The sequence below is a fragment of the Alistipes sp. An116 genome (genome assembly GCF_002161005.1).
GTDB lineage: Bacteria > Bacteroidota > Bacteroidia > Bacteroidales > Rikenellaceae > Alistipes > Alistipes megaguti.
In genome coordinates this window covers 115,344-173,014 of sequence record NZ_NFLR01000004.1, presented here as the reverse complement: position 1 = coordinate 173,014, position 57,671 = coordinate 115,344, and the positions used below count along the sequence as shown (strand labels likewise).

Sequence of the window (57,671 nt, the reverse complement as noted above, 5' to 3'; positions counted from 1 at the left end):
TTCGCCCGAGTTCTCGAACGCCGCCCGGATGCGCTGTTCGCTCTCCTTGACGGCGTTGTCCGGAAGCCCCACCAGATACAGACCCAGCCCGCCGCCCGTGATGTTGACCTCGACGGTCACCTTCACGGCGTCGATTCCCAACAGGGCTCCGGCGTATGTACGGACAAACATGATGGACGCGTTTTTTTCGGATCAGAACGGCGCCTCGTCGTTCAGATTGGCCGAACGGTTGACGTCGAACTCGCCCCCCATGGCACCGCTCAGGGCGCCGCCTGCCGGAGCCGCCCCCGTGGGGAAGTTGTTCGAACCGCTCGCATAATCGTCGTAGGCCTGCTGGCTCTCGGTCGCATCGGCCGGCGGCAGCATCGAATCGTCCAGGTCGGCAAAGCGCGCCTGCTCCTTGAGGAAGCGCAGCGGCACGTCGCACACCGCACCGTTACGGTGCTTCGCAAGGATAATCTCGGCCATACCCGCCGTGGGCATGCCGTTCTCATCCTGCGTGATGCCGTAATACTCCGGACGGTGGATGAAGGCCACGATGTCGGCATCCTGCTCGATGGCACCCGACTCGCGGAGGTCCGACAGCTGCGGGCGTTTCGAACCGCCGCGCATCTCCGTCGCACGGCTCAGCTGCGAAAGGGCGATCACCGGCACGTTCAGCTCCTTGGCGATCGCCTTGAGCGTACGCGAGATGAAGGCCACCTCCTGTTCGCGGTTGCCCTTCGTATCCTGGTTGCCGGTCATCAGCTGCAGGTAGTCGATGATGATGATCTTGATGTCGTGGTGGATCTTCAGACGCCGCGCCTTCGAGCGGAACTCGAAGACCGACAGGGCCGGCGTATCGTCGATATAGAGCGGAGCGGCACCCAGCGGCTTGGTCGCCGACTCGAGGTGGCGCCACTGCTCGGGGGTCAGACGGCCCGACTTGACGTCGTTGCCCGAGAGGCCCGTCTCGGCGATGATCAGACGCATCATCAGCTGCACGGCCGACATCTCCAGCGAGAAGAAGGCCACGCCCTGTTCGTGGTCGACGGCCATGTTGCGCGCCATCGACAGCACGAAGGCCGTCTTACCCATCGAAGGACGCGCCGCCACGATGATCAGGTCCGACAGCTGCCAGCCCAGCGTCACGCGGTCCAGCGCCGCGAAGCCCGACGGCACGCCGCTGTACGAACTGGTATTCTTCGAGGCCTCCTCGATCTGCTCGAGCGCCCGGGCCAGGATCTCCTTCGACGACTGCACGGAGCGCTTGACGTGGCCCTCGGCCACCTTGAAGATCTCGCCCTCGGCAAAACCGATCAGCTCCGTGACGTCGGTCGACTCGTCGTACGACCGCTTCTGGATCTCCGTGGCCGAGCGGATCAACTCGCGCTGGACATACTTCTGGGCAATGATCTTGGCATGGAACTCCACGTTGGCCGCCGAGTCCACCTTCTGGGTCAGCTGAGCCAGATAGGCGGCGCCGCCCACCTTCTTCAGCTCCTTCTTGGCCTTCAGCCGCTCGGTCACCGTGTAGAGGTCGATGGGCTTGAGTTCCATCGAGAGCTCCTCGATGGCCTTGTAGATCAACCGGTGCTCCTCGGTGTAGAAGGCCTCCGGGGTGATGAACTCCTGCACGGCAATGATGCTGTCCTTCTCGAGCATCAGCGCGCCGAGCACCGCCTCCTCCAGCTCGACAGCCTGGGGCGGCACGTTGCCCGCACCCTCCGTCAGGGCCTCGTAGGCCTCGCGGTTGCGCGAATAGGCGCTGCCGCGCTGGGTTGTATTGTTGTAGTCTCTTGCCATGAATTTTCCGCTCTGTTCGGACCTCAAAAATACGGATTCGGCCCGACATATCAAAACCTCCCGGGCATACTTTTTTCAGATTCGCCCCGCCGCGGCCACCGCAGCAGCGAGAGGCGCGGCCGGATCACTCCCCGACACCCAGTTCGCGCTGCGAAACGGCCAGCGCCGCCAGGCTGATCCGGCAGTCGGGAACCGCCCGCAGGATCTCCGCGGCACACGACAACAGGGTCGAGCCCGTCGTCATCACGTCGTCGACCAGCAGCACGTGGCGACCGGACAATCGCTCCGCATGCCGCACGGCAAAGGCCCCCTCGACATTCCCGGCCCGTTCGCGGCGCGACTTGCGAGCCTGGCTCTGCGTGTTGCGCCGCCGGTAGACGCTCCGCCGCTCGACCCCGACGCCCAGCTGGCGGGCAATTCCCTCGGCAATGTATTCCGACTGGTTGTAGCCCCGCCGGCACCGCTTGAAAGGGTGCAGCGGCAGCGGAACGACACAATCCACATCGCCGTAGAGCCCGCTCTCGCGCAGGTAGCGCCCGTACCACTCGCCCATCTCGCGCGCCGTACGCCACGCCCCGCGGTACTTGAACGAGTGGATCAGTTGCCGCCAGCCGCTCCGGTGGACGAAATAGAGGAATCCCGAAGCCTGCACGACGGGCACCTGACCCCAGCATCGGCGCACGACGGGGTTGTCCGCCTCGCGCCAGAAGCCCGTCAGCGGGGCCGTGGCGCGGCAGAGCGTGCAGACCGTCCGCTCGCCCCGCGCGAGTGGTTCGCCGCAGACGGCACACCGCGCCGGGAAGAACAACGACGCCACATCGTGCAGCAACTCACTGAGGATCGACATCCACCACGACGGTTATGGCCCTGCAGGCCGGATTTTCAGAGAAAGATTTCAGCTCGGCGCCCAGCAGTTCGCGGGCCCGGGCCGACGAGGCCCCGCTCTCGATCTTGAGCAACAGCCCCACGAGGTATTCGCCCCGGATGCGGTCGACCGGCGGGGCCATCGGTCCCAGCACGCGCCGCCCGAAGCGCGCGCGCAGCCGTTGCGCCAGCTCCATGACGCCGCTGCGCAGCGTCTCGGGATCGCGGTGGCGCAGCGTAAGCGACGTCAGCCGCGCGTAGGGCGGGTAGAAGAACTGCTGCCGCTCGGCCAGTTGCGTGCGCACCATCGCCTCGTAGTCGCCCGTGGCCACCTGGCGGATCACCGGATTGGTCGGGTCACCCGTCTGGATCACCACCTCACCCCCGTCACCGCGCCGCCCGGCCCGGCCCGAAACCTGCATCATCAGCTGGAAGGCCCGCTCCGCGGCCCGGAAATCGGGGTTGTTCAGCAGGTTGTCCGCATTGAGGATTCCGACAAGCGAGACCCCCGCAAAGTCAAACCCCTTGGTGATCATCTGCGTACCGACCAGAATGTCGGTGCGCCGCGCCGCGAAGTCGTCGATAATGGCGTTGAAGGCGCGCTCCGAGGTGACGCTGTCGCGGTCCAGTCGCGCCACACGCGCCTCGGGGAAGATCCGCGCGATCTCCTCCTCGATCTTTTCGGTTCCGAAGCCCACCGGGACCACATCCGTCACACGGCACGAGGGGCACTTCGCCGGCACCTCCTCCGTATGGCCGCAGTAGTGGCAGACCAGCTTCCGGCCGCTCTTGTGGTAGGTCAGCGTCACGTTGCAGTTCGGGCAGCGCGCCGTCCACCCGCACTCCGTACACTCGACATAGGGCGAGAACCCCCGCCGGTTCTGGAACAGCATCACCTGTTCGCCGCGCTGGAGCGTCTCCCCGATCTTGTCCAGCAGCAGCTTGTTGAAGTGGGCGTGGCGCTCGCCCCGGCGGGCCGCACGCAGCGTGTCCGAGATGTAGACCACCGGCAGCCGCGCCTCGCCGTAGCGTTCGTTCAGCACCGCCTTTCCGTATTTGCCCGAAGCGGCATTCGACCACGACTCCAACGACGGCGTGGCGCTGCCGAGCAGCGTGCGGCCCCCGGTCAGCCGCGCCATCACCACGGCGCAGTCCCGGGCGTTGTAGCGCGGCGCCGGATCCGCCTGCTTGTAGCTGGCGTCGTGCTCCTCGTCGACGACGATCAGTTGCAGGTGTTTCAGCGGCAGGAAGATCGACGACCGTACCCCGACGACAAACTCGCCCCCCTGCGACCGGCTCAGCCGCAGGTAGGTCTCCGTACGGCGGCGGTTCGTGAGTTTCGAGTGGTAGGCCGTCACGCGGCTGCCGAAGATCCGCTCCATGCGTTCGATCAGCTGGGCCGTCAGCGCAATCTCCGGCACGAGCAGCAGCACGTCGCCCCCCCGCGCCAACACTTCGGCGATCAGGTGGATATAGATTTCGGTCTTGCCCGAGCCCGTGATTCCCTGCAGCAGCGCCGTGCTCCGCCCGGCGGCAAACTGGGCGCGCAGCGTATCGAGCGCCTGCTGCTGGTGGGGACTCAGCTGCGGCAGGCGGAAGGTCGAGCCGCCCCGTTCGACGGTACGTTCGTGCTCCGTGCGCCGGATCAGCCCCTTGCGTTCGAGCGTATGCAGCACCGTCGAATCGGCCTGCAGCAGTCGCCGCGCCACCTCGCCCGTCGAGATGCGCGTCTCGTCGCCCGCCGAGGCGATCTCCAGCAGCGCCTCGTACTGGCGCGGAGCCCGCCGTTCGAGGCGTTCGCACACCTCGTGGAAGGCCTCCTCGTTGCCAAGTTCCGGCGCCAGCGAGACATAACTCTCCATCCGGGGGCGGAACTCCTCCTCCGAAAACTCCTCCTCGGTATCGCCCGAGGGCTTCATCAGCGACGGCAGCGCACAGCGCATCACCTCGCCCACCGAGCACATGTAATACGAGGCGATCCACTCCCACAGCCGCCGTTGCGGGGCCGAAAGAAGCGGCTCGTCGTAGAGAATACGTTGTACGGATTTGATACGCGGGAAATCGGGACGTCGCTCATGCAGCCGCCAGACGATCCCCGTACAGAACTTGTTGCGCGGGCCGAACCGAACCGCTACGGCCTGCCCTTCGCGGAGCGTCAGCCCCTCGGGCACAGCAAACGTATAGGCCGGTTGCGCCAGCGGCAGGACGATATCGGCATATTGCGGCATTCGATCGCGTCAGACCTTGTTGATGGCCTGGAAACCCTTGCCATAGACCCCCATCACCGAACCTACGGTGAGGAAGGCGTCCGGATCGATCGTCTTGACGAACTTCAGGATCATCGCCGTCTCACTCTTGCGGCAGACCACCATCACGATTTTCGACTTCTCCTTCGAGTACCACCCCTGCGAATCGATCAGCGTCACGCCGCGGTGGATGTTCTGCGCGATGGCGTCGGCCATCTTCTCGTAGTCGTGCGTGACGATCAGCACCTGGCTCGACTGCCGGTTGCCGGCCATGATCATGTCGACCGTATAGCCCACCACGGCCGTCATCACGTAGCCGTAGATCACGGCGCTGATGCCCTTGCCGACGAGCAGCGACGAGGCGATGATGACGAAATCCGAATAGATGAGGATCTTGCCGTAGCTGATCGTACGGTACTTGTTGATGATCATCGCCACGATGTCCGTACCGCCCGTCGAGCCCCCCTGCGAGAAGCAGAGCGCAATACCCGCACCGGCCAGAATACCGCCCATGACGATGGCCAGCAGGTTGTCGATGCCCAGGAAATTGCCCTCGGGAAGCACATCCTGCCAGAAGTTCATCCCCACGGAGATGACCAGCACGCAGAAGATCGTCTTGATGCCGAAATTCCACCCCACGATGAACCCGGCAACGATCAGCAGCACGGCGTTGATCAGGAAGACCATCGTACCGATCTGGATGTGGAAGCCGATGTTCTCGAGCGCCGTGCACAGCACCAGCGAAAGTCCCGCGGCACCACCGCCGACACCGTTGGCCGGAAGGATGCAGCCGATCCAGCCGAACGAATACAACATCATGCCGAAAAACATCAGGAAATACTCCTTGACGCTCCTCAGCACCAGTTCCAGTGTAATTTTAGGTTTCATGGGCGATTGATTATTCGGCAACAGGCCCCGTACGGTCGATCCCGGGGATCCGGATTCCGCCGCTTCGGACGCTCCTATTGGGGATTGTTTTCTTTATCCTCCACAAAGGTAGTAAAAATTTCGCCTTGCCAAACATCCCGTTCCTCCAATCTTCGCTCCAACATCGAGAGAAGTTGTTCGTTGCGCACCAGGCCCCAGTTGCGGCCGTAGTGGTAGCGCGGCGGGGCCTCCGAAGCGAAGCGTTCGACAACCAGATCGGGGCGCAGGCGGCGGAGGATCTCCACGAAGAGATCGAGGTACTCGTCGAGCGTCCAGAAGCGGAAGCGTTCGGGGTGGGTGTCGTACTCGGCGGCCATGGCCGTGCCGCGGAAAACCTGCAGCTGGTGAAACTTCACGGTCGTGAGCGGCAGGGCGTTGATCCGTGCCGTCTGTTCGAGAAGCATCGCGTCGGTCTCGCCCGGGAGCCCCAGAATGAAGTGCCCTCCGACGCTGAGGCCCCGCTCGGCGGTCATCCGCACGGCCCGCCGGGCGGCGGCAAAGTCGTGGCCGCGGTTCACGGCCCGCAGCGTCGTATCGAAGGTCGACTCGATGCCGTACTCGACGACCACGTAGCGGTCGCGGGCCACGCGGGCCAGATAGTCGAGCGTCCGCTCGTCGATGCAGTCCGGACGCGTGCCGATCACCAGCCCCGCCACATCCGGATGGCGCAGCGCCTCGCCGTAAAGCTCCTGCAGGCGCTCCAACGGCGCGTAGGTGTTCGAGTAGGACTGGAAATAGACCAGGTAGCGCTGTGCCGTACGGTAGCGGTTGCGGTGAAACTCGATTCCCTCGTCGATCTGCTGCGTGATGCTCTTCGACGGCGAGCAGTACGACGGCGTGAAGGCGCCGTTGATGCAGAACGTACACCCGCCGCGGCCCAGCGTTCCGTCGCGGTTCGGACAGGTGAAGCCCGCATCGACCGAGAGCTTCTGCACCCGGCCGCCGAACCGCCGGCGGAAGTACCCCGCATAGGAGTTGAACCGCCGGCTGTCACCCCACGGATAGATCATCGCCTGCTGCGCCCCGCGCGGTTAAAGCCCCCAGTCCGAAGGGTTGTAGGTGTCCTTCGGGGCGTTCGGGACATTGGCGAAGAAGGTGAAGCCCGTCAACCGCTCGATCTCCGCAACACTCCTCATATCCTCTTTCCGCGGAGTGTGGCCCTTCTCGATGTTGTGACGCAGCACGAATGCCGCACACTTCAGATCGCTGGCCGGAAGATCATATACCGACTTCTCGGTTTTACCGTTCTTGCTCCGCAGGATCAGGTAGTAGAACATCGAGGGACGCGTCACGTCGTTGCGGCCGCCATACGAAATCGTCGCCGGCGAGCAGCTCTTGCCATAGGCATCGGTAAAGGTCTCGAAATAGGTGCCGATCACCACGTAGGTCGTATCGGCGCAGACCTGTCCGTCGGCAAAGGCCTCCAGTTTGTTCCAGGCTCCGCCTCCGTTATTGAAGTTGCTGGAGTACTGCGGGGCAATGTTCGTATAGTAGAAGACCTGGCGGTTGACGGCCCTCGTCACCAACCGCTCGGCCGAACCGAGCATGTGCCCCTTGTTGCAGCCGCCACCCGTTGCATCGCTGTTGTACTGAATATCGGAGCGAATATCGGGATCCTTGCCGTAGGCATCCGTCCGATTCGTACCTTTTACCTCATAGCAGGCGTGCCGCGGCGCGGCCACCCACACCGGGCAGTGGTGCTCGGCGCTGTAGCAGACCGTATAGTTGCGGGCCAGGTGGCCGCCGACCCGGAAGTCGGGGCAGATATGGTGGGCGTAATAGAGATTGGGGTCGCCCTTTTCGATCGGGAGTTCCGCCCAGCCCGAATAGGCGGTCAGGCCGCCCTCGGATGACGACGTCGTGAAGCGGCCCATATCGCTCACGTAGCGCTCGCCCTGCCACTCGGCGCAGAGGCGGAATTCATACGCGGTCGAAGCCGCCAGTCCGCTCAGCGTCACGCTCTTGACGCCCGTACCCGCCGTCACGCTCTTCTGTGTATAACTGCCGCCCGAAACCGGACGATACTCGAAATACAGCGTATAGTCTGCCGTCGGCTGCTCAAAGGTGAAACCGCAGCTGAGCGTCGCACCCGAAGCCGTAACGTTCGTGGCCTCGGGCGTGCCGAAGGCCGGGCTGTCGGGATCCGGGTCCGGAAGATCGGTGACGGTTCCCGTCGTAAAGGTCGTGCCGGTGCTCTGCATGCGGGCCCCGCCGAAATCGGCATAGGCATAGACCACATAGAGCGTCTCGGGCTGCAGGTTGCTCAGCGTGGCGGCGATCGTGCTGCCCGAAGCGGTGACCGTAGCCGTCGACTCGAAGGAGCCGACGCCGGCCGATGTCACCGCGGCATAGGTGAAGCCCGAATTCGCTCCGGTCAGCACGCCGGCGCCGAATTTCGTCTCGCAACGTACCTCAACGGTCGTGCCGTTCACCGTACTCTCGGGGGTCAGGAACCATTCGCTGCCCGTCACACCACTCTCCTTGTCGGAGTCACAGGCGGTCGAAAAGAGCACCAGACCGCCCATCAAAAGGGTAAAAATGCGTTTCATAAACTTAACGGATCATTCTTGCCGGGGCATCTTGCAACATCCCCGATCCACATGAGTTATTTTTCTGTCGTTAAATGGTTTGTCATCGAAAACTCCACGCCGAGGCATCGAACGTCTCCTTCGGGGCATTGGGGACGTTTACGAAAAAGCGCATGCCGGTCAGCCGCTCGATCTCGGCCACCGACACCATGTTGGCCGAAGGCTTGCCGCTCGGATAGGCCCTGTTCTCGAACCAGAAACCCACACACTGGAGCTCTTCGGCCGACATCTCCTGCACCTTCCGCCCCGTATCGCCATCCTTCGAACGCAGCAGCACCCGGAAGAAGTGGCTCGGAACCCGACACGGATTTCCGGCCTTGTCGGTAACCGTCGCCGTCTCGTGCACGCCCCACACGCCCGAGACGACGTAGAGCGTATCGGCGCAGATGTTGTTCCAGCAATCGCCCTCGAGCGACGACCATACGCCGCTGTTGAAACTGTTCTGCCACTGTGGCGCCACGTTCGTCACATAAAAGGTCTGCACGTTGGCCGCATAGCTCACCGTGCGGTCCTCCGAAGCCAGCAGATGCCCCCTCGAGTAGCCGGGCTGCGGCTGGTAGGAGCCGCTGGTCAGCGACGGCTGGATCAACCGCGGCACCTCGGGATCATAGGCCCACTTGTCGGTCCGCGTCTGATTGCCCTGGTAGCATTTGTGCAGCGGGAAGGCCGACCATACTCCGATCCGCCCCTCCACGTCGCAGCAGACCGTGTAGTTGCGGCCGCCGGGAAGCCCCTCGCAGTAGTGGGCCGCATAGAAGAGCTCCTCCGAGGCGGGATCCATCGCCGGGAGTTCGGCCCATCCCGTCCGGGTCGTAAGATCCTGGCTCTCGGGCGCGGGAACGGTTCCCGTGCGGAACGTCGCCGCGGGGCTCTCGATCCGTACGGAGCCCAGCGTCGCAAAGGCCCGGACCGTATAGCGGGTATCGGGCTGCAGATCCTGCAACCGTCCCGTCAGCGTCGTGCCCGTCACGGTGATGTCCCGCTCGGTCTGCGAGCTCCCGGACTCCGCCGTACAGACGAATCCCGCATTCTCCGCCGTCACAATCCCCACACCGAGGGTCGTGGTGCAGCTCACCCGCGCCATCATCCCCTCAACCTCGACCGTCGGCGTATCGAACCACTCGCCGGATGATTCCGGCTTGTCATCGCCGCATGCGAAGAATACGGTCCCGAAGGCCCAGGCTGCACTCAGCAGCAGCATCGTCTTCTTCATAAGGAAAGGTTCAGGCGTGTTATTCTTTGTTTTTGGAGTCGATCCAGATGGTTACCGGACCGTCATTGAGCAGTTCAACCTGCATGTCGGCACCGAACTGTCCCGTGGCAACGGGCCGTCCCAGCAGTTCGCCAACCCGCACGGCGAAGCGTTCGTAAAGCGGCCGCGAAACGGCTTCGGGTGCCGCCTTGATGTAGCTCGGGCGGTTGCCCTTGCGCGTCGAGGCCATCAGCGTGAACTGGCTCACCACCAGCACCTCGCCGGAGGTCTGCACCACGTCGCGGTTCATGACGCCCGCCTCGTCGTCGAAGATCCGAAGCCGTATGAGCTTGCCGGCCAGGTATTCGAGATCCTCCTCCCCATCGTCGTTCCCCACGCCGACGAGCACCAGCAAACCCGCTCCGATGCGGGAGTAGAGCCGGCCGCCGATCGTCACGGAGGCCCATTTCACACGTTGTATCAATAGTCGCATATCGTTCGGGATTTCGTTCCTGCGCAGCAGAGGCGTCGTGCGGCCTCCGCTACAGATTCTCGAAAGCGGCCCAGAGGTTGTCCCCCGCCGGAACGGGCGCCACAACCGAAATCAGTTCGTGACGCACCGGGTGTTCGAACTCCACCCGCCGCGAGTGGAGCGAGATCCCCCCGCCGGGCAGCGAACGCCGCGCCCCGTACTTCAGGTCACCGCGGATCGGGCAGCCGATCTTCGAGAGCTGGGCCCGGATCTGGTGGTGACGTCCCGTCAGGAGCTCCACCTCGACAAGCGTGTAGTTGCGGCCGCGACCCCGCGTCTCGTAGCGCAGCCGCGCCTCCTTGGCATCCCCTTTCGGGGCGTCCAGAGCCCGCGAACGGTTCGTACGGCCGTCGCGCAGGATGTAGTGGTGCAGTTCACCCTGCTCGGGGACGGGCGTCGCCTCGGTCAGCGCCCAGTAGATCTTGTGGATCCGCCCCTGACGCAGCATTTCGTTCAGCCGCGTCAGCGCCTTGGAGGTCTTGGCGAAGAGCACCGCACCGCTCACCGGGCGGTCGATGCGATGGACCACCCCCAGAAAGACGGCGCCCGGTTTGGCGTCGCGCTCCTTGAGGAAGGCCTTGATCTGATCCTCCAGGGCACTCTCGCCCGAGGGGTCCGGCTGCACAAGGTCGCCGGCGTGTTTGTTCACCACCAGCAGGTGGTTGTCTTCATAGAGTATGTCGTTCGGGTGGAACATCCGCAGCTTACAGGATAAAGGTGAAGGGAAGCAGCCGGGCGGCCTCGTCGACCACCGATGCCGAGCCGCCGCCGCTCATGATGACACGGATCGGGCTGCCCTGGCGCCGCTCGACGTCGACCAGCACCTGGCGGCACTGTCCGCAGGGGTAGCACTCGCGCTCCGAGGGATCCGAAGCGATGGCCAGCGCCTCGATCGGATCGTCGGCATGGTTGGCCTCGGCATAGAAGAGCAGCGTCCGCTCGGCGCAGAGTCCGGCAGGGAAGACCTCGCTCTCGGAGTTGCTGCCGTGCAGGATCCGCCCGCTGCGCAGCCGCGCAGCCGCCCCGACGCGGAAGTTCGAATAGGGAGCATAGGATCGCTTCGTGGCCTCTTCGGCCTCGGCAACCAACAGGCGGTCCGCTTCGGGAAGTTCCGACAGCGCCGCATAATGTTCATAATCGAAACGGAACTGCTTTTCCATAAACGCCTCCTTTTTTGCAGGGGTGAATCACAAAGGTAGAAAATATTTCCGAATCCCGCAACAGCTTCGCCCCGACGGCCGTCCGGCTGTCGGGCGGAACGCACCCCGAAGACAAAAAAACGGACGGAAGAGGTTGATTTGGAAGACCTCTTCCGTCCGGAATCTGCAGCCACAGGCGTCAGCAGCCGAACAACGCCGCACGCCCGCCGGGCATCACCCGCCCGCCGGGCGCCGACACAGCGCCGCTACTCGAGCACGAACTTCGCCTGCACGCCGTACTCCAGCCGCAGGGTCTTGAACTCGAGCGGGGCCTCCTCCTCGAACTGCATCTCGCCCGTCGCCACATCCTTGGCGCTGCGCATCAGCACCCTGTTGTCATACACGGCCGGCACGACGTTGCTGTTCGAATCGTAGATATAGAAGCACCGTCCGACCTGCTGCCCGATCGCCTCGGCCAGCGTGGCGGCATTCTTCCGCGCATTGCGGATCGCCTCGACGCGAACCTCCTCCTTCAGCTGGTCGATCTTCGAGTGCGAAACCTTCAGGATCGAGACGTTCGAGATGCCCAGATCGTCCAGCGCCTGCCAGACGCGGGCCACCTCGGCCGACGAACCCAGCTGCAGCTGGTATTTGGCCGTGGCCACCGAGCTCTTCTTCTTGAAGAACTCACTCGAGAGGTTGGCCACCTTGAGCTGCTTGTCGATATCGACGTTCAGCCGCTTCAGCGCCGCAATCATGTCGCGCTGCTGGCTCTCGACCGAGATCTTGCCCTTCGAATCGCGTTCGTTGATAATGATCTGCAGGTAGAATTCGTCGGGAGTGATCTCCTTTTCGGCCCGTCCGTAGACCTGGACGTAACTCGGGAATGCCTCTTGAGTCTGGGCAGCGGCCGGAAGCGCCACGAGCGCCGCAACGGCCCACAAAATCAATCGTTTCATCATCTTCGGATTTTAAATGTACAACAGGGCCTCCGCCTCCGCTTCCGGGGCGTCCGATTCCGGGGCCGGGAGTCGCTGCGGAGAGCCTTTCTGACAGAAAAACGGGAAACATGCGAAAATACTGCATCGCACGGAGCGGAATCTGCCATGCGGTGCGGCTACCGGTGCAAGGCGCGCCAGCGTTTCAGCTCGCGTTTCGACAGCTCGCGCAGGAGCAGGTCGTCGTTCATCACCCCCTGGCAGACCCTCTTCTCGCCGATAAAGAGATCGCCTTCGGCCGTTGCAAAGCGCCCCTTTACGTAGCGGGTCCGCGGCTGCGCCTGCAGGGGATCGTCGCCGGGATCGAAAGCCCGCCGCGTAAGCATGAAAGCCGTAAAATGGTGCTCGCCGTCGTAGCTCCCGGCCAAACCGAGCGGCGTGCCGGGCAGCACTTCGTCGCCCACCCCGACCAGCAGGTGCTCCGCTTCGAGGCAGGTATAACAGCCCCGGCTTCCGTCCGCATGCTCGACATAAAGCCGCACCGTCCCCGCCGTGGTCTTCACGTCCGGACGCTTGACCGGAGAGTCGGCGGGCGAGAGGATCCACAGAACGGTCCCGCGGCGTGCGGCATAGACCGTATCGCCCTCCTCCAGACCGACCGAATACCCGATGATCCGGCGTTCCGACTCCGGACGATCCATGTCCCGGTCGTCGCGCACGGGCGTGATCTGCAGCGGACGCTGCGTCGTGGCCGGAATCCGGTAGACGAACATCGTGTCCACGGGCGAATCCACCCGCCCGGAGAAGGTCCGGTAGGCAGAGTTATACCCCACGTCCCGCGTCTTGTCCTCGGGGCGGAGCGTCAGGAACGAATCCCCGTCCTGCGCAATCTCATATCGGTAGACACCCGGCGACTGGTTGCAGTTGCTCACCTCGCGCAGGTCGAAATAGAGGGTCAGCACGCCCGGCGAGCTCTTCCCCTCGAGATAAAAGGTCAGGACTTTCGTCGCGGGATCCCTCTTCACCCGGACCTGCGGCCTGGCCACCGCCTCGACCGCGAGCAGCAGCGACAATACAAACAAAAGGCGATTCATCATGGTTTGAAGTTTTAAGGTTGTTCAATCGGTTGCCGGGCCCCGGAAAAAGCGGGGCGCGGGCGGACAGCACGGCGCGGAACGTACTGTACAGTGCCGGGCGGGCAGGCGATGCGGGACATACCGTGCGACGCGAGGCTGCAGGGCAGGGCGGGCAGCGACGGGCGGGCAGGCGACGCGGGACATACAGCGCCGCGCGGCAGGGCCAATAGTCCACCAGGATCAGCGGCGCACCAGCTTTACGACATTCTCCACATGATGCGTGTGGGGGAACATGTCGACGGGCTGCACCGCCTCAACGCGGTAGGCTTCGTTCATCAACGCCAGATCGCGCGCCTGCGTGGCCGGGTTGCAGCTCACGTAGACAATCCGCTCGGGAGCCGCCCGCAGGATCACCTCAATCACCGGCTCGTCCACTCCAGCGCGCGGCGGATCGAGGATGATGACATCCGGATGGCCGTTCGCCGCAACGAACGCATCGTCGAGCACCGCCTTCATGTCGCCGGCATAGAAGCGCGTGTTGCGGATGCCGTTCAGTTCGGAGTTGACCTTCGCGTCAGCGATCGCTTCGGGGACGTACTCGATGCCCACGACCCGCGCACAGCGTGCGGCGCAGAAGTTGGCGATCGTCCCCGTTCCGGTATAGAGATCATAGAGCGTGTCCCCGGGGTGCAGATCGGCAAACGTGCGCGCCACCTTGTAGAGTTCGTAGGCCTGCTTCGAGTTGGTCTGGTAGAAGGACTTCGGACCCACCTTGAAACGCAGCCCCTCCATCTCCTCGATGATGTGGTCCTTGCCGCGGTAGCAGACCGGCTCCAGATCACCCACCGAGTCGTTCAGCTTCGTGTTGACGATGTAGAAGAGCGAGGTGATCTGCGGGAAGCGCTCCGACAAGTGGTCGAGCAGCGCCTCGCGGCGTGCGCGGTCCTCCTCGCCGAAGACCACAATCACCATCACCTCGCCCGTCGAGGCCGTGCGGATGATCATGTTGCGCATGAACCCCGTATGTTCGCGGGCGTTATGGAACGTATAGCCGTGTTCAAGGCAGAAGCGTTTGGTCTCGAGGCGGATCCCGTTCGAGGGGTCGGGCTGCAGCCAGCACCGGCGGATGTCGAGCACCTTGTCGAACATCCCCGGGATGTGGAACCCCACGGCCGGCGATGCTTCGAGTTCCTCGCCCGAGGCGATCTGCTCGCGCGTGAGCCAGCCGCGGTCGGCAAAGGTGAATTCGAGCTTGTTGCGGTAGAAGCGCGTCTCGGCCGAACCCAGGCAGGGGGCGATCTCCGGCAGCGTGAGTTTGCCGATGCGCGTCAGCTGGTCGCGCACCTGCGCCGTCTTGAAGCGCAGCTGCTCCTCGTAGGGAAGGTTCTGCCACTTGCAGCCGCCGCAGACGCCGAAGTGTTCGCAGAAGGGCTCCTCGCGCAGCGGCGAGCGTTTCACGTAGTTTACCACGTAGCCCTCCATGAAGCGGCGCCGCTTGAGGCGGATCTGCACGTCCACCACGTCGCCCGGCACGGTCATCGGCACGAAGACCACTACATCGTTCCAGCGGCCCATGGCCTTGCCCTCGGCCGCCAGGGTCGTAATCTCAAGCCCCTCGATCAGGGGATAGTTCGCTTTCTTTCTTGCCATCGTTTCGGATTCGGAATTCAGAGTGCAAAGGTAACAAAATTTTCGCCCCGGCAGCCGCTACCGCCCCATCCGGCTCACACCCCCGCTCACGGCCGCCCCTCCCGGAAGCGCTTTTGAGGAATAAAGATAGGCAAAATCCCGCAAAAAACGCTATCTTTGCCCGAACAGTGACCCCGAAAAAGTCAATTACATCTATGAAAATCGCCTGCCTGACCTTCAATCCAATACAGGAGAACACCTACCTCCTCTGGGACGACACCTCGGAATGCGTTGTCATCGACGCCGGGAACTCCTCGCCGCGCGAGGATGCCGCCCTGGACGACTTCATCGCCCGCCACGGCCTGAAACCCGTCCTGGCCGCCAATACCCACGGACACTTCGACCATACGCTCGGCGTCGAACACCTCAAACAGCGCTACGGAATCCCCTTCGCCCTCTCGTCGAAGGACCGCTTTCTGGTCGACAACGCCGCCACGAGCGGCTCGGTCTTCGGCGTCAGGATCGGCGCAATGCCCTCGACCGACATCGACCTCGAACAACAGCAGGAGATCCGCTTCGGCCAAACCCGCCTGCAGATTCTCCGCACCCCGGGCCATACGCCCGGCCACGTGGCCTTCTACGAACCCGAATCGAAGTCGCTCTTCACGGGCGACACGCTCTTCCGCGAGTCGATCGGGCGCACGGACCTTCCGGGCGGCGACTACTCGTGGATCATGCGCTCGATCCTCGACGTGATCGTCCCGCTGGGCGAGGAGGTGCGCGTCTACCCGGGCCACGGCCCCGAGACGACGATCGGCCACGAACTGCTCTACAACCCCTTCATCGTCGAGGTCCTCAACGAGGAGGTCAACTACCGCAACCAATGAAGGCTCCGATTCACCGTCTGCTCTACCACACCCTCCCGCTCGAGGGATACCTCCGTGTCGTAAGCCGGATGTTCTTCCTCTGGCAGCGCCTCGGCATCGGCCGCTACGCCCCCGCCACGGAGTATGTCTATCACCTGCCGCAGCTGGTCCACGAGGGCGACACCTGCATCGACATCGGCGCCAACCTCGGCTACTACGCCCGCACGATCTCCCGCCTGGCCGGCCCCTCGGGCCGGGTGCTGGCCGTGGAGCCCGTCGCGCCGATCCGCAAGGTCCTGAGCCGCAACCTGCGCCGCTGCTCCAACGTCGAGATCCTCCCCTACGCCCTCGGCGCCGAAAACCGCGACGTGGCCATGGGAAACGACTCGGCCCGCAAAAACGGATACCTCGGTACCGGGCAGAACTTCGTCAACGACTCCGGCGAGCGGGCAGACGTGGAGTTCACGGCCCGCATGCGCCGCGGCAGCGAGCTCTTCGCCCGGCTCGAGAGGCTGGACTTCATCAAGTGCGACATCGAGGGCTACGAACTGACGGTCATGCGCGAGATGCGGCCCCTGCTGGAGCGCTTCCACCCCACGGTGCTCATCGAGACCGGCGGCGGGAACCGTCCCGAGATCATCCGCCTCTTCACCGCATTGGGATACCGGGGCTTCACCCTCGACCACGGAGGCGAAATTCCGCTTACCCCCGAATCGACCAAAGACATCATCTTCCGCCATGCGCATTGACATCATATCCTCGGTACCCGATCTGATGACCTCGCCCCTGAACGAGTCGATCCTGCGGCGCGCGCAGGAGAAGGGGCTCGTGGAGATCGTCGTACACAACCTCCACGACTACGCACACGACCGCCGCAAAACCACCGACGACTACCCCTTCGGCGGCGAGGCCGGCATGGTCATGAAGTGCGAACCGGTCTTCGAACTGGTCGAAAAGCTCCAGAGCGAGCGCACCTACGACGAGATCATCTACACCTCGCCCGACGGCGTGCGCTACGACCAGCACGAGGCCAACCGCCTCTCGATGCTCGAGAACATCATCATCCTCTGCGGCCACTACAAGGGGATCGACCACCGCATCCGCGAACACCTCGTCACGCGCGAGATCTCGATCGGCGACTACGTCCTGACGGGGGGCGAACTGGCCGCCTGCATCATCGCCGACTCGGTGGTGCGGCTCATCCCGGGGGCGATCGGCGACGAGGCCTCGGCCCTGACCGATTCGTTCCAGGACAACCTGCTGGCACCGCCCATCTACACCCGTCCGGCGGAGTTCCGCGGCTGGCGGGTTCCGGACGTGTTGCTGTCGGGCAACTTCGCCGAGATCGAAAAGTGGCAGGACGAGCAGGCCTACGAACGCACCCGGCGGCTGCGCCCCGACCTGCTGGAGAAATAACACCCCGACACCCGGGTGACGGCCGGCCATCCCCGCCGCAAGGCACGGATCCGCCGAACCCGTCCCCCGCATCGGACCGCAAACAAGCGACTTGCACATGAAATACTACCTCATCGCCGGCGAGCCTTCGGGCGACCTGCACGGCGCCAACCTGATCCGCGGCCTGCGAAAAGCCGACCCCGAGGCCGAGTTCCGCTTCTGGGGCGGCGACCTCATGGCCGAGGCCGGCGGCCGCGAAAACCTCCAGATGAACTACCGCGAAACGTCGTTCTTCGGGGTGGTCCAGGTACTGAAGAACCTCGGCACGATCCGCCGCCAGATGCGCCAGTGCCGGGAGCAGATCGCCGCATTCGCCCCCGACGTGGTGATCCTGATCGACTACCCGGGCTTCAACCTGAAGATCGCCCGCTGGGCCCGGCAGCAGGGGCTCCGTACGTTCTATTACATCGCCCCGAAGGTCTGGGCCTCGCGCGAGGGACGCATCCGCGCCATCCAACGCGATGTCGACCGACTGTTCATCATCTTCCCCTTCGAGTGCGACTACTTTCCGCGTCACGGCATCCGCCCCATTTTCGAGGGCAATCCGCTCGTCGACGCACTCGCGGAGCGCCTGCCCCAACTGCCCCCGGCCGATGAGTTCCGTCGTCGCAACGGCCTCGACGCACGACCGATCATCGCCCTGCTGGCCGGCAGCCGCCGCTCGGAGATCCGCAAGAACCTCCCGCTGATGGTCGCCCTCGCACGGCGTTTCCCCGACCGGCAGTTTGTCGTGGCCGGCGTATCGTGGCTCGAACCCTCGCTCTACGAGGAGTATCTGGCCGGCACCCCGCTGCGCCGGGTCTGCGACCAGACCTACGAAACCCTCCGGGCCGCGGAGGCCGCCGTCGTCGCATCGGGTACCGCCACGCTCGAAACCGCCCTGCTGGGTGTCCCCGAGGTGGTGGTCTACCGCCTCTCGTGGATCGAATACCACGGCATGCCGCTCTTCCTGCACTGTCCGTGGGTCTCGCTGGTCAACCTCAACCTCGGGCGCGAAGCGGTCGCCGAGGTGCTCCAGTCGAACCTCGACATCTCGCGCGCCGAACGCGAGTTGCGAGCCATCCTCCCGGGCGGTGAGCGCCGCGAAAGGATGCTGGCCGACTTCGACCGGCTGCGCACCATCATCGGCGGCCCCGGCGCCAGCGACCGCTTCGCGCGCCGCATGGTCGAACTGCTCAAAAACCCAAAACCATGAAGATCATCTGCATCGGACGCAACTACCGGGCCCACGCCGAAGAGCTGCACCACACGACCGGTCTGGCCGAAAGCGGCGCCGAGCCCCTCTGGTTCATGAAACCCGACACGGCGCTGCTGCGCAACAACGACCCCTTCTACATTCCGCACTTCTCGCAGGAGGTGTACTACGAATGCGAGCTGGTCGTGCGCATCAACCGCGTCGGACGGGCCATCTCCGAGCGATTCGCCCACCGCTACTACGACGAGGTGGGGCTCGGCATCGACTTCACGGCCCGCGACCTGCAGCGTGAAGCTATCGCCCGGGGGCTTCCCTGGGAGCGCTGCAAGGCCTTCGACCACTCGGCGGCCCTCTCGCCGCAGTTCCTGCCGCTCGCCGACCTGGGCGGCAACGTGCAGCAGCTGCACTTCACGCTCGACATCGATGGAGAGCGCCGCCAGACGGGCTCGACCGCCGAGATGATCTTCACGGTCGACCGGCTGATCGCCGCCGTCTCGCAGTATGTCACGCTGCGCATGGGCGATCTGCTCTTCACCGGAACGCCGGCCGGGGTCGGTCCCGTCTGCCCCGGCAACAACCTTCGGGCCTCGCTCGAGGGGCACGAACTGCTCAACTTCGACATCCGGTAGCAAGGGGCCGACGAGAAACCGCAGAGGGATCGGCGAAGGGCAGGCGAGGGGCCGGATGACAGGACCGGATGACAGGACCCGCCGCCCGAGCTCCCGAATTCCCAAGCCCCCGGACAACCGGCAAACCGGCCGGCGCTCCGAACAGCCGAGCGGCCCGACCCCTGCGCCCGCCGCCCGCCGAAACAGACAAAAAAACAAAAAACGACCTGCACGAAAACATGCTTTTACACGAACAACTCCACTCCCGACGGCTGCTGCTGGCTTCGCAGTCGCCCCGCCGCCGGGAACTCCTCACGGCCTGCGGGCTCCCCTACGAACTGGCCCCGAAATACGACTGCGAAGAGCGCTACCCGGCCGATCTTGCAGCCGAAGAGGTCCCGCTCTACCTCTCACAGCTCAAGAGCCGCGCCTACCCCGCACCGCTCGCCGAAGGCGACATCCTGCTGACGGCCGACACCGTGGTGGTGCTCGACGGACGGGTGCTGGGCAAACCCCACGGTCGCGAAGAGGCCGTCGCCATGCTCCGCAGCCTCTCGGGACGCCGCCACACGGTAGTCTCCGGCGTGACCCTCCGTACGACGGAGCGCATCCACTCGTTCGAGGCGCGGACCGACGTCTGGTTCCGGCCCCTCACGGATGAGGAGATCGACTACTACGTCGACACCTTCCGCCCCTTCGACAAGGCCGGCTCGTACGGCATTCAGGAGTGGATCGGCTATGCCGCCATCGAACGCATCGAAGGATCGTTCTACAACGTCATGGGACTCCCCGTCCAGAAAGTATACACCGAACTGAATAAATTCCTCAACGCATGAAACGCACCCTGTTCTCGCTTCTGGCCCTCTTCAGCCTGCTGACCGCCGCAGCCGACGAGGGCATGTGGCTCCCGAGCCTCATCGCCTCGCGCATCGACGACATGCGCGCCAAGGGATTCCGCCTCACGGCCGAAGACATCTACTCGATCAACCGCGCCTCGATGAAGGATGCCGTGGTGCTCTTCGACGGCGGATGCACCGGCGAACTGGTCTCCCCGGAGGGGCTGCTGCTGACCAACCACCACTGCGGTTACGATGCCATCCAGCGCCATTCGACCGTCGAACACGACTACCTGACCCACGGTTTCTGGGCCCGTTCACGCCAGGAGGAGCTTCCGAACAAGGGGCTCAACGTCCGTTTTCTGGTGCGCATGGAGGAGGTGACCGACCGCATCGCCGCCGGTGAGACCCCCGAGGAGATCATCCGCCGCGCCGAGGCCGAAGGGGAGGGCTACAAGGCCTCCGTCGAACAGATGTACTACGGCGACCAGCAGTTCCTCTTCCTCTACGAGCAGTTCGACGACGTACGTCTGGTGGCCGCCCCGCCCTCGTCGATCGGCAAGTTCGGCGGCGACACCGACAACTGGATCTGGCCCCGCCACACGGGTGACTTCTCCGTCTTCCGCATCTACGCCTCAAAGGAGAACAAACCCGCCGCCTACTCGCCCGACAACGTCCCCTACCGGCCGAAAAAGTACTTCACGATCTCGACCAAAGGGTTCCGCGAGGGGGACTTCACGATGATCTACGGTTTCCCGGGCAACACCCAGGAGTATATCCTCTCGGATGCCGCGGAGTACATCGCCACGCAGTCCGACCCGGCCAAGATCGCCATCCGCGACGGCCGCCTCGAGATCATCGCCCGCGCCCAGGAGAGCGATCCGGCGCTGCGCATCCACTACGCCGCCCAGCGCGCCACGATCGCCAATGCCTGGAAGAAGTGGCAAGGCGAGGTGCTGGGCCTCACGCGCCGGAAAACCGTCGAGACCAAACGTCAGCGCGAAGAGGCCTTTGCCCGCGAAAATTCCCGCGGCGCGGAGCTGCTGCGCGAAATGAAGGCCGAATACCAACGCATCATGACCCCCTATTTCGCCCGTGAAATCACGGTGGAGACCCTCCGGGCCCTGCCGGCGAAATATACCGACGAGGAGCGTGCCGAGGCGGTCTTCCCGGCCCGTCGTGAGACCGAGCGCGAACTGTTCCGCTGGCTCTTCGGCGAATACGCCCGCCGCTGTCCGGCCCAATACCAGGTGCCGGTCTTCCTCGACGGCGTAGCCCGAAGCGGTTCACCCGAAACCTTCGCCGAAGAGGTCTTCGAGGAGGTGTGGGCCGGCGCAGAGACGCCGCTGAGCGACTCGCTGCGCAACGGTTCGAAGCGCATGCTCGACCACATCACCTGGCTGCTGGGTACCGACCGCCTGCGCAACCTCACGAGCCGGCGTCTGAACGATCTCTACCGCGGCTATGTCCACGAACTGCGCACCACGTGGCCCGACCACCCCTACTACCCCGACGCCAACCTGACGCTGCGCGTGGCCTACGGCGCCATTGCCGGCTACGAGTATGCCGATGGCGAGTACCACACGCCGCTGACGACCCTCGACGGGATCATCGCCAAGGACAACCCCGAGATCTACGACTACGACATTCCGCAGGCGCTGCGCGACCTCTACGCCTCGAAGGATTACGGGCGCTGGGGCGTGGAGATCGACGGACGGCGGACGGTTCCGGTCTGCTTCCTGGCCTCGAACCACACCACGGGCGGCAACTCCGGATCGCCGGTGCTGAACGCCCGGGGCGAACTGATCGGCATCAACTTCGACCGTACGTGGCGTTCGACGATGAGCGACATCGCGTTCGACCCCACGATCTGCCGCAACATCGCCGTCGATATCCGCTACGTGCTCTTCGTCATGGACCGCATCGGCGGTGCCGGTTATCTGCTCCGGGAGATGAAGATCAAATAGGACACAGGCCCAACCTCCGCAGCGGCCGGGCCGGGATACGGTCCGGCCGTAGCCGGAGCCTTCTTCGGCTGCGGGGCCGCCCCCGGAAGAAGATTTTCGAGTTTTTTCTCCGAAAATTTTGCAAATAGCAAAATAGTGCCTATATTTGCAGGCCCGAAAGATAATTCGGGAGGTCGCGCACAAGGTCGTACAAAAGGCCGTACAGATGCGTGCAATGCCCAGGTGGTGAAATTGGTAGACACGCTACTTTGAGGGGGTAGTGAACAATTGCGTTCGTGCAAGTTCGAGTCTTGTCCTGGGCACCATGAGCCGCGTCAAACTTTCGTTTAACGCGGTTTTTCTTTTTGCGTGTCCGCACCGTGTCCGCATTTCTCTCTTGATGCTAAAAATCTATCAATAATTTCCACCAGGATCCAGGATGTCATCACAAAGCTTCCCATAACCTAAGCAAAATCATTCAATATCGGCTCCGGGTACTATTGAAAAATCCCAAATGATTGTTTATAAATCATTTGGGATTTTTGTTTTACTCGTTATGCCCGCAATTTGTCCGCATTTTTCTTGTGGTTGAAAATGAACCTCCAATTCGTGTGTAAAATCTGAAGACAGATCTTAGCTAATCTACTTTGATAAGCCGTGAATTTTCATCGGACAGAGATTTGTTTTTTTGTATGGGGTTAGGAGTCTGACTTCGGTTGTAAAGAGAGAACTCTAACTTCTAAATTCTCTGTAGATTTCTTCCAGATGTCATATTGTTTTCCGAAATTTGTAATGATATGATGCATTCTCAACCATTGTGTGCACATCATTATGAAGATTTTTTGTCGAAAAACAACACTTCGGTTCTGTCTTTTTTGGGGGATGCTGTCGGTCGGTGTCGTGACTGCCCAAGAGAATCGGAATATCGTCGGACGGTTGGTCGATGCGGCCAACGACAAGGCGCTGGCCTATGCCACCGTGGTCGCCTTGAATGGCGAGGGGCAGCAGGCCGCTACGGCAATAACCTATCCCGACGGCCGTTTTTCAATCAGTCTGCCTCGCAAGGGCGATTATCAGTTGTGGTTCACCTTCGTCGGCTATCAAAGTCTCTCGAAAAGAATAACCTTCGATAATAGCGGGCAGAATCTCGGAAAGATTGCCCTGAAAGCCGGTGTGGAGGTACAAAGTGTCGAAATCAAGGCTCGGCAACTCGTGCGGCGCGAAACGGACCGGCTCATCTATGACGTGGCCGCGGACCCCGATGCCAAACGTATGCGGATGATGGAGATCATGAGCAAAGTCCCCGAACTGGAGATGAATCCCGCCAGCGGAAAACTGCAGTACGAGAATACGCCTGTCACCAGAATCTACGTCGACGATCGGGAAAACGGCATGATCAACGTCAACCGCCAGTATCCGATGAATTTCATCCAAGCGAGCTACATGTCGAAGATCGAACTCGTACTGCCCGGATCGCCCGAGTACAACAACACGGAACCTATCCTGCTCATCAGGCTGGCGGCTCCCTTGCCCTACGGTTTTGCCGGACAGATCAATGCCAATGCCTCAACCCGGGGCGATTACACAGCCGGTGCCAATGTGGTGGCCAATACGCCCTGGACCGGAATTGGTGTCAACTACCAATTCGGCTACACCGACGCCCCGAAGCTGAGCAACCGTACCCTGCGCGAAATGCTCGATCCGGAGAGTAGCTACAAAACCTTGGATAATACGCAGGCTTCGTGGAGCAACTCCATGAGTCATAACCTTGGGATGAATCTGTTTCGGTCGTTGTTCAACGAGAAAGTGGATCTGAACCTGGCGCTCTCCACCCGCAAAAGCACGTCGGATACCTACAGCGACGCCCATTCGCAGACCTTGAATGCCGCAGGCAACGAGATTCGCGCCACGAGCAATACGACGCGCGGGCACGAAGATTCGCCCATGCGGTTCAATGCCGGATTCACGGTGAGCCAGAAGTGGGGAAAAGGCCGGGTCAAACGAAACAACTATAACCTGAAGTACACCTACACCGACTCGCGCACCAACAGCAGCCAGTCGATGCTCTACACGCAAACCGACGCCGCGGATGAAAACCGGCAGGTGACCGCTACCAACGGTTCGCGCGAACACAACGTGGATTTCCGCATGCTGCTGGCCGATCCGAATACCCAACGCAAATGGGCCTTGTATACGTATGCCGGATATATCAACCGCTTGTACGACAATGCCACCGACTACCAGTTATATGATCCCGTCACGGATACGTTCTGCTCCGAAGAGGAGCGTTTCGACGGGTTGAACTACCGGCAACAGGTAGCCTATGCCCGGGTGCATTTTTTTGGATCGCTGTTCAAGAATAGAGTGAGCTACGGGCTCTCGCTGCAGGGTGAAAACGTCAGCAACAAGGGGATCTTCCTCAGTACGGGCGGCAGCAAACTCGACTATCACGAGTTCAACATCCTTCCGGTCGCCAACGTCTCCCTGCGGATCAAGCGATTCACTATTGGAGGTTCATATCGAGGCAGCGTCCGCAGGCCCAACGTTTCGCAGCTTAATCCCTATGTGGATATCTCCGACCCAGAGAATCTCCGCACGGGAAATCCGCATTTGAAGGGCGAATATACTCACAATTTCGGAGGCTCTGTTTCGCGCGAGTTTTCATCCAAGTGGTTCAAAAGCATCCATCTCTCTTATGGATACGCCCTCACCGACAATGCAATTGAACGCATTACCACCGTTGATGACAACAACATCTCGACGACGACCTACGAAAACATCGGTCGCAACAGCCGGCACGGGGTCAATCTTCTGTTGCGGCTGCAGCCGGCACGTATCCTGCGGCTGAATCTCGGAGGCAGTTACATGAATACCACCTACGAATTTGCTTCGGCTCCCTCCAACACGATCAACAGCTTTTCGGCCGATGCGAGTGCCACGCTGTCGTTGTGGGGAGCCAGCATCTACTGGGGATGCCGGGCCCGTCCCTACACGATGTCGGCCCAGAGCCGTGACTTCACGATGTATCCGGACATGGAGCTACAGGTGTCGCGCTATTTCACGAAACCGCATCTGGGCGTCAGCTTCTTCATCACCGACCTGTTGCATCGCAGCCGACAAGTCCGTGAGGTGATCGGCGCCGAGACCTTCACGCAAACGGGTTACCGGCAGGTGTTGGGACGGATGTTCTCGTTCTCTGTTTACTGGCAGTTCGGCAAGTTCCGGCAGCCGCAGGCGATCGAGAATGAGGCCTACGACACGAAGCGGGCCGGGCTGTTTGAATAGGAATTGACGGCAGATGAGGGGCGGCCATGATTGATGTGGAAATTACACATAAAAAGGTAATGGCCCGGAATGCGAAAGAATATTAAACTCGCCTGTTTAGGCGGGAGCATTTGTATCCAGGACATCTTACAGCGTTGCTGCAAGGTAAGATGGCTGCTCTTTATCGCTTTTTGAGCCTATAACGCGGTAATCCCTTATGACATTCAGAAACATGCTGAATCTGGTGATGTTTCCGAACACATAGAGTAAATCTAAACGATTGGGAATTTAACGATGTGCAAGATACAAAGAGATTTCTACATCGGCAAATTTATCATTTAAACGTAATTTGAGGCAAAGTTAATCATCAAGAGCAATATTACTATAAAGTCATAATCTGGATGTTAAATTCACATATAGATGATTGTTAAGGGGCAAAAATCACCCGGGAATCAATCAGTTTCACAGCGCCATCCGCCGTTGTGTCTCGGGCTTCGAGAATCATTCGGTGGGGGCCCGGCAGGGTTGCTTCGGGTAGTTGACCTGCCCAGATGTGCGGAGAAGGAATATTGCGGTGGGGCGAGCGATGTGCATATTTCGATTGTAGGTAGCCCTGCTGGTTGCGTAGTCTTGACCGCAAGACCGTTGGTGCGGCCATGATTGTGTGCGTTAGCGTTTGCCAGGCACCATTGTCGATCCGCATCCGAACCCGAGTCTCCGGGCCTCCGGCGAAGAGGTTCACCACAACGCTTCCCGTAGGCAGGGAGGACAGGTCTTCGATCTCCCGGTCCTGTGGATTGCCATCGACTATCCATACGTCAGCTTGGAACGCTTCGTCCAGGCCGATACCCTTGAACCGGAATGCATATTCTGTTTTGTCAAAATCGATACGGAAATAGTTGCGTGGGGTACCGCATGGTTGTAGCGAGCGCGGCACCAGATCGAGGTCTTGTTCTCCGGTCCAGAGCAATCCGCAGACCGCTCCGGCAACCAACTCCTGTACGTTTTCCGACAATCGTTTCCGGAAGACTGAGTGGGTGTGTCCCGAAAGCAGCAGACAACGGCGTCCATCGAGCAGTGCAAGCACATCGTTCTTGTTTTTGACGGTTGCCATCGGAATATGCTGCGCGATGACCACAAGTTTCTCTCGCGGCACCCAGGCCAGATCGTTGCGCAGGAACCGTAATTGTTTTTCGGTTAGTTTTCCGACATAACCCCGACGGCCAACCGTAAAGACATTGTTGAGTATGATGAAATGGACCGATCCGTAGTTGAAGGCATATGTGTCGGCACCGAAGGCCGAATTGTAGTGAATGACTGCCCGGACGCTGTCCATGTCTCGGTCGTGATTACCCGGAAGTGTCCATGAAGGCATAGGGAGTTTGTCGGCCAGCTCTCTAAAAAGCGGAAACAATGTGCAATCGTCGTTTACCAGGTCTCCCAGGAAGAGCGAAAAGGCAATGTCGCTGCGGGCTGATAATTCCGAGAAAAAGGTACGTGAGGCATAACCAGCTTCAAGTGTGTCACCGAATTGTACGTCGCCCACAGCGGCGATACTGAAACAGTCGGGCTGCCGGCGGCGCACCAGTCCGAAATCGGCATTGCTGGCTGTCGTACTGTCGGGGTAGTATCGGAACCGGGTGTTGCAAATTCCGCCGTCAGGAAATTCGTAGCCGGACGGAAGGATCGGGAATATGCTGCTGTGCGCCGTTGCAGGAAGAGTGTAGCGGCCTTTTCGGTCGGTAATGACAATCGTGTCGCCGTCGGATACGGGGATACCTTTCAGAACGCGCTCTCCCCTGTCTCGAATTCCATTGCCGTTGCGATCGAGAAAGACCGTTCCCGAACGTCCTGGCTTGATTGCCGCCTGCGGCGGTGCAGCAAGTATCCCTTGCGTTAGAATAAATAATATCAGAAGGTTGAAAATCAACTTCATGGTCATATATTTGGTAAAATAATGCGAGCCTCAAGGCCCGCATTTTTAATTGGAGGATGATACTAATGGACGGTCAAATGAGCGGTTTCCAATGTATGTAATCCAATCCCCAATGGTTAGCATCCTTTCTAATCTGTCATCAGAAATCAAAATCCCGAAGTATGATTCAACCTCTAACTTGAAATCGATAATATCCCATTCATCCATTCCTAAATCGTCTATTAAGCGGGTTGACGAGGTTATCATAAATTCTGGGAAGCCAGTTTTTAAGGATAATGTTTCTTTGATCCAATCTTCGATATCAACTGATACTGGTTGTTCAGGATCAGGATCAGGATTAGGAGTTATCGGGATGTCTGGCGGATCAATCGGAGTATTTGATTCAGTTTGTGATGCTATGTAATCAATCAGATTTTCAATTGTTACAATATTTTCGATAGCTTCATCAGGAATCTCTATGTCAAACTCGTCTTCGACAGCTATTATTAATTCTACTAAATCCAAGCTATCCATTCCCAAATCTGTATTCAGGTTGGAATAAGTATCCACCTGACCTTTGGAAATATTAATTTGATCTTCAAGTATCCGTATCAGTTTACTGAAGATTGCCGGATGCGATGAAAGATTCGTGTTTATATGAAACACTAAATCCTCTATTGTTATCAGGTCATCAATGGCCTCGTCAGGGACAGAAATTCCGAATTCCTCCTCGACTGACATGATTATCTCAATAAAATCTAAACTGTCAAGGCCTAAATCGTTTCTGATAATCGAACCTAATTGGATCTGACTTGGAGAAATATTTGCATGATCACAAATAATTTCTTGGACTTTTTCAAAGACTGTCCTTGTAATTGTTATATTTGATCGCGTAGTTCTAACTTTCTCGTCGTTTTTTATATATGTTGATCCATTATTTAATAACACTAAATCTTGAGTCTGACACGATGATATCGAGATTGTTACCGCAAGAGCAAGGGCCATTGCATAGGCCCTTGCTGTGCGAATCTTTTTTTTCATAAGTTGTAAGGTTAGTAGGGATAGAGGTGACTCAAGGTTATTCTGCAGTAGCCAATTTGTAGAGACATATCTTGGCGGGGGCGGTAACTACATCATCGTTTTTTTCTTCCTGGACATAATAGGCAAGATAAGCTGTGCCATCCTTCGTGAATTTGCATTCAAACTCATCAAAAACAGGTTCTGAACTGATCTGTACCGGAGTAGTCCAGTCTTTTGTCTTCTCGTCGAGAGAAACAACTTGTAGCAGTTTGGCGTCTTCTGAATTTCTATAGACCATATATAACTTACCTATAGGGCTTATTGCGATGCGGCAAGTTCGTCCGGCAGTATTACCAGGAGATGGAATTGCTGAGCCGACACGATTGATCTCCTTTGTTTTGGCGTCAATCTTGAGGACTTGGGGGCTGTATTCGTAGCAAATTCCGAGGTATATGTTGCCTTCATCATCGATTTGCATATCCGGACAATAGAGCGGGAACGAATGATATGTGGCAGGTTCTGTGCCGGGTTCGGAAGACGGATACGCATATTCCTCGATCAGAGTACTCCATGTTCCGCCTTTGTATGTATAAATGGAGAATGAATTAGGTGAAACGGGATTCAATACAAACAGATACATTGTTCCGTTTTTAGTGCGTGCGATGGGCCAATATCCTCTGGCTATATTGCGTCCGGGAATATCACCGGTCGTAGTCCAGGCGTTGCCGTCATAAGTGGCTACATCGATCAAGCGTCTTCTTGTATTCGGGTTTCTGTTGTCATTCACCGTGAATACAAATATTTTTCCATCAATTGCGGCAATGGTAGGACCGGCTTGATTGGCTGATCTTTCGATTGTATTGCAGACTTCAGCCCATACGCCGCCTGTTTTGGAGGCTACAGTTCCGCTAAGCGTCTCACTCTCATAGAAGAATATGTAGGGCTGTCCGGAGTTGTCGATACCCAATCCTGGATATTGGCCTTTCCGATTCACTACGGTTTCGCTTGTGATCGTATTTCCATTCAATTTAGCGAATGTCACCGCATTTTCATTTGTCACTGCAAGGCAAGGAAGATTGTCTGTTGGATCTATCTCTAGGCGAATAGCACTTGCATCCTGCTCCCACTCTCCGACCTTGGTCCATACGGCCTCCGGCAGTTCGCTTACCGTTACGGTGTAGAGGGCGTTCTTTTTGCCGAGGCTTACCAGATAGTCTATCGGATCACTGAAATCGTTGGCTGTCGTGCCACTGATCTGCGTCGTGCCGTTTACCGTCACTGTCGATTCTCCGTCAGCCGTTTCGAACGTTGCGACAAGTGCCGAGAGGTCGGTGTCGGCCGGTACCCTTACGCTGATCGCGGTGCCGGAGATCGAGCCGGTGTAATCCTTTACCAAATAATCGGGATTGTTTTCAGCCTTGAAGCTGAATGCCGTGATTTTGGCCTCACCTGTCGGACCTTCCTCTTCTCCGGTTTTGTCGTCGCTGCATCCTGCGGTGAACAACGCACCCAGGAAGCAAATCATGGATAAATACTTTTTCATATTTGTATGGATTAAAGGTGATGATTACATGTTTATTTTTCGTATCGTATGCTGCCGGGACAATTGGTCGGGGCCCGGAAATCCGATCGTAAATCCAAGGTTGGTATTTTCGATACGGATCGTCACCGTGTTGTCCTTCGACGTATCGACCTCATTGGGCAGCCAGCGGATACGGATCGGCATGGAGTAAACACCCGGTACGAAGACGACCTGACTGCCGGTGGTCATACGTTCGAAATCGACCCCGGCCTTCAGCCCGTCGCCGACTGTAAACGAGTAGTCCACGACAAGGTTCTCGGTTAACTCTTTCGAACTGAGGCAAATGTTGTATGTGCGGACAACCGTCGCCTGGGATGATACGGTCGACGTTGCAGCATAAGAGTTGTCATCGGCCTGTATAATGTAGACGAACGGGTGGTCATATGGCTCGTCCTTTTCGCAGGAGGAGAGCAGCATGGCTGTTGCTACGGCCAGTATAAAACCTATTTTTTGAATCATAGCGCTTGTTTTATGGAATGTTTGTTTACTCTGCACCTTCGTATCCGGGATTCTGCTTCATCGCAGAATTGGAATCCATTTCCAGTTGGCAGATCGGTAGCACGAAGCGATAATCGGGATAAGCGAGATATTTCGTTGTTGCCGGAGACTCTTCATCGCGCTCCAGATTCTGATGACGCCTTGCGATGTCCAGCAGCCGATGTCCCTCGAAACAGAGTTCGCGCATGCGTTCCCGCTCGATCAGCGTGTCCATTTCATCCTGTCCCGAGTATTCCAGCACGATGTCGCCCTCCGATTTGTTCGTTGCGCGTGCGATCAGGGCCTTCAGGTCGGAGGCGGCACCATCGAGATCGGGATTTGTCCGGTTGCAGAGTGCTTCGGCCCGGATCAAGTACATTTCCGAGCATCGTACAACGAACGGATCACTGTGACCGTAAAGTCCGTTGTTATCCTTTTTATATTTATCGTTGACGTAATATTTCACGCAAGCGTCCATTTCGTATCCGTGTATATCGTCTTCATAACCTTCATAAACAGGATCGTAATGCAGCAGCCGCTGGCGCCGAATATCGTCTGGGTCGTCGAACTGTGCCAGCAGTTTCGCTGAAGGTACGGCTTTCGGAGAGTTGGATGGATCGTAGAGTTTGCTTATCGACGATGATTTGTCGTAGCCGCTCATCCGAAGTATCGCCTCTTTGCCTTTGTTCTCGTGCGGGTAACGGAACATCATTTCGTATTCGGCGTAGGGTGTCAGCGGCACCTCTTCGATGACCTCCGAGGCATATTGTTCCGCCAGGTCGTAGTTGCCCATGTAGAGGTAGACACGGGCCAGCAATGCCCGGCATGCCGTTGCCGAGGCATAATATACGTCGGTTTCACCTGTCTTTTCGAGTGTCATCAGCGCCGTATTGAAATCCTCGATGATCTGCACATAGGCCTCCTTCAGACTGCTCCGGGCTATTACGTCGTTGAAACTTATCGGGTGTATGGGCAGGGGAATACCCAGATGCGAGGCGTCTGTCGTGTAAGTATAGGTCTGGCAGTAGGCATTGCAGAGGTTCAGGAACATGAGTGCTCGGATGAAATATGCGTGTGCAATGATCCGGTCAATCTCATCCGTATCGTTCGGATAATCGTCCTTCAGGTCGGGACCGTAATAGATGATATTGTTGGCGTTTGTGACTACACTGTAAGCACCTCTCCAGAACATCCGCGGATAACCGGCGTTGTCTTCAGGTAGTGCCAGGAAGTTGTAAATATCTGTTTGAGCCTCCTCGGCGTTGGGCGTGGTATCTACCAGGTCGCTCGCCAGATCGGGATAATTGATCGCGTAATCGTCGTAAAATGAGTAGGTGGCACTGTATAAGCCGTAATATGCACTCTGCAGGCCCGTAAGCTCCGCAAAAAAAGAGGGGGTCGTGCTTTTGCCAATGTTTTCGACTTCGAGAAAGCTGCTACAACCAGCCGTGCTGGTCACCATTACAATTAAAATGTATGTTGTTATTCGTTTCATAGATTCGAATCTCAGAAGGTTATAGAGAGATTGGCCGAATAGGTTGTGGTCATCGGGTATCCGGAATTCATGATTGTTTTATAGCTGTTTTTCCCGCGCTTTTGATCGGGAGTCCAAAGGTAGACGTTGTCGCCGACCAAAGAAATGCTCATCGCCTCCATTCGCAGTTTCTTGCACAGTCGTTTGGGAAAGGAGTAAGTCAGAGCGATGTTTTGCAGGCGGATGTTAGTCATACGATGCAGGAAACGGTCGGTGTATGAGGTTGCTTTCATATCATTTTTGTAGGCGATGCGGGGGCTGGTGGCCAATTCTCCCGGGGCCGTCCAATGGTTCAATGCTTCAAGCGGTGCATTGGATTCAATGATGTCATATCCCGAATTTAAGGTGTAACGGTCCAGAGCGGTGTATTGCCAGCCCCCGATTGTGTAGTTCAGCATGAATCGCAGCGAGAACTCTTTCCATCGCAGGATATTGGTCATGCTGCCGAAAACATCCGGATTGGGCGTCCGCCCATCCGAAACTCGGTTGTCGTAGTTGTAGACTTTGGTGATATTGCCGCGTTTGTCGTACCACATGGGCCGTCCGTCTGCAGGGTCGATGCCGGCCCAACGGATCAGGCTCCATTCATTTTTGGCGCGCCCCACTTCCCAGACGCGCTCTCCAAAACTCTTAGTGATTCCTTCATAGAGGCTCAGAATTTTATTCTGATTGTGAGCGATGTTCAGTTCGGTTTGCCAGGAGAAATCTTTGTGGACGATGTTTGCCGAGGTGATGGTGATCTCATAACCCCGGTTGCGCATCTTACCGACATTACGCATGACAGCGTCCTCAGAGATGATTGACGATACACGGCTTTCAGTCAACATGTCTGTTGTGACGTTGTTATAGAATTCAAAGTCTACCATCACGCGTTTGCAAAGTCCGACGCTGAGTCCCACATTGGTCATGTAGGTCGTCTCCCACGTCAGTCCCGGATTGGATACTGCACTTTGTTTGGCGCCGATATTTCCTTGGTAGGAGTAGCTCGACGATAGGGAATAAGTGCCGTAGGCCGACGATGTGTCAACGCGCGAGTTTCCGCTGGTACCGTATGAAGCCTTGAGTTTCAGGGTGTCGAAGATATTGCTCCTAAAAAACTTTTCATTATGGATGCTCCAACCGATACCTACCGAAGCGAACGTTGCCCAACGGGAATATTCGCCGAAAGCGGAGAAACCCTGACGCCGTGCATTCACCGTCATGTAATAACGGTTGTCGAAGGCATAGGACACCTGTCCCAAATAGGAAAGAGACCGGGAATAGGTGGTATTGCTTGATCCGCTGATATTGGCCGAGGGGACATACGCGATCTCTTTGATTTGGTCGTTAATGAAATCATACCCGGATACGTAGAGATTACGACCTTCCTCATGCTTGAATTCAATGCCGGCCAAGGCTCCGATTCGATGCTTCCCAAATTCGCGATCGAAATTGATGCGATTGACGCTTGCCCAATTCAGGTTGAAGACGCCACTCCGTCGCGAAATGCCGGACGGTTCGTTTGCATAGTATCCCGACAAGTTAGTGCGGGCATAGTATAACGCCTCGTAGGTCCCAATATAGTTGGAAACGAACTGTGTAGTAGCTGAAAGCCCCTTGATTGGTTCCCATTTGAGTGAAGCGTTTATGCTGGCGTTCAGCGCCCGTTGTCGGTTGTCGTTCTGGTCACGTTCCGGCAGATCGTTGGAGGTGAATTTCACCTGAGTCGGTTTGTATTCGAAGAACGAATCCCTACTGTAATAGTTGTACAATCGGTAAGTATGTCCGTCGTTCTCATATGGTGAGAAGATTGGTAGCGTTTCGTAGTAATTGCGCGTCGATGGAAATGTATCGTTGATATTGTATGTTCCGCTCAAGATCAGCGTTGCTTCGAGTCCATCGAAGAATGTGTAGGTCGAATTGGAACGCAGTGAGATACGCTGCTGCTTGTTGCCCTTCAGGATCATATCTTCACTGTAGTAACCTGCTGAGATATAGTTTTTCATCCGCTTGGTGCCGCCGCTGGCGCTCAGGTCCACCTGAAAGGTTTGACCCGTATCGAGATAGAGCTTATGCCATTGGGTGTCGGTTGTGGAGTAGCTGTTGTACTCGCTGTCCTGATAGGGGAAGGCTGAAATTGGATAACCGGCGTTAACCCACGCTTCCTGGGCATATTCCATGTATTGCGAAGCGTTGAGCATCTTGTAACGGGTACTCTCGTTGGCGAATGCGACGCCGTATTTGAAGCTGACGTTGATATTGGTCTTCTCCATACGGCCTTTCTTGGTGGTGATGAGAATTACGCCGTTGGCGCCGTCGGCACCGTAGAGGGCTGTGGTCGAGGCATCCTTCAACACCGTGATTGACTCGATATCGTTTGGGTTTATGAACGAAAGGGGACTGATTGTGTACTCGGTTCCGATGCTCAGTCCGGTGATTCCTCCCGTGTATATGGGGGCTCCGTCTACGACCCACAGTGGCTCATTCGAAGCACTGAGAGATGCATCGCCACGAATGCGTACGGTCAGGCGTGCGCGCATGCTTTCATCGCTATTGTTGAATCCTTTAGATACCTGCATACCTGGTACCATGCCGTCGAGCAAGTTGTCCACTCGGCTTACAGGCATCAATTCAAGTTTTTTGGAACTTACCTGATAAGCGCTACCAACCAGGTCCTCACGGCGTTGCACGACGCCATAACCCGTTACGACAACCTCGTCGATTTCTGTATCGGGTTCAAGCTTGATTTTGATTGTTTCCTGAGTGGTGATTCCGATTTCGCGGGGTTTCATCCCGACGTAGGAGACCACAAGAATGACGACCTTGCCCGTGTTGGGGATCGTCAATGTGAATTTTCCGTCCGTATCTGTGTGAATTCCCTTCGAGGTGCCTTTGATCATCACCGTTGCACCGATCAAAGGAATGCCTTGTGCGTCGAAGATCTGTCCGCTGATTTCGCGGGTTGTCGCACTTTGGGATGTGGATTGTGCCTCTGACGATGCTAATCTGTAGTTACCTGAATAAGGGGTTGAATTCCCCCCCCCTGCCAGAGAAGCGTCGGCGATTGTCAAGGCACACATTAATAAAATGGTACGCCTCAAGATACGGCGAAACCCTGTGTGGGAAACAATAAAAGCGCCTTTCATATTATAAAAATTCGGGTTGCTATCGAGGAATCGGGGTCATGTGACTGTAACTCCCAACCGTTTGTCTAACAAAAATACGCAAAAAATAAGAACAAATGCACCAGAAAAAGATAAAAAAACGCATGTCGTGACAATAAATGCGTATGTTTTGCGTTTTAATTTCATTTATGTTGAAAAAACGCTCTTGACCTTATGGATCGTAAGCGTCCATTATGGCGTCTTGTATTGAAATGCAGAACAATATAAATATATCACTAATTCTCTGAAAATCTTAACGAGAGAAATCAGTAAATATATTAAATCTGCACTTTAATTTCCGCCAGACGTTTTTTCGAGAAGGTTCTTCCCCGGGCAAGGAGTCGTAATGGCAAATACTGTTGACCTTGACGATCCTATTGCAGACTGACTCCCTCAAACATGCATGAAAAACTGGCGCTCTGTGTGATTAATCATTGGCAAGCGCTTTTCGCAGGCGGTACAGCAGCAGGTTGTAATGGGCCCGATCGGCTGCATTGGCCATGGCTGTCTTCCGGACGAGGAGCTTTTCGCTCTGTTGGGCCATTTCGTACCAGAGGGACGGTGTTTCGTCAATGGTCCGTATGTTGACCCGTTTCTGCCAGTTGTATCCGGCCTTTCCGAACATGCGCTGCCCGACAGCATCCCAACCATAGGTGTCGACAGCCTGCATCAACAACGCTTCGGGCAGAGGCGTCTCTTCAAACAGGACGAACTGATGGACGGAGGGACGATAGGCAGTCGCGGCAGTCAGCGACTTGCTGCCGGACGAAGAAACGCTCTTCGGCGCAAAAGCCGAGATGCAGGCCTCTACAAAACGGCTTTGCATCATGCGCTCGGCTGCAGTGAGAGACTTGTTGCTACGGGAAGGCTTCCACACCCGGTCGTAAATCGTTCCGAGAAACTCCTCGGGCATATAGGCTCCGTCTCGGGCAACATGAGATGCCAACACGACAGACTTGAGTTTGTCGAGCAGATCATCGAAGGTTTCGGAGACGAATTCCGACTGATTGTCCACATGCAGCGACTGCCGCTCCCCGACCGGCGTATGATCGATCCAGTCGCTGTCGGCCAGACGGTCGAGCACCCAATGAACCGCTTGCCGCTGACGTTCGGCATCGACGGCCACCACCCGGGGCTGATCCGTCCCGTCATAAAGCATGATCCCTCCGATATTGAGCAGGACAGCCTGCACATAACGGTCATATTGTTTCAATAGAGCTCCATAGAGCTCCTCCCGGTGCTGGTAGTCGGCATCCTCGGCATCCGGGATCCAGCCATCGAGATTCGCAAGGATGTATTTCAGATTGGCCACACCGTAATCGGAGGCCCGAAGGGGATCGTCGCCCAAATCTTCCTCAATGGCTGAGGGGTCGCAACGGAACGAAACTTGCTGTCGGCCGTAACGATAGAGCGGATCTCCGGCATGCTCTTTGATCCACCTCTCCAGCACGGGCTGCTCCTCCTTCATCGTCCGGGCCTCGGGGATAGGTCGGTAGGCGTACTGGACCAAATAATAGTCGTAGACGCCGAGATCCGGTGGGGTCAGACTTACGCCCTTGTCCCCGGGCTGAGCGACGTAGTTGAAGCGGGCATAGTCCATGATCGAAGGGGTGGTCCCATACCGTCTGGTGAACGTGGCGCTGCGGAGCGAATCAACCGGATAGGCGGCTGAAGCGGCCATGTTGTGCATGAATCCCAGACAGTGGCCCACCTCATGGGCGAGGACATACTCGAGCGACTCCATCATCACGTCGTCGGGCATGCGCACGGCACGAACCCGTTCATCGACCTGGGCCGTCTGGCAGAAGCGCCAGTTGTTGATCAGCTTGGCCACATCGTTGTAGACGATCACCGAGGCATTGATGATCTCGCCCGTCGAGGGGTCGACCCACGAGGGGCCCATGGCGTTGCTGACGGCCGTCGGGACGTAACGTACGCAGGAGTATTTCAGGTTGTCGGGATCGAATTCGGGATCGTCCTTTGGAAACATCTCCACACGGACCGCATCCTTGAATCCGATGGCTTCGAAGGCCTTGTTCCAGCGCAGGATGCCGCGGCGGGCGGCCTCGCGCCATACGGCGGGGAAGGCATCGTCGAGGTAGAAGACGATCGGCTTGACGGGTTCGGAGAGTTCCCCGCGCTGCCATGCCGCAGAGTCGCGCGGTTCGAGACGCCAGCGGTTAACCACCGAATAGGTTCCGATCTTGTCGGCGTCGGCGTTAAGGCTTTGGCGATTGGTCAGGAACGTACCGATGCGGCTGTCGGCCAGGCGGGGCCTCATCTTCTGCTCGGGGAGCAACAGAATGGAGTGGGTTGCCTGCACGTTGACGGGAGCATCGCGCAGAACGGTGAGCAGCCCGAGGAACGAGGTGGTGACCGAATAGGAGAGGGTTGATTTTATCGAGACGTTATCGTCGAATGCCTTGAGGACGTCGAAAGTGCACCGGTCGGACTTGATACTGGACTTGATGCTCAGCCCCATGGACGACCGGGTTCCCAACGGCGAGAGGTCGTCGAGACTTCGGAAGAGCGACGAGGCATCGAAGACTACATGTCGTTTGTCGTCCGATTCGCAAAATATTTTTTCGCCCCACACGGTCGGAGCAAGATTCGTCAGTGGAAGATTCCGGTTGTTCGTTGAATCGGGCACGTCCAGATCCGGCAGCACGGCAATCCGTTCGAGGAAGATCGAGCTGTCGCGCTCGACGAAACGGCCGTGGAACGGGGCGCGGGCCTTGTATCCGATGGTAGCCACATCTGTATCGCTGGTTCCGGTTACGGTTGCGGCGATCAACAATTCACGACCGAGGAATTGGCGCGGAATTTCGACATAGAGTTTTCCGTTAACCTTATGCAACGTCAGAAAAGATCCCTGAGCCGTTACGCACCCCTTTTCGGCTGAGAAAGTTTTGGTGTATTTCGATGCTTTTGGTTTCTGAGCCTCGGATTGTTCGGTTTTGTCTTTCTTTTTAGAGCGTTTTTTTGCCCAGGCAGGAGATTGTCCGACAAGCAGGATGCAAACCATCAATATGGCAAAAAAGCGGCAATTCATAAGGCATACAGTTTTTGCAAATATAAAGAATAATTTCATAAACTCGTGCATGCCCGGTAAAAAATCAGGATGAATTATCTCATTGTTATAAAGTTAACCTATTGGCGGAATTAAAGCGAATTGTATGTGCAGTATTCTGTATGTTGTTTATTGTTAATAAATTATAGATGGTTAAATATTGATTTATGGACATCGCATGCACGGTCTATAATTATAATTGGAGATGTGCCATCGATTTAATCGTACGTTGCAGGATATATATGTTCAGCCACAATTGAATTTGTTTGAAATAGCCACATAATTATGAAAGTAATATGGATTATTGTTGTATTTGCAAAAGTTTATTATCAACATTCCGTTTGCCTGTGGTTCTGCTGTCATAATTTACACCTGTTCAAGACTGTTCATTTCTTTGCGGCAGAAAGGGAAGGGCTACTTGTTTTTTAACTTCGCTGCGTCACGTTTAAGCTGCTTCGCCTCCTGGGCTTTCAGCCGCGCCTGCTCGTCGAGAGCCGCCCTTCTGTCGCGCCGTTCGCTTTATTGCAGCAAATACCTATTCTATGGAAAACAATACATTTTTTGTTAGGTAATCGACAATTGTGTTGTAGTTTGGATCCCAGCCTGGAATACGATCCTGATAGATTTCTTTATGATATTTTTTTGCCAGATAATTATAAGCCGCAATAGTTTTATTCTTATCTATAAGCTGTTTTTTATAAAAACTTTCATACTCTTGACTTGTTAAATTACTTTTCAAGATAGGAGAAATATCCACAAGCATCAAATATATACGATCTTCATCATTATTGTTTACATAGTCTCTAAATGCTTTATTAAATGATTGTAATTTAGGTTGTTCATCAAAAAATTCTTTCAACTCTCCTTTTAGTTTTTTATTGACAGCTTCGTTAGTAATTATAGCGTTTAAATAATTAACAAAATTCTCTATGGCTAAATCAACATTATGATTGTAGAAATAAATAAAATCATAGTTGTCCTTCAATATTGATTTGGCTTGATCTTCGTCACGTATTAGATATAGCATATTATAGGTTCCTCTTCGATATAAAGCATTTTTGACCTCAGATAAATATGCATCAAAAAAAACATCCAAAGATTTAGCGTTATAAATCTTCGTTAATAATTCCTCTAACGATGCATACTCGACCCCATTAATATCTATAAACGAAAGAGCCTCTCCTCGTTTAATACCTAAGTAGTCATTGTTGTATTTTCGACTTGGAGTCGGAGAAAAGAAAAAGCAACTGTCATTAGATAGAATCGTATTCCTAAAATTCGAGATATTTAATATCTTAGTCTCTCTTAATTGCCTGTCACTATATTCTCCTTGATAGTATCCCGGTCCAATACGATTATCATAAAGATAAGCTTTATCCTCTGTCACTACATAATAATCCTGCGCTGGAGTGCACTGAAGTGCATCCATAAGGCGCCCATAAAAATTAAATGGAGAGTAAACCACAATAGGCACCTTTTTCCCATTAGGAGCAACAGTTGTTTGAGAAAACAAACAGATGGGAATTAGGGAAAATATAGCGAGAATTAATAATCTTTTTACGTTCATAATCTAATTAATTAGCGATTTTCAATCAATTGTTTCCGCAAATTCTCCAGCCATGTTTGTTGTTGTGTGTATTTAATGGTTTTTACTTGTATATTTCTGACTTTGGAGCTCTCTTTTATCGTATAGTGTAATACGAAAAGAGTAATTAACCCTCCGATAATGGCACCGGCATAACTGCCCCAAAAGCCAATCCAATCGCTGGATTCCCCAACTATGGGAATTAACCATGGTAACGGATTGGTGCAGAATAGTATTATATTTACAGCAATAGGAGCAACGAGAATGATTGCAAAAATATATTTGTAATATTTTGATTCCATCATCAGACCATTTGAGATTTCAAATCATATGAATACGACTAATAAAGGTAGCGAAAAATCCTGAAAAGAACCAATATGTATCTTATGCTTTTCCCTATAGTTCGCCCTTCCCGTTTGGTAGCGACAAGCCAAAGCAGCCGGAGGGACTTTGCGCAAGGTTTGCCTGTGGTAACTCGTCCTGACCTTGCGCGGTCCGCCCGGCGGCTTATTTTTGCGTCAGAAAGGGAAGGACTACTTGTTTTTGAGTTTGGCGGCGTCGCGTTTGAGTTGCTCCGCCTCCTTGGCTTTCAGCCGCGCCTGCTCGTCGAGTGCCTCCTTGCCCGGAGCCAGATGCAGCCCGAAGCGTTCGGTCAGCTCGCGACACACCTTCGCATTGCGGAGCTTGATGTTGCGGTCGGAGATGGTCTGCCCGTGATCACCTACGCGATTGTAGACCAAATGGCAATGGGGATGGGGCTGGTCGAGGTGCCGCACCAACAGAAACTACGTGTCGACAATCCCCATGCGCTGCATGTATTCCTTTGCAATCTGTGTCATCCGCTCATCGGTGAGCTTCGGGGCATCCTCCGGCGAAAACGACAGGGAGATATGTCCGACGTTCTGTTGCAGGCGGGGATTGAGGCGCGCCTGATCCTCGAAATCCTCGACCATCTCCCGCACGGGCCAGGGCGCGGAGCTTGAAGTTGCAGGCGGTGTTGCACCGCAGGGTGATGCGGTACTCCTGTTTTCGGGCGCGTCCCAAAGGCGGACGGCCCCCCTTTCTTCGGTGTGTTCATGGATTGGATTTTTTGAGTTGAGACCATCGGGATAGGGCCTTGCGGCCGGTTTTTGGCTGACAAAAACACAAACTTGCATCCCTTAAACCTTCATTCCTCCCTTGGGTCGTAATTGCGGTTTTCGGGATTTGGTCTTTGTCTCTTCCGAATCATTCCGAAGCCGTTTGCTGGCGATCCAAAAGTCGTTGAGATCCTTGTAATCACGATAGAGATGCGCATGGTCGATCACCTGGCTGCGGGGACACCGACGGGTCAGTTCGGCGAGGGTACGACGTCCCGCTTCGTCGTTATCCAGAAAGGCATGGATCGTCGGATGCCGTTCGAGGAAAGGGAGCGCCTTCGGCAGGTTGACCACCGAGTTCAGCACCGCGGCGTCGATGCGCAGTCGTTCGGGATGTTTTAGCGAAAGATAAGCGAGGAAATCCATAAATCCCTCGAAAGCGATCACCGTGTCGGAACGGTTATCGAAAGTGGTGATATGTTTGGGCGAAGAGCTTCCCTTGAAGCGTTCGGACCGCAGCTCCCAGCCTCCGCAGTCATTCCGGAAGCCGATGGCGAAAAAGCAGTGGTTGCGGACCTGATAGCGTACCTCCCGACAATACGCCGATGCAATCCCGGACACAATGCCGCGTGAGGCAAGATATCCGAGCAGGGCCGGATGGCGCAGAGGAGCATCCGAGAGGATACGGAGCGCCGGTTGGGAATGCGGGCTCTCGGTCGGCACGGCATATCGCTCGCAGATACGGGAGGCCAGGAGGCTGACGGTACCTTCGGCCGCGTGCTGCAGGTGCTCGAAGGCTTCGCTGCGACTGCATCGCTCCAGGCGCATGATGAGCGCGAGGAGCGTGCCGCCCTCACCGATCCCGAAGTCATACCAGAGATCCTTCTGGTAGTTCACCTTGAAGCTCGGCGTGCGCTCCTCGCGCAGGGGCGAGAGATACATGCCGTAGCCGTTTCGTTCGTACCGGGGCAGAATGCCGCGGCGGGCAAGATACTCCCGGATGGGGATCCGGGGCGAATATGGGGTGGTATTCATTTTTCCGTAAGTTTGTTGAGAAAACCGCGTAAAACGCAGTGAAAGAAAAGGTTGTCGTCTTACAACGTTCTTACACGGCGGGTGGCCCCGTAAGTCCGTAAGCGTTGTAAGATTTTGTAAGAGGATTTGTAAGAGATGTAAGAAACAGAGAATAAGCCGAATATCCTTCGCTTCCAACAATCTTACAGGCCGGAGACGTCGTTCAGCAGTTCATCAAGCAGTTTCCGTGTGACGGTATAGATCCGTGCCGTCTTGCTCTCCTCGCGGGTCGAGAGCGTGCGTTGTTGCAGAAAGAACAGCAGCCCCGGGATTTCAGTCTGCATCCGGGCAAGCAGCTGCTGGTCGTCGTGCGTCAGTGGCGGGATACGCCGCACCCAGTAGCGGGTCTCCGCCGCCTCGATCAGCACGGAATTGCGCTCGCTGGAGACCAGCAGCAGAACAGGCAGCCGCTGCAGAGGCCGCAAGTAGAGCAGCTGCAAATAGTCATACCCCATCTCGACCTGCTCGCCGAAGATGTGCGACAGGAAGCCGCGGATGTGCGGGAAATCCCCTTCGGCCGACTGGAAGGGAATCGGTTCGTAGCGGTTCAGAAAGCCGTGGATCTCCCGCAGGTAGTTCGTGTGGTCGGGAACCGTGCAGAATCCGTCGTACTTCGGAATGCGGGCCAGGTAATCCTTTCCGAAATCCTGGCGCAGGGTCTCGACATTCCACGCCAGAAGGGTCTCGATGCTCCGGCCGCTGCTCAACGGCTGCTGAACCCGCTTGTAGATGGTCATCCCCACGCGCAGATAGACCGCGCCGATCTCCTCTCGTTTAGCGGTCATGGCGGCCTCCTTTCAGGATTTGTTGCACATCCGCCACACGATAACGACGCTGCCCGCCATACTCCACGGGAACAAGATAGCCGCTCTTTGCCCAGCGCCAAAGCGTAGAGGAGTCGACTCCCAACAAGGCAATGGTCTGCTTGCGCGTGTACAGTTCGCCCGTTTGCGGCAAGGCTGGTGAGGCCAAGGGCGACGGAGCGACGGCTGTCAACTCCCGATGCCATTGCCGGAGATCCTCCAGACGGACGGTGACATGCACATCACCGCCCATTTCATACAATTGTTTCAGGTCCATAACTCGATCTTTTATCGAACCCAACAGCAGGTTCGGCAGCGAATATAGCAGGTGCCTCCCCTGCACCTGTTTTTGCAATCAAATCACTGCCGTTGCACCGGGAAACAATTTCATAAATAGCTATTTTACAGGCTATTGCAATCGCACACAAGCCAAACAAAAAATCCCTGCACCTCATCGGTGCAGGGAATATCGACAGAGAAAGATTCCGCTCCTATTGTTGGATATACTCAATGCCGTAACCGATCCGATCGCCCCGGAGCCGGACCTGAGGAACCGACTCCGGAATCGCTGCCATGCAGGCCAGATAAAGCAGCCGACGCCGTAAAATCAACCGATTCGACTCATCAAGGGCTTCACCCAGGATTTGATCCGTATAGGTGTAGACCGTCGAAAGTGCATTTTCGAGAATTTGTGTCTCCGGGGCCGGATCGCCGGGAATCACTTCGGAGATCGCGACGGTCGAATCCAAGCTCTTCTCATCCGTCGCATCGACTGCGACTCTTTCCAATTCCTCTTCCACGGTAGAGATCTCCTCCGGTTTGGGCTGCTCACGACGGAAACGACGGAAGAAACGCTCCGAGAGGTCCGCCGAAGTACCCATACTGAAATAGTAGAGTCCTGCCACGCAAAGCCCCGCGGGGACAAGCAACACAAGGGCCATCCAGAACGGAAAGCCTCGCGAAACCATGACGCAGAACAACACGATGAGGAAAAAGACAAGGACACTCGCCACAATCAAACGAACGCCGCATCGATCAACGGCACCAAGACCGTCACCACCCGGTCGTCACGGGTTTTGCGGGGAACATATTCAATGCAGTCCCCGATGATATTGGCATAGGTCATCTTGTAAAGGTCGCTCACCCGGCAGCCGATCATGCACTGAAAGACAAAGATATCGCGCTGCGTCTCCAGCTGCTTGTCATCCCCCATGTCCGCCTCGGCCAACTGTTTCCGCTCCTCGGTCGTAATATAGACCGGAGTGCCGTAAACGATCTCCGCGATCTTATACTGCTTGAACGGATCGTTCGACGGATCAACTTTTCAAGCCACTCCCGCGTAACGGTCGATTTATCATCGGTTGCCTCAATCGTGTGCTCGATCACGTCGACCAGCTCTTTCAGTTTCGCCCGCTTGGACAGCAGAGCGTTCCGCTCCTCGCCCGGGATATTCGGAACGTTGATGTCGTTCTTCTTGCCCCAGCGTTTGCGGTCGATCCAGATGCCCGACGGTACACGCAAACGCAGTTCCCGCGAAATGTAAACCCGAAAATTGACCTGAGACTCCCCGGCACTGTTCTCTCCCTGAACCAATACATACGTGACTTTTGCCATAGACTCACCATTTGATGCTTTGCAAGTATATGATTGATATTTGAATACAGCAACAAATCCGTGTCCGCACCGTGTCCGCATTTATGAAAAATGCCTAAAACAGGAAAGATCAATATCCATTCGTATGAATATTAAAAGACTATAATACAAATAGTTATGAAACAATATAAAATTCAACGGGACGGCAGGCCATCCAGGTCGAGGTAACGCTGCCGGCCGGTGTAGGCATAGAGCAGCATGGGGAGTTTGAGCTCCTCCATGCAGGTTACGCCGTGCATGGAGAGACGTTTGTCTGGCGGCCGGCATTGCCATTCCGATCCTCTTCCTGCTGCTGCTCTGAAGCCGCTGTCCGGGAAGAGCTCACCTCCCGGGCTGCTGAGGTCGCCTCGGAGGGCTGACAACAAAAACGGGACGATCCCCAGAGGTTCGTCCCGTTTTTTCATGCATTGCGTCCAGCCATCAGGCCCCGGCCTGCGTCACCTTCAGACGGAAGAGCTCGACTCCGTTCTGACCCGTCAGCAGGACATCCAGCGAACGGTCCGAACCGGTCTCATTCGCCGAAGAGGGATAAACAGTCCAGGTCCCATCTACACCACGATACTGGGAGTCAAGCCACGGCTCCGAAACTTCGGTCGTCGTGCCGACCTCGACAAACTTCACCTCACAGCTACCATCGGCTACCACACCAAACACCAACTTGGAGGCTGTGGATGCATCCTTCTGGAACGAGACTGCATGGGGAGACTGATACACCTCGGTACAATCCGCATCCATAACGGTCGCCCATGTCGCCAGAGGCATATCCTGATTGACATGGATCACGAAGGGCTCCGCATTCCCCGACGAAATCTTGACCATCGCACCACTCTGCATCGAAGATGCCGCATTGGGCTGGAAAGTGAGAATCAACGCCTCGCCGCTTGCGCCCGAAGGGGTCTTGATCGTGCAATAGGCCGGGAGGTCTTCCTCATTTTCAACCGGATCACCTCTCCAGTCGCAGAATACGGCCGTCCACTGATGGGCCGTAGTGGTCACCGTTGTTATCGGCACGTCACCGCCTGCGGCCGGTGCCATGAACGTATAGGAGCCATACGAATCCGCAGCCAACGAAATCGACATTTCGGTATTCTCCGGCTCGATGAAGTCCTGCTTCACGGTAAACTCAACCGGCGTGAGCGACCCCGCCTGGATGGCATACGTGGCCGTGCGGAATGCCGTCCCGTTGTTGTCGCAGGCCTCGACCGAGATCTCCGAGGCACTCTCCACCTTCACGATGCACCAGCCGGCATCGGCCTCGTCGGCCGAAGCCTTGACTTGCGAAACCCGGATCTCCGAAACCGCGGCATCGGTCAAGATCTCGATCGTCTGCTTCTGGCGCGTAGCCGGGAAGGTGAGGGCCACCTGAGCCGGATTCTTGAGTTCAAGACGGGTTGCCGCCGGCGCCACATCCTTGTTATCGTCGCTGCTGCAGCCGACGAATGCCAGTGCCGCAAGGGCCAGCACCGGGGTCAGAAATTTCATCTTTTTCATAACCTGACTTTTTTAGGGAATCATTATCGCTTATTTCGCATTCTCGAAGGCCGATTCGATCTTCAGAATCTGGTAGGCGTAGAAATCGCGCGTACGGCTGTCGCCCGATCCGCGACGCTGGCGGTAGAGGTTCAGCACGCGGCGCAGCGTGGCCGTATAGAGCGGCTGCCCGACCTGCATCGAAAGGGCCGGACCCTTCATGTCGTGGCGGTAATAGGAGATCTCGCCCGCCGAAGCCGCATGATCGTGGTTGCACTCCGGGTGGTTGCAGATGAACGGAGGCAGCGCCTCGTCGGCCATCCGGGCCAGGGCGGCCATCGACTCGTCTTCCGCAGCCGTTCCGTCGACATAGACGCTCAGCTGCAGCTCCGTACCCGAGGAGCCCGTCAGACCGCTGTTCTTGAGCAGCGCCGCAACGGCCGCACCCTGCAGGTTCATCTCCTCGATGGTCAGTGAACCTCCCCGGAGAGCCGAAGCGAAGACCGTCTTATAGGCATCGCTCAGGTAAGTGTCCACACGGTAGATATCCTCCTGACCCGAACGCTCGCCCTGATAGATGCCGCCCAGCGTCGCCGGACTGAAGATCTTGTTGGCCACGCTGGCCGCCGCATTGTCAAGAATCGTCGACGGCTGGCCCAGCTTGTCCATCATCTCCTGCGGCAGCAGCCACGACCGCGCCGTGAGCACCTGCTCCACCAGCCAATCCATGGCCGCCTTCTGACGCTCGCGCGGCAGGTAGCTCATCGCACGCAGCGGGCGGCCGTCCTGTACCAGATCCTTGTACACCACGCCGCCCAGGTAGGGCATCACGTGCATCAGATAGCGCGTATACTGTCCGATCACGGCCGAATACATCGACTGGATCTCCTTGTAGTCACGATTCTCCTCGGCAAACCACCGGCAGAGATTCGCAATGATATACTTGCAGTTCTCAATGCCGTAGTTGCCGGCCTTGATGTGGTCGTTGCCCAGATCCTCCGACTGGTCGGTCGGGTCGCGCGTCAGGAAGATCTGCTGTGCGCCGAACTCGTACATCGGATCGTCGTTGTGTGCGGCGATCAGCGCGTTGAGCAGCGGAAGCTCCTCCTCCGCATCGCGCGTCTGCTCGAAGATGCGGTAGCCCCAGTTGATGGCGTGGATGTCGTAGACGCCGATCACGGGCGGAACCATCCGTACGCCCCGTTCGAAATCACCCCGCTGGGCAATGTAGTTGTTGCGGGCGTAGTCCATGATCGAGGGGGTCGTACCGTACTTCTGCGTGAACGACGGGCTGCGCAGCGAATCCACCGGGAAGGCATAGCTGGCTCCCATGTTGTGCATCAGTCCCAGCGTATGGCCCACCTCGTGGGCGGCCACGTAACGCAGCGACTCGCGCATCACGTCATCGTCGAAGACCTTCTTGCGCACTCGTGGATCGGCGGCGCTCGTCTGGGCGAAACGCCAGTTGTGAACCAGCGAGATGACGTTGTGATACCAGATCACGTCGGCCACCAGAATTTCGCCCGTCCGCGGGTCCGTGTAGCTCGGGCCCATGGCATTGGCCACGTCCGTCACGGCATAGCGGATGCAGTTGTAGCGGATATCGTCCGGATCGAACGACGGGTCGTCGGGATAGTCACGCGCCTCGACCACGTTCTTGAAGCCGGCCGCCTCGAAGGCCCGGTTCCAGTCCTCGATGCCCTGCTTGACCGCATCGCGCCACTTGTCGGGGAAGGCGCTGTCGACGTAGAAGACAATCTTTTGGGCCGGTTCGACCGGTTCGCCGCGGTAGTACTTCTCCCACTCGCCCTCCTTGGGCTCCACGCGCCAGCGGTGGATCATCGCATGCGTGAGAAGCTTGTCCTCCGACGAGGTGTAGGTGTAGAACTTCGAGCTGAAGTAACCCACCCGGTTGTCCTGGTAGCGGATCTTCATCGGCTCCTCGGGCAGCTCGAGAATCGAGCGCCGAACGGTCACCGTATAGCCGTTCGATTCGGTCGAATAGTTCAGGATGCTCGTAATCTCGAGGTTCTTCTCGAAGACCTTCACCTCCTTGAGCTTCGATCCCGAGGCGTCGTACGTCGCTCGCATCTCGCCCGGGACCATCGGACTCTGACGGATCGGCGTCAGCAGCTTGTCGTTCGAAACGAAGAACGACGTCACGTCAATGAGCAGCGTATCGTTGCGGCTCGCCTTGATCTTGAAGGTCCGCGTGATGGGATCCTGCACGTTGCGGCGGAACGAACGCTCGATCGGGTCGTTCGGTGCCACCCGCGCCCAGTGGTTCACCTTGTGCAGGTAGACGTTCGACGTATCGGCCGAAAAGCGGATCATGAAGGGTTCACCCAGCATCTGCCCGGCGACAAAATCGGTATTCTGACTGATCTCCGAAACCCGGTTGGCCAGCAGATAGCTGCCCTTCAGGTTGCGCGGCGTAATGGCCAGCAGCAGTTCGCCCTTCCTGGTCACGTAGTAGTCAAACAGGCCCGAACCCTTCTGGGCCCCCTTGACCGCCTTGTCGAACTTGTCCTCCTTTTTCACGGAGTCGGCCTTCTCGGTCTGCTCCATCTTCTTTTTCTTGCGCGAGAAGGGCCAGATCTGCTCGGCTTGCAACGGGCTGCAGGCCAGCAGTACCGCCGTCACAGCCAGAATCAACTTCCTGTTCATCTCCTGTAGCTTGTAAATAATTGATTATTAGATTATTGAATTTGAAGTTCCTTGAACCACAGCGACCGGATGGATTCGAAACCCGACCAGTCGGCATGTTTGTCGGCCGTCAGAGGGTGCGAAAGTCCCGACAACCTGTTTTTTAGGATTTGGCAATAGGCAAAATCTGGTGTTGTCGCTTTAAAGTTATATGTTTAATTTGGAAATAGCAAAATCAGTCGCGCCGGGACCCGGGCAAAAAAGCCATCCAAAAGGGCTTCTGAGGCAGTTTGTGGACAAAAAGTCACTCCTTCGTTTCTTCCAGAACCCGAAAGCGCAAAATCGCCCTGTCCCGTTACGAAATAAAACCGAATCCAAAGCCCGGAAGCGTTTTGTCCGATCCGCCCATTTTACTACCTTTGTAAAGCGTCCGGACAGACGACTCCGAAAACGGCGGATCCGGTCTTCCGAACGCGCCAAAACCCAACGGACCCTTAACCAGCCACGACATGAAGAAAAAGACGCTTCTGCAGGCGATGCTCGGCGCTGCCGTCGCCCTCTCGTCCTGCTCGCACGACACCTCCGCCACTTCGCCCGACGGCCGCATCCGGGCTCAACTCTCGCTCGACGAGCGGGGAGTCCCCGCCCTAAGGATCGACGTCGACGGGAGCCCGCTTCTCGAAGCCCCGCGGCTGGGGCTCGAGGCCGACGGCGTCAACCTTGCCTCGGGATTTACGGTCGAACACGTCGAGCGGCAGTCGCTCGACGTGACCTGGACACAGCCCTGGGGCGAAAACCGCCGGATCCGCGACCATCACAACGAAACGGCCGTGACGATGCAGAATCCCGAAGGGGTCGCACTCACCGTGCGCGTGCGTCTGTTCGACGACGGACTGGGATTCCGCTACGAATACCGCACGCCGGCCGACTCGCTCCGAATCACCGACGAACACACGACACTCCGCTTTGCACAGGACGGCCTCTCGTGGAGCATCGACGGCAGCTATGAAACCTACGAACTCCCCTATCGCGAGCAGCCCCTGTCGGCCGTCGAACGGGCCAACACCCCCTTCACGTTCCACCTCGGCGAACTCTATGGTTCGATCCACGAGGCGGCGCTCTACGACTTTCCCGAGATGCATCTGCTGCGCGAGGGTCCGCTTTCGTTCAAGGCCGAACTGGCCCCGCTGCCCGACGGCGTGAAGGCCCGCGTCAAGGGGTGTTTCGTCACCCCGTGGCGGACGTTGCAGATCGGCCGCCGGGCCGTCGATCTGATCAATTCGGCGCTGATCCTGAATCTGAACGAGCCCTCAAAGATCGACGACACCTCGTGGATCCGGCCCCAGAAGTACGTCGGCGTCTGGTGGGGCATGCACCTCGGCACGCAGGTCTGGACCCAGGGCCCGCGCCACGGCGCCACGACCAAGAATGCCCTGCGCCACATCGACTTCGCCGCCGCGAACAACATCCAGGGCGTGCTGTTCGAGGGTTGGAACCGCGGCTGGGAAAACTGGGGCGGGAACCAGCAGTTCGACTACGTGGAACCCTACGCCGATTTCGATCTGGAGCGCATCGCCCGCTACGCACGTGACAAGGGCGTCGAACTCTGGATGCACAACGAGACCGGAGGCAACATCCCCGACTACGAGGCTCAGATGGAACGGGCCATGAAGCGTTATGCCGAACTGGGCATCCACACCCTCAAGACGGGTTATGCCGGCGGATTCAGGGACGGATACTTCCACCATTCGCAGTACGGCGTGCAGCACTACCAGCGCGTCGTGGAGCTGGCCGCCAGGTACGGCATCATGCTCGACGTCCACGAGCCGATCAAGGAGACCGGCATCCGCCGCACGTGGCCCAACATGATGACCCGCGAAGGGGCCCGCGGCATGGAGTGGAACGCCTGGTCCGAGGGCAACTCTTCGGAGTATCTCTGCACGCTGCCCTTCGTGCGGCTGCTGAGCGGCCCGATGGACTACACGCCCGGCATCTTCGACATCTACTACGACCGCGCCAAGGCCGATCCGGGACGCATCCAGTGGAACGGCGACAACTCCCGCTGCTCGATCAAGACGACGCTCGCCCGCCAGATCGCCAACTGGGTGATCATCTACTCGCCGCTGCAGATGGCCGCCGATCTGATCGAAAACTACGAGGGGCATCCGGCCTTCCGCTTCTTCCGCGACTTCGACGCCGACTGCGACTGGTCCGAGGCACTGCAGGGCGAGATCGGCGACTGGATCGTCGTGGCCCGCCGCGCCGGCGAACGCTACTTCCTCGGCGCCGGCACCAATGCCGAGGCACGGACCGTCGTCCAGCCCCTCCGGTTCCTCCGACCCGGGGTGACCTACACGGCCCGCATCTACGCCGACGACCCCGCCTCGGAGCTCCGCACCGCCTATCGCATCGAGGAACGGCAGCTGACCTCGGCCGATTCGCTGCGCATCGTCATGGCCCCCGACGGAGGGTGTGCCGTGACCTTCGAGCCCCTCGGCAAATAGACACGGGGAGAGGTCGACAACAGAGTCCGGCAGCGGGGTCCCTTCTTCCCTCCCTGCGGAGACGGCGGGCGGTAATGTCCCCCTCCAAAAAAAGCGACGGCCCGGAAACAGATTCCGGGCCGTTGCCATACGTTTTCCGTATCTCGGAGACTATGCCTGCTCTTCGGCCGCCTGCTCCTGCGCCTCCTTTTCGGGGTCGTGCGAGAAAGGAACCACCCACGTGAGGATGAAGGCCGGGATCGTGGCCAGCAGCGACCACAGGAAGAAGGCCCGATAGCCGACGGCATCGCTGATCACACCGCTGATCATGCCCGGAAGCATCACGCCGAGGTTGGCCAGCGCCGTACCGAAGGCATAGTGGGCCATCTGGTGTTTGCCGGGAGCCACCTGCTGCATGATGAAGAGCGTCAGGCCGACATAACCGAAGCCGTAGCTGAAATATTCGAAGACGATCGCCGCGCAGACCATCACCGGATTGGAGGGCTGCAGCCATGCCAGCAGCGCATAGACCGCAAACGGCACGTTGAAGATGCAGCACAGCGGGAAGAGCGCCCGCTTCAGTCCGCGCCACGAGATGAAGTATCCGCCGAGAATCGACCCGATGACGAAGGCCGCCACTCCGAACGTGCCGTAGTAGAGTCCGATCTGGCTCTTGGTCAGCGCCAGCCCCTCGTCGGCAATCGGCGCCTTGAGGAACAGCGGCACGATCTTGATGACCAACCCCTCGGCAAAGCGGTAGAAGACAATCCACGCGATATAGATCCAGATGTAGCGTTTGCGGAAGAAGAGCCGGAAGACCTCCCACGTCTCGCGCATCGTCGAGCGCAGATTGCCCCCCGCCTGCACCGTGGCGGCTCCGCCCGAGGGGAGGATCCGCAGGTGGTAGATGCCCAGCAGGAAGAGCAGCGCTCCGCTCGCCCCCATGATGATCATCCAGGCGTAGAGCGATCCGAAATGTTCGTCGAGAACGCCCGCCAGATAGACCAGACCGCCCATGGCCGTCACCTTGGCAATGTTGTAGAAGGCCCCCTGCCAGCCGATATACTGTGCCTGCTGCGTGGGGGTGAGTTCGTGAATGTAGAGGCCGTCGAGGGCAATGTCGTGGGTCGAGCCGCTGAAGGCCAGCACCGCCATGATCGCCACCACATAGGGGAAGAAGTTCGGCAGCGGAAGCGCCATGGCCACCAGCGCCAGCGATACGCCCGATAGCAGCTGCGTCGCCACGACGAAGAACTTCTTCGTGCGGTACATCTCCAGCAGCGGACTCCAGAAGGGCTTCAACGACCACGGAAGAATCAGCAGCGAGGTCCAGAAGGCCACCTGCGCATCGCTGATCCCGAAATCATTGAACATGATCGGGGCCACCAGGCTGAGCATGATGAAGGGCAATCCCATGGCAAAGTAGGCCGTCGGGACCCATGCAAGGGGAGATACTTTCTTCGGAGTCATAAAGGTTCAGGTCAACGTTTCCGACGCAAAAGTAACCAAAAAAAACGTCCGCACAAAACTCCGCCCCGGCAAACACCCTAACCGGCAGCCGCTTTCCGGCAAAAGAGAGCCCGTCCGGCCGGGCGGAGGGTTCCGGTCGATCGTCTGACCGGGCTCCGCAACCGCCCGAACAAGGCCGCCGCCTCCGAGGCGGGATTCACCCGCACGGGATACATCCGCGGCAATGTCGCATACCGCTTCGGCAGAGCGGAAAACGCCCCGCAGAGATCGCCCCGCAGAGACGCATCAGAGCATCTTTCGCACCCAGCGGAAGAGCCGGTAGGGCGGATAGCGGAACGGCAGGTCGATGCGCCCTGAAACCTCCAGCATCGAACGCCGGTGCGAAAAGGCCTCGAAACTCTCCCGACCGTGATAACGTCCCATGCCCGAGTTGCCCACACCGCCGAACGGCAGATGATCGTTGGCAATGTGCATGACCGTATCGTTCAGACAGGCTCCGCCCGAGGTCGTGCGCGCCAGAATCTCCCGTCCCGTCTCCTCGGGGCCGAAATAATAGAGTGCCAGGGGCTTCTCACGCGTCGTGACGAACTCCACCGCTTCGTCCGTCGTCCCGAAGATCAATACGGGCAGCACCGGGCCGAAAATCTCCTCCTGCATGACCGGCCATTCGGGATCGACATCACCCAAGAGCGTCGGGGCGATGTAGCGTTCCGCGGCATCGGTCTCCCCGCCGAAGAGGATCCGCCCCCGCGTCAGGTAACCGGCCACCCGTTCGTAGGCCCGTTCGTCGACCAGCCGCGCATAGTGCGGACTGCGGCGGGGATCCTCGCCGTGCAACTGTCTGACGGCGTCGGCAAAGGCCCGGACAAAGTCGTCGCGCAGCGTACGGTGGATCAGCACGTAGTCGGGAGCCACGCACGTCTGACCCGCATTGAGGCTCTTCCCCCAGGCGATGCGCCGCGCCGCAATCCGCAGGTCGGCCCCGCGGTCGACGATACAGGGGCTCTTGCCGCCCAGTTCGAGGACTACCGGAGTGAGGTGCTCCGCCGCGGCCCGCATCACGACACGTCCGAGGGCCGGGCTCCCCGTGAAGAAGATCACGTCCCAGCGCCGGGCGAAGAGCTGCGTGTTGACCTCGCGTCCGCCCTGCACCACGGCCACATACTCCTCGTCGAAGATCTCCGCAATCAGCCCCTCCAGCACGCGGGCCACGTGCGGCGTGCGGGGCGAAGGCTTCAGCACGGCGGTACAGCCCGCCGAGATGGCCCCCACCAGCGGATTGAGCAGCAGCTGCACGGGGTAGTTCCACGGTGCAACGATCAGCGCCTGCCCCAACGGTTCGGCCACGATGCGGCTCCGCGCCGGCTGCAGCTTCATCGGGGTCGGTCGCCGCTCGGGACGCATCCATTCGCGCAGGTGGCGCAGATGCTGGCGGATTTCACTGCGGATGATGCTCAGCTCGGTGAGGATGGCCTCCTCGTGCGACTTGTGCAGATCCTGCCACAGGGCGTCGCACAGGCGACCCTCCCAGTTGACCAGAGCGGCATCGAGCCGGCGCAGCATCGTGCGGCGGAACTTCTCCGGGCGCGTGGCGCCCGTGCGGAACCAGGCTTTCTGGGCGGCGGCCAACGCCTCGATGCGGGCCGCAGGGGTATCCGTAAGGGTCATGATTTCGGATTTTACGGCTTATGGCAACCTACAAAGGGAGTACCGCAGCGCATGTGTGTGGCACTCCCCCTTTTCGTGCGGGACTACTTCTTCTCCCGGAAGATATTCAGATGGGCCAGCAGCGGATTGCGGCGGTCGAGCATCACAAACTCGGCCAGCAGCAGGACAAGCGTCGCGATGAGCAGGTACTGATACTGCTCGTTGAACTCCTCGAAACGGATGGTCGACAGTTCGGTCTGCTCCATGTCGTTGATCGCCTTGACGATCTCGTCCAGACCGATCGACTGCTTCGTGGCGCGCACATAGGCGCCGTCCGTGATGTCGGCGATCTTGGCCAGCATCTCCTCGTTGAGCTTCGAGACGACCATTTCGCCCTTCTCGTCCTTGATGAACTCGCCGTCGATCTGGATCGGCGCACCCTCGGGGGTGCCGATGCCGATCGTGAAGATCTTCACCCCCTGCCGAGCAGCCCGTTCGGCCACGGCCAGGGCGTCGTCCTCGTGGTTCTCACCGTCGGTGATCAGGATGATGACCCGTCCGTGGTTCTGCTCCGTGTCGCCCGAGAACGACAGCAAAGCCTGCTCCAGGGCCTTGCCGATAGCCGTGCCCTGTTCGGAGACCAGCGAGGGATCGATCCTCCGGGCAAAGGCCTTGGCCATGCGGTAGTCCGAGGTGATCGGCAGCTGGACCTTCGGTTCGCCGGCGAAGACCACCAGCCCGACACGGTCCTGCTCGAGGCCGTCGAAGAGTTTGCCGATGGCGTATTTCGTCCGTTCGAGCCGGTTGGGTTCGAAATCCTCGGCCAGCATCGAATTCGAGACGTCGACCACGAGCATCATTTCAATCCCCTGGGTCTTCTCCTCGCGGAGTTTCGACCCGAACTGGGGACGCGCCGCGGCCAGAATCAGACACAGAACCGCCCCCAGCAGCAACAGAAAGCGCAGCGTGACACGGCCGGTCGAGACCTCGGGCATCAGCTCCTGCAGCACGTCGGGATGACCGAAGCGTGCGATCCGCCTGCGGCGGCTGCGGGCCGCAAGCCAGAAGAGCGCCACCATCACGGGCAGCACAACCAGGAGCCAGAGATATTGCGGATTGGCAAAACGAAACATGACGGATGCTTTTTACGGAATACGTTTCAGAACGAGATTCGACAACAGGAACTCCACGAGCAGCAGAGCCAGCGCACCCAGCACCCAGCCGAGGAACTGTTCGTGATAGGCGACGTGTTCGAAAACCTCGACCTTGCTCTTCTCCAGCTGGTTGATCTCGTCGTAGATGGCCTTGAGCTTTTCGTTGTCCGTAGCGCGGAAATACTTGCCGCCGGTCATCTCGGCCATGGCCTGAAGGGTCTTCTCGTCGATCTCGACCTTCTGCTGCACAAAGGTGATGTTGCCGAACATGTCCACGGCCGGATAGGGGGCCGTACCCATCGAACCCACTCCGATCGTATAGACGCGGATGTTCTGTGCCCGGGCAATCTCGGCGGCGGTCATCGGGGTGATCTGTCCGCGGTTGTTCACACCGTCGGTCAGCAGGATGACAACCTTCGACTTGGCGTCGCTCTCGCGCAGGCGGTTGATGGCCGTGGCCAGACCGTTGCCGATGGCCGTACCGCTGTCGTCGATCAGGCCGCTGCGGATCCGCGCCAGCAGCGTCTGCAGCGTACTCTGGTCGGTGGTCAGCGGGCTCTGCGTGAAGGCCTCGGCGGCGAAGGCCACCAGTCCGATGCGGTCGCCGTAGCGGTCGGCGATGAACGATCCGGCCACCTCCTTGGCCGCCGTGATGCGGTCGGGCTGGAAGTCGCGGGCCAGCATCGAGGCCGAGACGTCGATGGCCAGCATGATGTCGATGCCCTCGGTGTTGGTCGAGACGTTCTCTTCGACATCCTGGGGCCGGGCCAGCGCCACGATGAGCAGCGAAAAGGCCGCGGCGCGCAGCACGAAGGGCAGATGCCGCAGGTAGTAGCGCACCGTGCGCGGAGCCCCCGCGACGCCCCGGACGGTCGAGATCTGAATGGCCGCACCGCCCTGCAGCGTCCGCCACACGTAGTAGCCGACCATCGGCACGAGCAGCACAAGCAGCCATAGATAATGGGGTGAAGCGAAATGCATAGTCTACAAACGTTTTTACCAGTTTTTCCGGCCGCGAACCACCACGCCCTTGGCCTTCTCCTTGAGCTTCTCCTGCGTCTTGTCCTCCTGGGCCTGGATGGCGTCGAGCATCTGCTCCTGCTCCTGCGGCGAGATGCCCGAAGGCGTCGGCTGACCCTCGCCGGGTTTCTGCTCGCCATTCTGGTCGGGATTCCCGTTCGGATTCTGCGGCTGGTTCTGCTGCTGATCCTTGCCCGGGTTCTGCTGCTGCGGATTCTGCTGCTGTTGCTGATCCTTGTTCCGGCCCTGATTCTGGTTCTGACCCTGATTCTGATCCCTGTTCTGCTGCTGATCCTGATTCTGGTTCCGGTCATTGCCGCCTCCGCCGCCGTTCTGGTTCTGGTCCAGAAGCCGCTTGGTGTAGGCGTAGTTGTACTTGGTCTCCATGTCCGCAGGATTCAGACGCAGCGACTGCTTGTAGCTCTCGAGCGCCTCCTGGTACTTTTTCTGTTTGAACTGGGCGTTGCCGAGGTTGTAGAAGGCTTCGGCACGTTCCGTGTCGCTGCGCAGCGTGTCGGCCGCGGCCTGCTGCATGGTCTGCTCGGCACGGTCGAAACGCTCGGCCTTGTAGAGGGCGTTGCCCAGGTCGTATGTCGCCTCGAACAGCCCCGGTGCGGCCTTCAGCGCCGCCTCGTAACGCTGGATCGCCGTTTCGTACTCCCCCTTGTTGTACTGCCGCGTACCCTTGCGCACGAGCGAACGCTCGGGCAGCTGCTGCGCCTGCACACCGGCCGCCGCAAAGAGTAGAACGAAGGTAATGGATAGTATTCTGTACATCGTTGTTGCGTTTAATTCTGCATCGGATCCTCCGGCGGCTGGACCGTCGTCTCCTCGACGAGCTTGGTCTCCTCGACGAAATAGTAGGCCTTCAGATAGTCGGACTCGTTCTGCTCGGCATCGGGCGTCGCCTTGGCAAACTTCACCAGATCACCGTCGCGCAGGATCGACTCCAGATCCCGGCGGGCCTTGTCCGGAAGCTCCTCACCGCGCATCGCCGCGATGATCTCGTCGGAGGTCATCTCCATGGCACCGATTCCCCACCGTCCGGCGATGTAGGTGCGCAGGATGTCGGTCAGACCCGAATAGTACTGCTTGTGGCGGTTGTTCTGCCAGAGTTTCTGGTTGTGGAGCGCCTCGAGGGCCTGGATGGCGGCCACGTGCGGCGGCAGCGGCGGCGCCGGCTTGAACAGATCGCCGAATCCCTTGCCGTGTTTGGCCAGCCAGCGGTGAAGCCCCCACGCCCCGGCCGCCAGAATCAGCAGGACAAGAAGCCCCCACAGCAGGTAGCCCCGGATCTCGCTCAGCCGGAACGGAAGCGTCTTCTGCCCCTTGAGGTCGTAGATCGACTGCGAGGTGGAGTCGATCTGGAAGGTCGCCACCTCCAGATAGAGCGAATCACGGCTGCGGAGCGTATCGAGGATATTCTTGTCGGCATAGAGCACCTGGGCCACGCCGAGGTTGTACTTGCCCTCGTCGAAGGCCGCCAGACGGTAGCGTTTGCGCAGCCGGAGGTGCCGCCCGTCGCGTTCGAGCGTATCCACGGGGAGACTCTCGACCAGTTCGAGCTTGCCGTCGCGGGGGTCGAAAACCGGAAAGTCGACCACCTGGACCAGGTCCTTCTCCACGTCGATGACGTAGTCGAAGCGGTCGCCGATCATGATGCTGTCGGGCTCGATGTGCGCCGTGACGACGGGCATATTCTGTGCCCGCAACGAGCCGCCCGCAAGGGTCAGCCCGACAAACAGGGCTATGGTTGAGAG

45 protein-coding genes, 1 tRNA gene and 2 pseudogenes (2 of these 48 cut by a window edge) are annotated in these 57,671 nt (G+C 58.2%); 10 read left to right on the top strand and 38 right to left on the bottom strand.

Annotated features, from left to right (window positions below):
• From B5E60_RS04290 to rlmD, 14 genes are all read right to left on the bottom strand, one after another.
• A protein-coding gene (locus tag B5E60_RS04290; RefSeq protein WP_087309679.1) for a YifB family Mg chelatase-like AAA ATPase crosses the window boundary here: on the bottom strand, positions 1-171 show its 5' end (the start). The gene continues 1,371 nt to the left of window position 1, outside the view; the window shows 171 of its 1,542 coding nt (coding positions 1-171); the start codon lies at positions 169-171; the stop codon falls past the left edge of the window.
• 21 nt (positions 172-192) lie between these two features.
• Positions 193-1,785 carry a replicative DNA helicase gene (gene dnaB, locus B5E60_RS04285; protein ID WP_087309677.1) on the bottom strand — a complete coding sequence of 531 codons (1,593 nt, stop codon included), beginning with the start codon at positions 1,783-1,785 and terminating at the stop codon, positions 193-195.
• Between the two features lie 124 nt (positions 1,786-1,909).
• A complete protein-coding gene (locus B5E60_RS04280) occupies positions 1,910-2,632 on the bottom strand; it encodes a ComF family protein (RefSeq protein ID WP_087309675.1) in 723 nt (240 codons plus the stop codon).
• Entirely contained in the window at positions 2,616-4,877 is a 2,262-nt protein-coding gene (priA, locus tag B5E60_RS04275; protein WP_087309673.1) for a replication restart helicase PriA, read from the bottom strand. The genes B5E60_RS04280 and priA overlap by 17 nt, the downstream gene beginning before the upstream one ends.
• 9 nt (positions 4,878-4,886) lie before the next feature.
• On the bottom strand, positions 4,887-5,783 hold the full coding sequence (locus B5E60_RS04270; protein ID WP_087309671.1) for a YitT family protein: 897 nt from the start codon (positions 5,781-5,783) through the stop codon (positions 4,887-4,889).
• A 74-nt stretch (positions 5,784-5,857) separates the two neighbouring features.
• Entirely contained in the window at positions 5,858-6,832 is a 975-nt protein-coding gene (locus B5E60_RS04265) for a TIGR01212 family radical SAM protein (RefSeq protein WP_087309669.1), read from the bottom strand.
• 21 nt (positions 6,833-6,853) lie between these two features.
• Positions 6,854-8,371 (bottom strand): DNA/RNA non-specific endonuclease, encoded by a 1,518-nt coding sequence (locus B5E60_RS04260; protein ID WP_087309667.1) that lies wholly within the window; start codon positions 8,369-8,371, stop codon positions 6,854-6,856.
• Between the two features lie 82 nt (positions 8,372-8,453).
• Positions 8,454-9,623: a DNA/RNA non-specific endonuclease gene (locus tag B5E60_RS04255; RefSeq protein ID WP_087309665.1), complete on the bottom strand. Its 1,170-nt coding sequence runs from the start codon at positions 9,621-9,623 to the stop codon at positions 8,454-8,456.
• 19 nt (positions 9,624-9,642) lie between these two features.
• Positions 9,643-10,095, bottom strand: coding sequence for a D-aminoacyl-tRNA deacylase (gene dtd, locus B5E60_RS04250; RefSeq protein WP_087309663.1), 453 nt, complete (start codon positions 10,093-10,095; stop codon positions 9,643-9,645).
• A 49-nt stretch (positions 10,096-10,144) separates the two neighbouring features.
• Positions 10,145-10,831 carry an RluA family pseudouridine synthase gene (locus B5E60_RS04245; RefSeq protein ID WP_087309661.1) on the bottom strand — a complete coding sequence of 229 codons (687 nt, stop codon included), beginning with the start codon at positions 10,829-10,831 and terminating at the stop codon, positions 10,145-10,147.
• 7 nt (positions 10,832-10,838) lie between these two features.
• A complete protein-coding gene (locus B5E60_RS04240; protein WP_087309659.1) occupies positions 10,839-11,294 on the bottom strand; it encodes a cytidine deaminase in 456 nt (151 codons plus the stop codon).
• Positions 11,295-11,539: 245 nt separating this feature from the next.
• Entirely contained in the window at positions 11,540-12,232 is a 693-nt protein-coding gene (locus B5E60_RS04235) for an SIMPL domain-containing protein (RefSeq protein ID WP_087309808.1), read from the bottom strand.
• Between the two features lie 158 nt (positions 12,233-12,390).
• Entirely contained in the window at positions 12,391-13,308 is a 918-nt protein-coding gene (locus B5E60_RS04230) for a M23 family metallopeptidase (protein ID WP_143260660.1), read from the bottom strand.
• A gap of 219 nt (positions 13,309-13,527) precedes the next feature.
• Positions 13,528-14,937, bottom strand: a complete 1,410-nt coding sequence (rlmD, locus tag B5E60_RS04225) for a 23S rRNA (uracil(1939)-C(5))-methyltransferase RlmD (RefSeq protein ID WP_087309655.1) — start codon at positions 14,935-14,937, stop codon at positions 13,528-13,530.
• A gap of 194 nt (positions 14,938-15,131) precedes the next feature.
• Between rlmD and B5E60_RS04220 the strand changes: the two genes are divergently transcribed.
• The 9 genes from B5E60_RS04220 (at position 15,132) to B5E60_RS04180 (ending at position 25,107) form a co-directional block, all read left to right on the top strand.
• Positions 15,132-15,803: an MBL fold metallo-hydrolase gene (locus tag B5E60_RS04220; RefSeq protein ID WP_087309653.1), complete on the top strand. Its 672-nt coding sequence runs from the start codon at positions 15,132-15,134 to the stop codon at positions 15,801-15,803.
• Positions 15,800-16,531: an FkbM family methyltransferase gene (locus B5E60_RS04215; protein WP_087309651.1), complete on the top strand. Its 732-nt coding sequence runs from the start codon at positions 15,800-15,802 to the stop codon at positions 16,529-16,531. Before B5E60_RS04220 ends, B5E60_RS04215 begins: the two co-directional genes overlap by 4 nt.
• The gene (trmD, locus tag B5E60_RS04210) at positions 16,521-17,198 is read left to right on the top strand and encodes a tRNA (guanosine(37)-N1)-methyltransferase TrmD (RefSeq protein ID WP_087309649.1); all 678 of its coding nucleotides are present in this window, start codon (positions 16,521-16,523) and stop codon (positions 17,196-17,198) included. The genes B5E60_RS04215 and trmD overlap by 11 nt, the downstream gene beginning before the upstream one ends.
• A gap of 97 nt (positions 17,199-17,295) precedes the next feature.
• Positions 17,296-18,432: a lipid-A-disaccharide synthase gene (lpxB, locus tag B5E60_RS04205; protein ID WP_087309647.1), complete on the top strand. Its 1,137-nt coding sequence runs from the start codon at positions 17,296-17,298 to the stop codon at positions 18,430-18,432.
• On the top strand, positions 18,429-19,061 hold the full coding sequence (locus B5E60_RS04200; RefSeq protein ID WP_087309645.1) for a fumarylacetoacetate hydrolase family protein: 633 nt from the start codon (positions 18,429-18,431) through the stop codon (positions 19,059-19,061). Before lpxB ends, B5E60_RS04200 begins: the two co-directional genes overlap by 4 nt.
• Positions 19,062-19,279: 218 nt before the next feature.
• Positions 19,280-19,876: a Maf family nucleotide pyrophosphatase gene (locus B5E60_RS04195; RefSeq protein ID WP_087309643.1), complete on the top strand. Its 597-nt coding sequence runs from the start codon at positions 19,280-19,282 to the stop codon at positions 19,874-19,876.
• Positions 19,873-21,843, top strand: coding sequence for a S46 family peptidase (locus B5E60_RS04190; RefSeq protein ID WP_087309641.1), 1,971 nt, complete (start codon positions 19,873-19,875; stop codon positions 21,841-21,843). The genes B5E60_RS04195 and B5E60_RS04190 overlap by 4 nt, the downstream gene beginning before the upstream one ends.
• Before the next feature lie 216 nt (positions 21,844-22,059).
• Positions 22,060-22,148 (top strand) — tRNA-Leu (locus tag B5E60_RS04185).
• 574 nt (positions 22,149-22,722) lie between these two features.
• Positions 22,723-25,107, top strand: a complete 2,385-nt coding sequence (locus tag B5E60_RS04180; RefSeq protein ID WP_162611592.1) for an outer membrane beta-barrel family protein — start codon at positions 22,723-22,725, stop codon at positions 25,105-25,107.
• 406 nt (positions 25,108-25,513) lie between these two features.
• On the opposite strand, the gene B5E60_RS04175 is transcribed toward B5E60_RS04180, so the two are convergent.
• The 18 genes and pseudogenes from B5E60_RS04175 to B5E60_RS04090 all read right to left on the bottom strand — a co-directional run bounded on the left by B5E60_RS04175 (position 25,514) and on the right by B5E60_RS04090 (position 48,158).
• A complete protein-coding gene (locus tag B5E60_RS04175; RefSeq protein WP_087309637.1) occupies positions 25,514-27,028 on the bottom strand; it encodes a calcineurin-like phosphoesterase C-terminal domain-containing protein in 1,515 nt (504 codons plus the stop codon).
• A 39-nt stretch (positions 27,029-27,067) separates the two neighbouring features.
• A complete protein-coding gene (gene acpP / locus B5E60_RS13710) occupies positions 27,068-28,042 on the bottom strand; it encodes an acyl carrier protein (RefSeq protein ID WP_239403223.1) in 975 nt (324 codons plus the stop codon).
• 37 nt (positions 28,043-28,079) lie between these two features.
• A complete protein-coding gene (locus tag B5E60_RS04165; RefSeq protein WP_143260656.1) occupies positions 28,080-29,564 on the bottom strand; it encodes a hypothetical protein in 1,485 nt (494 codons plus the stop codon).
• Positions 29,565-29,588: 24 nt separating this feature from the next.
• Positions 29,589-30,062, bottom strand: a complete 474-nt coding sequence (locus B5E60_RS04160) for a hypothetical protein (RefSeq protein WP_087309806.1) — start codon at positions 30,060-30,062, stop codon at positions 29,589-29,591.
• Positions 30,063-30,087: 25 nt separating this feature from the next.
• Entirely contained in the window at positions 30,088-31,575 is a 1,488-nt protein-coding gene (locus B5E60_RS04155; protein WP_087309633.1) for a RagB/SusD family nutrient uptake outer membrane protein, read from the bottom strand.
• Between the two features lie 11 nt (positions 31,576-31,586).
• Positions 31,587-34,739, bottom strand: coding sequence for a SusC/RagA family TonB-linked outer membrane protein (locus B5E60_RS04150; RefSeq protein WP_087309631.1), 3,153 nt, complete (start codon positions 34,737-34,739; stop codon positions 31,587-31,589).
• Between the two features lie 445 nt (positions 34,740-35,184).
• Positions 35,185-37,512, bottom strand: coding sequence for a zinc-dependent metalloprotease (locus B5E60_RS04145; RefSeq protein ID WP_446697993.1), 2,328 nt, complete (start codon positions 37,510-37,512; stop codon positions 35,185-35,187).
• Between the two features lie 24 nt (positions 37,513-37,536).
• Positions 37,537-37,782 (bottom strand): annotated as a pseudogene (locus B5E60_RS14415) (DUF5118 domain-containing protein); the annotation flags it as partial.
• Between the two features lie 580 nt (positions 37,783-38,362).
• Complete coding sequence (locus B5E60_RS13705) at positions 38,363-39,394, bottom strand: hypothetical protein (RefSeq protein ID WP_143260654.1); 1,032 nt, start codon at positions 39,392-39,394, stop codon at positions 38,363-38,365.
• A gap of 11 nt (positions 39,395-39,405) precedes the next feature.
• The gene (locus B5E60_RS04135; protein ID WP_087309625.1) at positions 39,406-39,717 is read right to left on the bottom strand and encodes a hypothetical protein; all 312 of its coding nucleotides are present in this window, start codon (positions 39,715-39,717) and stop codon (positions 39,406-39,408) included.
• A 258-nt stretch (positions 39,718-39,975) separates the two neighbouring features.
• Positions 39,976-40,365: pseudogene (locus B5E60_RS14175) on the bottom strand (relaxase/mobilization nuclease domain-containing protein); the annotation flags it as partial.
• 207 nt (positions 40,366-40,572) lie between these two features.
• A complete protein-coding gene (locus tag B5E60_RS04125; protein WP_087309623.1) occupies positions 40,573-41,526 on the bottom strand; it encodes a toprim domain-containing protein in 954 nt (317 codons plus the stop codon).
• Positions 41,527-41,708: 182 nt separating this feature from the next.
• Positions 41,709-42,350, bottom strand: a complete 642-nt coding sequence (locus B5E60_RS04120) for a hypothetical protein (protein ID WP_087309621.1) — start codon at positions 42,348-42,350, stop codon at positions 41,709-41,711.
• Positions 42,340-42,645 carry a helix-turn-helix domain-containing protein gene (locus B5E60_RS04115; RefSeq protein ID WP_087309804.1) on the bottom strand — a complete coding sequence of 102 codons (306 nt, stop codon included), beginning with the start codon at positions 42,643-42,645 and terminating at the stop codon, positions 42,340-42,342. Before B5E60_RS04115 ends, B5E60_RS04120 begins: the two co-directional genes overlap by 11 nt.
• A 214-nt stretch (positions 42,646-42,859) precedes the next feature.
• A complete protein-coding gene (locus B5E60_RS04110; protein WP_204246441.1) occupies positions 42,860-43,387 on the bottom strand; it encodes a hypothetical protein in 528 nt (175 codons plus the stop codon).
• Positions 43,384-43,596 (bottom strand): hypothetical protein, encoded by a 213-nt coding sequence (locus B5E60_RS14170; protein WP_239403222.1) that lies wholly within the window; start codon positions 43,594-43,596, stop codon positions 43,384-43,386. The genes B5E60_RS04110 and B5E60_RS14170 overlap by 4 nt, the downstream gene beginning before the upstream one ends.
• Before the next feature lie 845 nt (positions 43,597-44,441).
• Positions 44,442-45,512 (bottom strand): BACON domain-containing protein, encoded by a 1,071-nt coding sequence (locus B5E60_RS04095; protein WP_087309617.1) that lies wholly within the window; start codon positions 45,510-45,512, stop codon positions 44,442-44,444.
• A gap of 30 nt (positions 45,513-45,542) precedes the next feature.
• The gene (locus tag B5E60_RS04090) at positions 45,543-48,158 is read right to left on the bottom strand and encodes a zinc-dependent metalloprotease (RefSeq protein WP_087309615.1); all 2,616 of its coding nucleotides are present in this window, start codon (positions 48,156-48,158) and stop codon (positions 45,543-45,545) included.
• 488 nt (positions 48,159-48,646) lie between these two features.
• Here B5E60_RS04090 and B5E60_RS04085 point away from each other — a divergent pair, with 488 nt between their 5' ends.
• The gene (locus B5E60_RS04085) at positions 48,647-50,641 is read left to right on the top strand and encodes a glycoside hydrolase family 97 protein (protein WP_087309613.1); all 1,995 of its coding nucleotides are present in this window, start codon (positions 48,647-48,649) and stop codon (positions 50,639-50,641) included.
• A 150-nt stretch (positions 50,642-50,791) separates the two neighbouring features.
• Here B5E60_RS04085 and B5E60_RS04080 read toward each other — a convergent pair whose 3' ends face one another.
• The 6 genes from B5E60_RS04080 to B5E60_RS04055 form a co-directional block, all read right to left on the bottom strand.
• Complete coding sequence (locus B5E60_RS04080) at positions 50,792-52,090, bottom strand: MFS transporter (protein ID WP_087309611.1); 1,299 nt, start codon at positions 52,088-52,090, stop codon at positions 50,792-50,794.
• 285 nt (positions 52,091-52,375) lie between these two features.
• A complete protein-coding gene (locus tag B5E60_RS04075; protein ID WP_087309610.1) occupies positions 52,376-53,758 on the bottom strand; it encodes an aldehyde dehydrogenase in 1,383 nt (460 codons plus the stop codon).
• An 83-nt stretch (positions 53,759-53,841) separates the two neighbouring features.
• Positions 53,842-54,870 (bottom strand): VWA domain-containing protein, encoded by a 1,029-nt coding sequence (locus B5E60_RS04070; RefSeq protein WP_087309609.1) that lies wholly within the window; start codon positions 54,868-54,870, stop codon positions 53,842-53,844.
• Between the two features lie 12 nt (positions 54,871-54,882).
• A complete protein-coding gene (locus tag B5E60_RS04065; protein ID WP_087309608.1) occupies positions 54,883-55,872 on the bottom strand; it encodes a vWA domain-containing protein in 990 nt (329 codons plus the stop codon).
• A 15-nt stretch (positions 55,873-55,887) separates the two neighbouring features.
• Positions 55,888-56,688 carry a tetratricopeptide repeat protein gene (locus tag B5E60_RS04060; RefSeq protein WP_087309607.1) on the bottom strand — a complete coding sequence of 267 codons (801 nt, stop codon included), beginning with the start codon at positions 56,686-56,688 and terminating at the stop codon, positions 55,888-55,890.
• 11 nt (positions 56,689-56,699) lie between these two features.
• A protein-coding gene (locus B5E60_RS04055; protein ID WP_087309606.1) for a hypothetical protein crosses the window boundary here: on the bottom strand, positions 56,700-57,671 show its 3' portion. 9 nt of this gene lie beyond the right edge of the window; only the last 972 of its 981 coding nucleotides appear in the window; its start codon lies off the right edge, out of view — the gene reads right to left on this strand; the stop codon is at positions 56,700-56,702.

What these genes read in the sequence shown, in the direction of transcription:
- dnaB (WP_087309677.1), bottom strand. Translation starts at nt 1,785, where the DNA reads ATGGCAAGAGACTACAACAATACAACCCAGCGCGGCAGCGCCTATTCG.
- B5E60_RS04280 (WP_087309675.1), bottom strand. Translation starts at nt 2,632, where the DNA reads ATGTCGATCCTCAGTGAGTTGCTGCACGATGTGGCGTCGTTGTTCTTC.
- priA (WP_087309673.1), bottom strand. Translation starts at nt 4,877, where the DNA reads ATGCCGCAATATGCCGATATCGTCCTGCCGCTGGCGCAACCGGCCTAT.
- B5E60_RS04270 (WP_087309671.1), bottom strand. Translation starts at nt 5,783, where the DNA reads ATGAAACCTAAAATTACACTGGAACTGGTGCTGAGGAGCGTCAAGGAG.
- B5E60_RS04265 (WP_087309669.1), bottom strand. Translation starts at nt 6,832, where the DNA reads ATGATCTATCCGTGGGGTGACAGCCGGCGGTTCAACTCCTATGCGGGG.
- B5E60_RS04260 (WP_087309667.1), bottom strand. Translation starts at nt 8,371, where the DNA reads ATGAAACGCATTTTTACCCTTTTGATGGGCGGTCTGGTGCTCTTTTCG.
- B5E60_RS04255 (WP_087309665.1), bottom strand. Translation starts at nt 9,623, where the DNA reads ATGAAGAAGACGATGCTGCTGCTGAGTGCAGCCTGGGCCTTCGGGACC.
- dtd (WP_087309663.1), bottom strand. Translation starts at nt 10,095, where the DNA reads ATGCGACTATTGATACAACGTGTGAAATGGGCCTCCGTGACGATCGGC.
- B5E60_RS04245 (WP_087309661.1), bottom strand. Translation starts at nt 10,831, where the DNA reads ATGTTCCACCCGAACGACATACTCTATGAAGACAACCACCTGCTGGTG.
- B5E60_RS04240 (WP_087309659.1), bottom strand. Translation starts at nt 11,294, where the DNA reads ATGGAAAAGCAGTTCCGTTTCGATTATGAACATTATGCGGCGCTGTCG.
- B5E60_RS04235 (WP_087309808.1), bottom strand. Translation starts at nt 12,232, where the DNA reads ATGAAACGATTGATTTTGTGGGCCGTTGCGGCGCTCGTGGCGCTTCCG.
- B5E60_RS04230 (WP_143260660.1), bottom strand. Translation starts at nt 13,308, where the DNA reads ATGATGAATCGCCTTTTGTTTGTATTGTCGCTGCTGCTCGCGGTCGAG.
- rlmD (WP_087309655.1), bottom strand. Translation starts at nt 14,937, where the DNA reads ATGGCAAGAAAGAAAGCGAACTATCCCCTGATCGAGGGGCTTGAGATT.
- B5E60_RS04220 (WP_087309653.1), top strand. Translation starts at nt 15,132, where the DNA reads ATGAAAATCGCCTGCCTGACCTTCAATCCAATACAGGAGAACACCTAC.
- B5E60_RS04215 (WP_087309651.1), top strand. Translation starts at nt 15,800, where the DNA reads ATGAAGGCTCCGATTCACCGTCTGCTCTACCACACCCTCCCGCTCGAG.
- trmD (WP_087309649.1), top strand. Translation starts at nt 16,521, where the DNA reads ATGCGCATTGACATCATATCCTCGGTACCCGATCTGATGACCTCGCCC.
- lpxB (WP_087309647.1), top strand. Translation starts at nt 17,296, where the DNA reads ATGAAATACTACCTCATCGCCGGCGAGCCTTCGGGCGACCTGCACGGC.
- B5E60_RS04200 (WP_087309645.1), top strand. Translation starts at nt 18,429, where the DNA reads ATGAAGATCATCTGCATCGGACGCAACTACCGGGCCCACGCCGAAGAG.
- B5E60_RS04195 (WP_087309643.1), top strand. Translation starts at nt 19,280, where the DNA reads ATGCTTTTACACGAACAACTCCACTCCCGACGGCTGCTGCTGGCTTCG.
- B5E60_RS04190 (WP_087309641.1), top strand. Translation starts at nt 19,873, where the DNA reads ATGAAACGCACCCTGTTCTCGCTTCTGGCCCTCTTCAGCCTGCTGACC.
- B5E60_RS04175 (WP_087309637.1), bottom strand. Translation starts at nt 27,028, where the DNA reads ATGACCATGAAGTTGATTTTCAACCTTCTGATATTATTTATTCTAACG.
- acpP (WP_239403223.1), bottom strand. Translation starts at nt 28,042, where the DNA reads ATGAAAAAAAAGATTCGCACAGCAAGGGCCTATGCAATGGCCCTTGCT.
- B5E60_RS04165 (WP_143260656.1), bottom strand. Translation starts at nt 29,564, where the DNA reads ATGAAAAAGTATTTATCCATGATTTGCTTCCTGGGTGCGTTGTTCACC.
- B5E60_RS04160 (WP_087309806.1), bottom strand. Translation starts at nt 30,062, where the DNA reads ATGATTCAAAAAATAGGTTTTATACTGGCCGTAGCAACAGCCATGCTG.
- B5E60_RS04155 (WP_087309633.1), bottom strand. Translation starts at nt 31,575, where the DNA reads ATGAAACGAATAACAACATACATTTTAATTGTAATGGTGACCAGCACG.
- B5E60_RS04150 (WP_087309631.1), bottom strand. Translation starts at nt 34,739, where the DNA reads ATGAAAGGCGCTTTTATTGTTTCCCACACAGGGTTTCGCCGTATCTTG.
- B5E60_RS13705 (WP_143260654.1), bottom strand. Translation starts at nt 39,394, where the DNA reads ATGAACGTAAAAAGATTATTAATTCTCGCTATATTTTCCCTAATTCCC.
- B5E60_RS04135 (WP_087309625.1), bottom strand. Translation starts at nt 39,717, where the DNA reads ATGATGGAATCAAAATATTACAAATATATTTTTGCAATCATTCTCGTT.
- B5E60_RS04125 (WP_087309623.1), bottom strand. Translation starts at nt 41,526, where the DNA reads ATGAATACCACCCCATATTCGCCCCGGATCCCCATCCGGGAGTATCTT.
- B5E60_RS04120 (WP_087309621.1), bottom strand. Translation starts at nt 42,350, where the DNA reads ATGACCGCTAAACGAGAGGAGATCGGCGCGGTCTATCTGCGCGTGGGG.
- B5E60_RS04115 (WP_087309804.1), bottom strand. Translation starts at nt 42,645, where the DNA reads ATGGACCTGAAACAATTGTATGAAATGGGCGGTGATGTGCATGTCACC.
- B5E60_RS04095 (WP_087309617.1), bottom strand. Translation starts at nt 45,512, where the DNA reads ATGAAAAAGATGAAATTTCTGACCCCGGTGCTGGCCCTTGCGGCACTG.
- B5E60_RS04090 (WP_087309615.1), bottom strand. Translation starts at nt 48,158, where the DNA reads ATGAACAGGAAGTTGATTCTGGCTGTGACGGCGGTACTGCTGGCCTGC.
- B5E60_RS04085 (WP_087309613.1), top strand. Translation starts at nt 48,647, where the DNA reads ATGAAGAAAAAGACGCTTCTGCAGGCGATGCTCGGCGCTGCCGTCGCC.
- B5E60_RS04080 (WP_087309611.1), bottom strand. Translation starts at nt 52,090, where the DNA reads ATGACTCCGAAGAAAGTATCTCCCCTTGCATGGGTCCCGACGGCCTAC.
- B5E60_RS04075 (WP_087309610.1), bottom strand. Translation starts at nt 53,758, where the DNA reads ATGACCCTTACGGATACCCCTGCGGCCCGCATCGAGGCGTTGGCCGCC.
- B5E60_RS04070 (WP_087309609.1), bottom strand. Translation starts at nt 54,870, where the DNA reads ATGTTTCGTTTTGCCAATCCGCAATATCTCTGGCTCCTGGTTGTGCTG.
- B5E60_RS04065 (WP_087309608.1), bottom strand. Translation starts at nt 55,872, where the DNA reads ATGCATTTCGCTTCACCCCATTATCTATGGCTGCTTGTGCTGCTCGTG.
- B5E60_RS04060 (WP_087309607.1), bottom strand. Translation starts at nt 56,688, where the DNA reads ATGTACAGAATACTATCCATTACCTTCGTTCTACTCTTTGCGGCGGCC.